Raw genomic sequence first — 57,671 nt, forward strand, 5'->3', positions numbered from 1 at the left:
ATGATGGTTATCTCACCGAAGGAGAAGAAAAATTTCTACCTTGTGAAACTCTCAAAGATATTGAAACCTTGTGGCGCAAATATACAGAAAATCGGTGTAATTGGACAGATAAATCTACTTGTAGAGAATTACAAGGACAAAACCTCACAATTAAGCTATCATTTCCGCCCAGTGCTTATCTTTTAAAACGGCGCTGGGAAGAGTGTCAAGTGATAGCAGAAGGCAGTGGTTCGACTGCGCTCACCAACCAAAGGCAGAGGGCAGGAGGTAAAAGTTTTACTATGCTTGGTATTGGTGTTTTTTAAATATCCTTACCTATGCTTCTCCTTTGCGTCTCTGCGTCTTTGCGTGAGACAAAAAAATATTTATGCAAGAGGTCTACTGAATTAGTATTCTAGTCATTGGAATAAATTTAAAATCTTCAAACTACATCCCTTTGTGAGTGCAGTCAATCTAAAATTGTTTGACTAACGCAACAATTCCTCGACTTGATGCTGACTCCACAAAATTCTATACAAGCCTTCTTGCTGCACTAAGTCTACATGATTGCCGGCTTGGACAATTTTACCTTTATCCATGACTAAAATTCGGTCTGCGGCGGCGGCTGCTGATAGTTGGTGGGTGATAAAAATTACCGTTTTGCGGCTAGTTCCACTAGAAAGATTTTTGAGAATTTTGGCAGCCGTTTGATTATCAACGCTAGATAAAGCATCATCCAAAATTAAAACTGGTGCATCAACTAACATAGCTCTAGCTAAGGCTGTGCGTTGTCTTTGTCCGCCAGATAAGGTAATACCGCGTTCACCAACTAGAGTTTCGTATTGTTGGGGGAAATTCAGAATTTCGGGATGAATCTGAGACATCACCGCCACAGATTCGACATCTTGTTGTTCCCGTCTTGGGTCAGCGTAACGGATATTATTTTTGATGGTGGTGCTGAATAAAAAACTATCTTGGGGAACATAAGCGATCGCACTCCGCAAATCGGATAATGCAATTTTGGTAATATCTACCCCATCTAAAAATAACTGTCCGGGAGCAATGTCTAACAACCGGGGTAAAGCATTGGCTAAAGTTGATTTCCCCGAACCAATTGCGCCAACAATCGCCACAGTTTCTCCAGGCGCAATTGTAAAATTGACCTGATCTAAAGCTGGTGTTGTTGCTTCTGGATAAGTAAAGCTGAAGTTTTTGGCGCTAATTTCTCCCTTGACTTCTGCCACGGTTAAATTTACCACATCAGCCGTGTCTTGAATTTTGGGCGTGACGCTGAGAATCGATTCTAAGCGATCAATACTGACTTCACCGCGTTGATAGGTGGTAATCGTAAAACCTAACAAAGCTGTGGGAAACACCAACCGTTCTACATAAATTAGCAGTGCTAAAAAATCACCAACTGCTAAAGTTCCACCAGAAATTCGAGTTGTTCCTAACCAAATAATAATTAAAGAACTGAGATTAGCTAAACCGCCAATTAAAGGAAACAAGACATTGCGGCTTTTGGCTAATTGTAAGTTAGCTCTTAATAGCTGTTGATTTTTTTTAGCAAAAGCTTGGCGCTCGTTTTCTTCTTGAGCGTAAATTTTAATTAAGGCAATGCCGCTAATGTCTTCTTGAATGAGTTCACTAATATCAGAGAGTTTTTCTTGGACTTCGGCTTGTTGTTTGCGGAGGCGATCGCTAAACAAATGTACCAACACAAACATCATCGGATACACTGCCAAAGAATATAGCGTCATATCGGCACTAATCGCCAACATGACTGGCAGTGTCAAAGCATAAGCAAAAAAAGTATTGGCTAAACTCAGTACGGCAAAACCCAACAAACGCCGAATATTTTCTACATCGCTAGTAGCACGATTAATCAAATCTCCGGCGGTATTGGTAGCAAAATAAGCAGGTTCTAACTTGAGTAAATGTTCAAAAATCCGTTGTTTTAGGTCAAATTCTACCTGTCGTCCTACGCCAAATAGCCAGATTCGAGAAGCCATGCGGATTAACCACATTGCTGAACTCAACAAAACAATGATTACTACATAATGTATGAGTTGGTTCCAACTAAATTGGGTTGACAGTCTATCAACACAACCGCGAATCAACCAAGGAATATAAACGCCCAAGCCATTGACAGACAACAAAGCAAAAATACCTAATGTTGCCTCTACCCAATGAGGACGCAGGTAAGCACCGAGTTTAGCTAGTCGTCGAGATTTTGCCATTACAGCAACTTTGCAACTCCATCATCCTAAAACAAACGGATCGTAGGTTTATATTTTATCTACAAAGAACTCAGGAGTGTGTCATCAGAATTCAGTAGAGAAAATTATCTGCTGAATTCTCATCCTAAATTGCAGTCAAAGATAGTATTAGTTTGGCGTGGGAGTAGCGATACTATTTCTGATTGCCACTTAGGTTCAATGCTGAATTCAGGTTTCTTAAATAAGGCCAGCCACTAGGGGATAGCGTTGCGGCCTTGTTAATTTTACTTTTTTAACCCTAGGACTGGCGACCACGTAAGAAAAAGTAAACTTGGTTAAGGTAACTTTCCCAAACTTGGGTAGTAAGTTGGAGTGTTTCCGCACTGGGGACAAAATCCTCTAGTCGTAAACCCCGTTCTCGGATTTGTTGGGGATTTTGTAACAAGTAAGGCGGAATCTTGATATCCGCAGCGTTTAACGCGATCGCATTTACATCACTAGTTGTTGCACTAGGATTTAATGCGACAAGTACTTCCGAACTAGTCGCCCCAGCTGGCAGATAATTTCTGACTAGTGCTTGATTTGTTAGAGTGGAATTAACAGCTGTTGCCGCAATTGGTGATCTCACCAAAAAATAAGCGATCGCTGGCGTACTGGACAACAGCAAAATAATCAGCGATGCAGCTAGTAATGTTCCCCCTGGTTTTCCTATCCCACCATCCTTAATTTTTTGGGCGGCAAAAATCATCATTAACACTGATGCACCCAAGGGTTTGAGTGGAAATGAGATCACCCTCCACAAAGAAGCCACAGCTGGTTCATTGGGATTAATGAACGACAAAGCTAGGACAACCAAAACAATAACTAAAACCACCCGTCCGGCAAAAGTTCCTTGAGGATAGAACCTCTGGAACAAAGAATATACGATAGTGCCTACAAGCAGCCACAGTAGTACGCGGCTCAACAATATGAACATAGATTAACTCTCAAATTTTCTAGTGCGATCAGCCTAGGTTTGGAGCAAGATTGTGTATTTGACCGTCAAATTGTAATCGCACTTTTACTTGACTGCAAATATTACCAGCCTCACACCTAAAGACTACCGTCGTAGTGATTTTAGAGCAATTTTTTGACACTGCGTCTATTATTTATAATTTTCCAGGTGAGAAAAAATTTTTTCTGTCACCCTTACACCCTTACATCCCTACACCCATAATTAATTGAGGAATTGTCAACTCAGAGGGGAAAAACTATGTCGCCGCAAAAACCCAGTATTTTAGTCACCGGGGGCGCAGGATACATCGGTTCTCATACTGTACTGGCTCTCAAACAAGCAGGTTATGACGTGGTAATACTTGATAACCTTGTGTACGGTCATCGAGAGTTGGTAGAACAAGTTTTACAAGTAGAACTGGTAGTTGGTGATACCAACGATCGCCCTTTATTAGATGAATTATTTAAAACCCGTAATTTTGCGGCTGTGATGCACTTTTCTGCTTATGCTTACGTAGGCGAGTCCGTGACTGACCCCGCAAAATATTACCGTAACAATGTGGTCGGTACGCTGACTTTATTAGAAGCGATGCTGGCTGCATCCATTCACAAGTTCGTATTTTCTTCTACCTGCGCCACCTACGGAGTCCCAGAAGTCGTCCCAATTCCCGAAGACCATCCCCAAGACCCAATCAATCCTTATGGGGCTACTAAGCTGATGGTAGAGCGGATTCTTGCTGATTTTGATGTTGCTTATAATTTAAAATCAGTCCGGTTCCGCTACTTTAATGCGGCTGGTGCAAACCCTGATGGTTTACTAGGTGAAGACCACAATCCAGAAACTCATTTAATTCCTTTGATATTATTGACAGCTTTGGGTAAGCGGGAATCTATCTCAATTTTCGGCACAGATTACCCCACACCTGATGGTACTTGTATTCGTGATTATATTCATGTGAACGATTTAGCCGATGCCCATGTTTTAGGGCTGGAATATTTATTAGAGGGTGGCGATAGCGAAGTATTTAACTTGGGGAATGGTAATGGTTTTTCGGTGCGGGAAGTGATTGCGGCGGCTGAGTCGGTGACTGGCTTATCAATTCCCGTCCAAGAATGCGATCGCCGTCCCGGTGATCCACCTGTTTTAATTGGTAGTAGTGAAAAAGCTAGAAAAATCCTTGGCTGGCGATCGCAATATCCAGCTATCCAAGATATTGTCACTCATGCTTGGCAGTGGCATCAAAAGCGACACAAATAGAAGTGTGAAGTATGAAGTGTGAAGTAGGAAATTTTTCTGTTCACTCTTCATACTTAGGACTTACGCAAAAACCCTCTCGAACCCTCTTATCTTCGTGTCCTTTGCGCCTTTGCGGTTCGTTTTTTCATGATTCTGCGTAAGTCCTGATACTTTATCGTTTACTTCTGAGAAAAATGAAATTTCAGTCAAAAGATTTAGCCTTGATTCTGTCGTTTTTCTAATTGCTGTTGATGTAATTGGGGAAAGTTGTCTAAGTCTTCTATTGTTTGCGGAGCGGGAAAAATTTCACTGCTATTAGAGCTAAATCTGTCTAAATAAATCTGAAAAGCTGCTTCATCTTCTCGATGTTCCAGGATATACCGACGGAGTTCACTACGAGTCATTGACATAAAATCGTATTTACTCATAAATATCTCCATTTTCCATTGGGATAAATGATGATTTCTGTTTCTTCACCAGCTAGAAAGACAACATTTTTTGTTCATTCATCTATACGTATCATGTGTATTGGTAAATACATTTTAGTTATCCAATAGCTCAGAATGAAGCAAGTTTTTAACTGCTCAGAGGAAGGCATACTTAAACTATTTTAGTAATTAACTTCTTCTTGTCTGTTGCCAGAAAACTAGGAAAATCCCGACTAGTACAAAACCGGGAATTGCGATCGCCCAAGGTGGTAAAGTTTTTGTAGTTTCCTGAGCTACAGCATCGCTGTTGGCATTATTAATATTGACTTTTTGAGAATCTTGTGTATTACTTTGAGTACCAGCCGCGACGGTAACTTCAAACTTGAGGGTAAAGGGTTTGAAGTTAGCACCTTTTGCGGGTTTACCATTTAGCTGTAATTGATAAAGTCCGGGTTTGGGGAAGGTGATTTCCGCTCCGGGAATACCTTGGAAGCGTTCGGCGGATACAGGTTTGAGGGATGGTTCGAGTAATGCTGGTTCGCTGGGGGTGTGGGGTTCGGCGTAGACTGCCAACTGACAATTACACTGAGCGAGGGGAATGGTTTGTCCACCTTTACGCGCCAGAGCAAACCAAGCTTGGGTAGGTTCGCCAGCGCGGGGGTTATCATTAGGTTCGAGATGGAGAGTCGCGCCGACATCTGCGGCTACTTGAACTTTATGGGCAAAGACGGGGTGAATATTAGTAATTGCGATCGCTACACAGAACAGCAATAATGCGGATTTTAATTTTTTCATACTTGGAAAATAATTTATGCTCACCAAATAAGGCAAAAGTTAAAAGGCAAAATAAAGAAAAATAAAAATGCTCGTAAGCCTCTAAATTTATGGAGATTATCTTTTTACTTTTTACTTTTTACTTCTTACGTCTTAACCTGCTCACCTGCTTTTAACCAACGCAACAGCAATACCCCAAGAGTAGCTATAACTAGTAACATTGTTGCCAACTTATTACCCCCATTTGATTCTAGAGAACCTAGGTAATGGGAACCTATCACCACTGCATGAAAGGTACTCAAGATTAAAGCCGGCACAGTTAAGAGATGAATCTGTCGCCAAAGTTTACCCCAAGATTTTTGCAACGATTCCCAACTAGTTAAAGCAGCAGGAGTCATTAAGATCAATGCTACAGCACCCGCAGCCATCCCCCAGCGAAATTCTCTAGGAAAAAACCAAAAAGCGGCAAAATTCCATTGCAGAGAATGTTCAATGTTATGGGTGGTGTGGACTAAAGACAGCACAAAAGCACCCACACCCAAAGCCCGCCGATAACGCATAGGTGCAGCCCAGAAATTACTAATTGGGCGAGCAATTAAAGCCAACATCAAACAAAATAAGGCGGCGTGTCCGGTGTAGTCTACCATTGTGTCGCCAGTCCGCAATAAAGTAATTGCGCCAATAATTAGTGTTACCCAACCGCCTAAGCGAAATAATTGACTGCGCCGATCTTTACTAATTAACGAAGTAGAAACACCAACCCCCAGCATCGTGGGTAAAGTTCCTAAACCAAAAGCTAACATTGTGGCTGCACCCTTCCAGAGGTTGCTGGTTTCTGCGGCTTTAATTTGAGCCGCATACAAGAAACCACAAGGCATTAAACCCCAAGTCATTCCCAAAAATATGGGTGTCCACCATTTGGTTTGGTAGGAAAGTTTGACCATGCCTGCACTCAGGCGATCGTGTAAATTATTTTTTAATAAAGGGTGTAATACCGGAATATGGGGCAACCAATTTGGTTTAATTTGTCCTAAGCCAAACCAAATCAGCATAATTCCCGTAATCATCGCCATCCAACGGCGAAATTCACTACCAATTCCTGCGAGTTGTCCACCTTCAAACAATACCGAACCGACAGCCCCAATTCCTGCACCCACCAGGGCATAGCTGAACATTCTGCCGAGGTTTAGTAAAAAGTGAAATATTAATTGCTGTTGCCAAGTAGATGAACGTTCTGAGGTCGATTTCTGCCCATTTTGCTTACTTGACAGCGAAAACGCCACTGTTAAAGGGCCACACATCCCGAAGCAATGCCCAAAACTGCCGAGAAATCCCAGGATGGCGATGAGCGATAAATCTAACATATCCAGCCTTCAGCACTGCCCAAACAAGGAACAATAGGTTAAATTTTTGCCTCTGTCAACAGACAAGTCGTCAAACTTGAGTTTGCGCTACTCTAGGTCTGGAAAGCAAGGTTCAATGTATGCAAAAACGGATTTGGCTGGTGCTGTTGGCGCTGGTGGTAGTTGTGATTGTTGGTAGTAGAAGTATTGCATTCAATAGTTTTTTCCCCCAGGTTGCTGCACCAGAAATTGTTGAGCAAGTACCAGCCAAACAAGCTCAAACCAAGCCACCAATACAAGACAATACACCACAAGTTTCGCTTGAGAATTTGCTTGCCCACATTGAAAAGTTAAATTTTCAACGCTATACAACAGCAGAGCGATCGCGTACTCGTACATATATCACAAGTGAATTAAAAAAATCCGGCTGGAAACCACAGCTAGAAAAATTTACTGAGGGTGTGAATATCTTTGCAGAACGTTTAGGGACTGAGAAAACAGCAGGTACAATTCTCGTCGGCGCACATTATGATACAGTCGCCGCTTCTCCGGGTGCTGATGATAATGGTACTGGGGTGGCGGTAGTTTTAGAAATTGCTAGATTACTTGGTTCCCAGCCGACACCACGCACTTTACAGTTAATTTTTTTTGATAAGGAAGAAGCTGGACTGTTGGGTAGTAAAGCTTTTGCAGCTCAAGCCAAACGGTTAAAAAATCTCAGTGGTGTCATTGTTATGGATATGGTTGGTTATGCTTGCTACACTCCTGGCTGTCAACAATATCCACCGGGTTTACCTGTAACGCCACCCAGCGATAAAGGAGACTTTTTAGCAGTGGTAGGTGATACTGAACATTTACCTTTGCTGAGTGCTTTTCAAAACCCACAACCAGCTAATTTTCCAGCCGTTCTCACAGTACCTATTCCATTGAAAGGATTACTCACACCTGATACTCTGCGGAGTGACCATGCACCGTTTTGGTATCAAGGAGTAGGTGCAGTTTTAGTAACTGATACGGCTAACCTGCGTAGTCCTCATTATCATCAACCTAGTGACCAGCCTAGTACAATCGAGCGATCGTTTTTTGTCGGTGCGGCGCAAATTGTTGTGAATACTACCTCTGCTTTGTTAGCCAAACATGGAAGTTTAGCCACTCCAATTGCTCCTTAAGGCTAATATCCTGCCTCCTGCTTCCGGTTGGTGAGCGCAGCCGAACCATTGCCTCCTAACTTTCTACTTAACTTGTGGGTAAATTAACACCCAGTTTTGTTTATTATTAAGTTGCCAATATGAACCTTGAACAATCAGCCGCAAAGCAATGCGAGTCCTGAGATAATACCTAATTAAATGAGTTCCAGGTTGAGCGAAGACATCATCATAGTTTTGGTTGTAACCAAACGGTTTAGAACAATAGTTATTAGCACCCAGAACTGATAACACAAAAAATTGTGTTTCCTTGTATTCATCGGGAACCATAAAAATTCCATATACATGATGTTCGCCACGCCAGGGTTGCACAACGACTTGAGAGGCTGTTATCTGAAGTTTTTGTTTGTTTGATTTTAAAAAAGCTTCTGAATTACATTGGGAGTCATGTACAGGCCACCACAAAGTCACAATCAAGATTGAAAGTAACAAAATCAAAATATAGATTATTGGGCGACGCATACAGGATGAAATCTAAAGGTTTTAGCTGTCATTCGGGTTGCTGACTCAAGGCTCAAGTAAAGTATGTTTGTGGGATAAATTCTGCTCTCTATTAACATCCGCAACAAAAAGAGATGAACCTTTTCCGTAGATACTTGGCATATTCATGAAGTATCCACATATCTTGTATTACATGATGTCTATGTGCCTCCGTATTTTCTTGACTGCATCTTAAGAGTCGTCAAATGCCAAAATATCCGTTATATTCCCGTCAGGATTCATTGACGAATATTTTTATGGGAATAAGTAGGAAAGCTTTCAATTTATTGCTAGGTTGCTTTTGTGCCTTAAACTACACAATTTTTATAAGCATAAATACTGCGGCAAAAGCGGCTGATAAAGTTGTGTTGCGTTATGGTTTGTTGGCGGAGTCTGTTTCTTTAGCTGAGTTGCAAACAGCAGCAGCAATGGGAGATTTCCCGAATGGTTTTGAATTGTATGGTCGTAAATTATCTTCCCAAGAGCGGCGCTTTTTGTTAGAGACGCTGAAAATGCCGCTACCGTTGAATGTTGTGACTGTTAATCGGTTACTCAATACTCAGATTGGGGCAACAATTCTTAATGATTTCTCGACTGCGGTTGTACGTAAAGATAAAGCTGGTGTGCAAGCTCTGAGAGCGGGAGCAGTTATCGGTGCAACTGCGCCTCAAGGTTTGTCATTACTGAGTTTTATTGCGGCTTATCCGAGTCAAAGTTTGGAGATTAATTTACCTGCAATTTTCAAGTTATCTGGGAATTTTAATACCGCATTTTGGCGGACTCAACAATTTATGTTAGCGATCGCACCCCAACTTAATCAAAAATCGCTACAAGTTTCTTTACCATTTGACCCCAGTCAACCTGGAACGGCGGAAGTCCGAGTCTTAAAATTCAATTGGCTTGACAAACAACGTAACCGCAATATTCCTGTAGATATTTATTGGTCAAATGCTGCAACTGCAAATAAACCAGTAATTATTTATTCTCACGGTTTGGGTTCTGTGCGGACTGATTTACGCTATCTTGCAGAACATTTAGCATCTCACGGTTATGTATTTGTGGCTGTAGAACATCCTGGTAGTAATCAGACGAATGTTGATGCTGGTTTACAAGGTAAAAGTAAACTCCTTAAACCACAAGAATTTTTAGAACGTCCCAAAGATATTAGTTTTGTTTTGGATGAACTCGCCAAAATTAACCAAACTCCTAATGACCCGTTAGCAGGTAAACTTGCAACTGATAATGTGATGGTTATTGGTTATTCTTTTGGTGGTGGTACAGCTTTGGCTTTGGCGGGTGGTGAATTACAACTAGATCAGCTCAAACAACGTTGTAAACAAAATTTGGCTGTGTTGAGTTTGGGTGAAACTGCACAGTGCGTTGCTCAAGAACTACCAAACAACAGCTATCAACTGCGGGATACTCGAATTAAACAAGCGATCGCTCTCAATCCTACCAGTTCTTTAATGTTTGGCGACTCTGGTTTAACTAAGGTGCAAATCCCGACTCTCATCTTGGCTAGTTCCGCCGACAAAACAACACCAGCGTTGACAGAACAAATTGTCGGGTTTCACAAAATTCCTGCACCGAAATGGCTGGTTGGCATTTTGGGCGGTACACACCTGAGCGTTAAAGACCCCAGCACTACTTTAGACCAAGCCGGTCAACCCAACACACCTTTTACTGGCGGCGAAGTTGTCGGAGAACAAGCAGCCGATGTTCGTAAATTTGTGAAGGTGATAGTCCTGGCTATGGCTGCACAACTCACCCCAGAAGCTCAACAATATAGTGTGTTTTTGACACCGAATTATGCGATTTCAGCTTCTACACCAGCCTTTCCCTTTCTCTTGGTCACAGAAATTCCTCCTGATGCGCTCAAAGTAGTGGAGGAATATATAGATAAATAATTTTTACTTTTGCCTTTTGCCTTTTTACTTTTGCCTTGTTGTACTAGCGATCGCTTCTTTTTATTAAACACATAAGTTTTTCTAATTACTGGTATTTGCTGTTATTTGTCAATTTCTGTTGACTTATCGTAACAATATAGTTACACTTATTAATATAAGTTTATAAATCAGTAATAAACTACAACCAAATCCGCTAACAAATAAAGATATTGTCAGAATTTGATGTCTTTTGCAGTTAGCTATGAACAACGGACTTCGGTATCGGTATCTCCCATCGACATTTGGACTTCTCCTAATCACCTCGGTTTGAACAACGCCGAGGTTTTTTCTTTCCATTAACTTTCAGACTTCACACTTCAACTGACTTTCCAGACGGCGAAATAAAAATAACCAAAGTGGTAAGGAACTGTTAATGGCGATGAGTCGGACTAAATGGCCTGTGGTGACAATTTCCACATTATGATCTAATGCTAGGGAAACTAAGATCATTTCGGCAGCACCACCGGGGGCTGTAACCAAAAGACAAGTTAACCAATCCCAAGAAGTGAAGTGCATAGCCAGCATAGCAGCGATCGCACCTGCAATCAGCGTCAACGCTACAGAAATCAACGCATAACCGATGGTTCGTTTACCAAAGGTGGGTTTTTCTCCCCAATATTCCCCGATGGTAATTCCCAATAACATTTGACCAACTATATTCACCAAAGGCTGTGGACTCAAGTTAGCTCCACTCACAAAAGGTAAGCAATTCAAGAAATAATTAAAAAATATACCCAGTAGTAACGCCCCAAAAAAATCTCCAGCCGGAATTTTCCAAGCAATAGCGCCGTAAACTATCACTCCAGTCATCAGCAATGCTACCAGCAACAGTCCGATTTGTGAGGGTTCCAAACTAAGTAAAGCTTGTTTGACAGGAAGTGTTGCAGAATTCCAATAACTACCAACTGTGGTTCTCGCAATAAAAGGAATTACCAACACTACACAAGTAACTCGAATTGCTTGCACTAAAGCAACCAAAGTCACGTTTTTATTGTAATCAGCCGCAATTGATGACATCACACCCACACCACCGGGAACTGTCGCCAACATTGCTGTTAATAAATTAGTTTTGCTGAGTCGGGAATAAATATAGCCAATACAGCTACCACATACCAATAAAAAAAAGGTCAGAGCAACAAATATCGGAATCCCAGCAGCTAAATTGATCAGGTCACTATTACCATTAGATAAACCAACCGTCAGTCCTACAAGTCCCATCCCGACTTTTCTCGCAGTTCTGTTAGGTTTGGGTGTGTATTGGTAGAAAATTCGACATCCTTGGAGGATGATTGTACCAGCAGCGATACCACCAAATATCCAAGCAATACCGCCAACATGCAACTTTACCAAGCCGATACTCAGTGGTAATGCTAGTAGTATTTCTAAAGCCAGAACCATGATTTGAGGCACAATTAGCTGTGGTTGAGTACCAGAGACATTTTGATGAAAAATTTCCTCCTGAGTGGGAGTAACACTAAGGCTTTGATTCATTGATACAAGTTTTTTAAAATTAAATTTGTCGAGGTTCTGGAATTAATGCGATCGCCAATTACTGACTGTTTTTAAGTTCTATGTATAAAGGCAACAGTATCACAACAATCTTAATAAAATTTAAACATAGCTTTCAGCCTCATCACCACAGCAATGTTTGGTATTTAGGACAATAAATGGTAGGAAACATCTGTTTCCTACCATTTATTGTCGTTTTGAGTAATTGTCTTTCTGTACTAGTCTTCATCCAATGGTGGAAAAGCTTCTTCAAATTTCCACAATTCATCTTTATTTTCCAGAAACCAATTACGTGTAGCAGGCGTTAATTGACTCCAAATAATTGCACTAGGAATATTAGGACAATCATATTGATATTGCTGACCAAGTAATTTGAGATTTAACTCAACCTCATCAGGAATACCAAATTCTTGCCAGTCTACTACCACATGACTTCCGACAATTCCCGCAGTCGGATCAAAAATTAACTGTGCAGCCCTGACTAAATCAGCAAAGTGTCGTGGTTTAAGGTTAGATATCTGCTGAATATGTAGTAACTCTTCATCTTCTTGAGACATTTTCCCTAGAGTGATCAAAATTGACTACTTGTAGAACTTACTGCCAGAGATTTTGATTCCAATAGTTCTAGTTTAACGCTTACAGCACAATTCAGGCGTTTAGAGCAACTTGACGATATCTGTGGGGATAAGATGGGAAGCGCGATCGCTTCTGCTTGTAGTAATTTATATCAGAACTTAAATCAGAAAATGTATGGAAAAAATTCATATTGATGTCCAGCAGGGTAATATTGCGGGAGTCGCACATGAAATAGCCAATGGTGTTGATATTGAATACCTAGACGAGTATTCTCAGCAAACACCATTAATGTGTGCAGTTAGTAGCCCCAATGCAGGCGTTGAGATGATTCGCTTTCTCTTAGAACATGGTGCGAATGTTAATGCTATTGAACCAGAATCTCAAAATACCGTACTTGGGTTGGCTGTGCAGTCAGGAAATATCGATAAAATCCAATTTATTCTCGATGCTGGAGCAGATATTAACTATCAAACTCCAGATGGATATGATGTCTTAATTCATGCTATGTATGGTCGAGATATTTTACAAGACGAAAACTTAATATCAACTTTGAATTTACTTATCTCTCAAGGTGCTGCTGTCAATGGAATGAGTAGCTATGATGAATCTGCAATTAAAGTAGCTGCTCAGGTTGGGAGATTTGATGCTGTCCAATTATTATTGAACGCAGGTGCTAACCCAGAGCAACTGGAATGGACAGAATTAATGCACGCTATAGTTTTTGGCAGCTTAGAGCAAGTAAAGTTATTGCTAGAACAAGGCGCAGATCAAAATGTGCGTGATTGTTGGGATAGAACTCCTTGGTTATTGAGTATTCAGGTGGGTGAATTACCTAAAGCCAAATTACTTCTAGCGGCGGGAGCCAATCACAACGATGTGGGAAACTGCGGAAAAACGCCGTTAATGTATGCAATAGAAAACAATAGGGTTGAAGTCTTAGAGTGGCTAATTGCAGAGGGATTTGATATTGAAGCCACTGATGAATTTAGTAACACTGCGTTAATCATCGCAGCAGAGTATGGTGCTACTGATTGCGTCAAAATTTTACTAGAAGCTGGTGCAAACCCCAGCAGCAAGAATGATTGTGATGACAAAGCCATTAAGGTAGCGAAAAATCAAGAAATTGTCAGAATGTTAATTGCATCTGGTGAAGATATCAGCGATATTAACGATGATATGCGGCGATCGCTCACCGGAATTGACAACAACAAATTTGCATTATCACAAATAACTCCAGAGCAGTATTTTGCTGGCAAACATCCGCGCTTTGGCAAAACGAATCCAGAGTTGATGATAATTCCCTTTTGGGAAGCGATGATTTGTGAAGGTTGTTCTGCTTATACAGCTAAAAACTTTTTTGATGATACAGAAAATTGGCAAGATAAAGCATGGTGCTATGACCGATTTGGCAGAACCATTACACAATTACCAGATGGCAGAATTATAGAAATTGCTGGTGAACATGAAGACTCCTATGACCCTGATTTTTGTATATATAACGATGTGGTAGTTTATCAAGGTGATGGTAATTTTCAGATTTTTGGCTATCCCCAAGATGTGTTTCCGCCAACCGATTTTCATTCTGCCACATTAGTTGGAGAATACATCTATATCATTGGCAATTTAGGATATCTCGGTACAAGAGTTTATCATGAAACTCCAGTTTATAGATTACATATCCACACATTTATCATAGATAAATTAGCAACAACTGGAGAAAAACCAGGATGTATCAGTAGACACAAATCTCTCTACCAAGAACCAGATAAAATACAAATTACTGGTGGTAAATTGTGTGTGATTAATAATGAAAATATAGAAGATTATATAGATAACTCTGTTGATTACTTCCTAGATTTAATTAATTTCACTTGGAGCCGCGCTACTGTTTAAGTATTAAATTTCTAGAAATCCGATTTGATTTCTGAAAAAATTTTAGTATGTGTAGGGAAGCCACTACGTTGGGCGGCTCTGTCGACTTGTAGCATGTGGCGTTGTGTTGGGCGTAAGCCGTAACACACTGATAGCCTTGTATGAAATGCGTTACGCTGTCGCTAACACATCCCACTTACTACTAGCAATCTCTTGTAATACTTTAGTTAATAAAATTTAGTTTTATAAAAAACCCAACTCAAGATATAAATTTCCAGTAATAATTTACTCAGGTTTGATAAGCGCAACATACTTACCTAAGAACACAGTCTTGAATCAAGAAGCTTTGTGGAGGTAGTCACTATGATGGGAGCTGTGTGGTTCTTCGTTTTCTGCTTCATTTGGCTGATGGGCTTTTCTTTGTTGGCAGAAATCTGGTTTTATGAAGAAGAGCAGGAGTTTTAGTTGTCTACTAAATATAAAAAAACGAGATACCCGGCTTCTTTTAGGAGTCGGGTATTTCAACTTTGTAATTTAGACAGCCTGCGTTTAGCTAAATCTAACAACAGATGATTTATAATCAATCAGAGTTTGATTTGCGTTGTGAGTGGGGCGCACAAGGAATTGCTCAACTCGCTCCCATTAGTGATGTAGTTGTTATAGTTGATGTGCTTTCTTTTTCTACTTGTGTAGAGATTGCGACTAACAACGGAGCGATAATTTTTCCATATATATTTGGTGATGAATCAGTTAAAGATTATGCAAATTCGCTACAAGCTGAATTAGCAAGTCATCGTCAAAGTTTTTCTAGAAGTAAATATTCTCTCTCGCCAGTATCACTGATGAATATCCCATCTGAGACTCGGCTAGTTTTACCTTCACTGAATGGTTCGACTTTGACTTTGCTAACTGGAAGTACACCTACTTTGGCGGGTTGCTTACGAAATTGCGAAGCTGTAGCGCGGTTTACTCAAAAGTATGGGAGTAAAATTGCGGTGATTCCTGCGGGTGAGCGATGGAAGGAAGATGGTAGCCTCAGACCTGCATTTGAGGATTTGATTGGTGCTGGGGCTATTTTGAGCTATTTAGATGGTAGTTTATCACCAGAAGCGGCGATCGCTCTCCAATCATTTCAAGCTGTTCGCCAAGATTTACTGAGTTACTTACAACAATGTAGTTCGGGAAAAGAGTTGATTGCTAAAAATTTCGCTGCTGACGTTGAATTAGCCGCAGCTTTTAACATCAGCAGTTGCGTACCCTTATTTACTGATAACGCCTATAGGAAACAGTTAATTTAGGCAATTAATCTCAAGTTGCCGTCAAAGATAGTAACCCTCCTATCTCCGGTTGGTGAGCGAAGCCGAACCACTGCCTTCTATTTACAAGTCACACTGATGAGTTTGGCAATATTTTGCACTATCAATCTCGGCTTGCAATTGATTTAATTTAATAATTTGAAAAGCTGAACCACCTTGCACTTCCGCCAGAATATAAGCATATTTTTGACCTCTATAATAATGGTCTCGACCAACTTTATTAACTCGGCGAGACTGGCTGAAGTCATTAGCAATATTCGCGTTATAAATGCTTTGAATTAATCTCACAGCCTTGGCATTTTTGCTGGTGAATTTGATACTGGAGTCGCCACTGATAGTAATTCCTTCTTTGGTAACTATGCCATTCTCCGCCGGAACATCAACATAGAAATATAAATTACCTTTGTTGCCAGAATACCCATGTGCCTCGCTGCTATAGGTCAGTCTTGGTAATTGAGTTTTAGTTTTTGCCCATTTAATCACGGTATTAATGTTTTGTCCTGGCAGTGCATTAGCAGGTGCCATTGCAACCATAAACGCTAAAGACGACACAACTGCCAATGTACTGAAGTTAAATTTATTACTATTTTCCATATTTTTTCCCTGTAGTAATGCTGGTTGATACAGCATAGCCGATGATCATTTCGGGTTCATCTTTGAGGAAGAAACTGAGAGAGTATTAATTTTTGTAGACAAAAGCCAAAATGAAGCGATCGCTGCTCTCAAATCAAAAACTAGCGGTACTCAGAATTTTGGACTAGCAACCGAAACGCAAACATTTGTGTATTTTTGCTGTAGCTAGATAAAATTTGGCTTGCGCCTCAAGTAAAATATTTTTGTAAAGTTTTTAACTTTCAGATACAAAACTTAGATTTTGTCTAATGTCAAAAGAAGTATTTATTCTTAGGTTTGCTTAAACAAGACTACAGAATCTACATACTTCTTAATAAATTACCAGGAAAAACGCAAAACGTTCTAATCTAAAAGCTGACTGGGTTAATTTTACTGGCAGTTTTGAAGGCGGTACTCTGAAGGCATAAACACATCAATGTGTCAAGCCTCAAAGCGACCCAGACTTAACACATAAACGATTATGATGGGAGTTTTACAAATCCGATGAGTGTTAAGGCGAGTGGTGGAAGCTCAGTTGCGCGTCCGCAACTATATCAAACCCTAGCTGTAGCAACCATTTCTCAAGCGGAACAGCAAGACCGCTTTTTAGGAACTGGTGAATTAAATGAACTGGCAAGCTATTTTGCATCTGGTGCAAAACGTTTAGAGATTGCTCAGATTCTCACAGAAAATTCCGAGATTATCGTATCTCGTGCAGCTAACCGGATATTTGTCGGTGGTTCACCAATGGCTTTCTTAGAAAAGCCCCAAGAACCAGAATTAGCAATGGCTGGCGCTACTGTTGGCGCTGGTGGTGATGTCAGAGAAAGCATGAAACTAGGAACAGTCACCTACGTTGAAAGTCGTGGTGGCTTCTTAGAAAACTTGCGTTCTATCTTCAATACTTCTCCTGGCGGGCCAACACCTCCAGGGTTCAGACCAATTAACGTTTCCCGTTACGGCCCAAGCAACATGGCCAAGAGCTTGCGGGACTTGTCCTGGTTCTTGCGCTATGCTACTTATGCGATCGTAGCTGGCGACCCCAACATCATTGCTGTGAACACTAGGGGTCTGCGGGAAATCATTGAAAATGCTTGTTCTGGTGAAGCAACTATTGTGGCTTTGCAGGAAATTAAGTCAGCGTCCCTGTCTTACTTCCGCAAAGATGCTGAGGCTACAGAAATTGTGGCTCAGTACATGGATGTGTTGCTGACAGAATTCAAAGCACCCACACCTTCGACCAAATTACGCCAGCGTCCTTCTGGCGACCAACAAGGTTTACAACTGCCGCAAATTTATTTTAATGCCGCAGAACGCCGTCCCAAGTTTGTGATGAAACCTGGGTTGTCAGCTACCGAAAAAAATGAGGTCGTCAAAGCAGCATATCGGCAAATCTTTGAGCGCGATATTACCCGTGCTTACAGCTTGTCAATTTCTGATTTGGAATCCAAAGTGAAAAATGGCGACATCTCTATGAAAGAGTTTGTCCGCCGTTTGGCAAAATCTCCGCTTTACCAAAAACAGTTTTATCAGCCTTTTATTAACAGTCGCGTCATTGAACTTGCTTTCCGTCACATTTTGGGACGGGGGCCAAGTAGCCGGGAAGAAGTGCAGAAATACTTCTCCATCATTTCTAATGGTGGTCTAGCGAAATTAGTGGATGCGCTGGTAGATTCTGACGAATACGCTGATTACTTTGGTGAAGAAACGGTACCCTACATTCGTGGTTTGGGTCAAGAAGCCCAAGAATGTCGTAACTGGGGGCCACAACAAGACCTGTTTAACTACAGTGCGCCTTTCCGCAAAGTACCGCAGTTCATTACTACATTCGCAGCTTACGAACAACCATTACCAGATCAACACCCTTATGGTTCTGGTAACGACCCATTAGAAATTCAGTTTGGCGCGATTTTCCCGAAAGAAACTCGTAACCCCAGCACCCGTCCAGCGCCATTTGGTAAAGATACAAGACGGATCTTGATTCACCAAGGGCCTGGAATTAATAACCAACTGAGCAACCCCAGAGCGCGAGGTGTAGCACCTGGTAGCCTAGGGCCAAAAGTATTCAAGTTGGATCAACTTCCTGGCACTATCGGTAAGAAAGCCGCCAAGGGTGCAAGTGTTAAGTTCTCTGAAAGCTCCACACAAGCAGTAATTAGAGCAATTTACTTGCAAGTTATCGGTCGTGATGTTTATGAAGGTCAACGGCTGAAAGTCCAAGAAATTAAGCTGGAAAACGGCGATATTTCTGTACGGGAATTTGTCAGAGCTTTGGCTAAATCTGACTTATTCCGCAGTTTGTACTGGACACCGTTGTATGTTTGTAAAGCGATCGAATACATCCACCGTCGCTTGTTGGGTCGTCCAACCTATGGTCGCCAAGAAAATAACAAATACTTTGACATTGCTTCTAAGAAAGGTTTTTACGCTGTTGTTGATGCCATCTTAGATAGCGTTGAGTACAGCGAAGCCTTTGGTGAAGATACAGTTCCTTACGAACGCTATCTGACTCCTGCTGGTGTGTCTTTGCGACAACTGCGTGTTGGTACTATCCGCGAAGATGTGGTTGCTACCAAAGTTGACAAGCAAGAAACACCCCGCTTTGTGGAATTGGGTGCTGTGAGCCAAAATCGCACAGAACCAGATATTCAATTCCGCATTAATCAAGGTGTTAGCAAGCAACGCGAACAAACAAAAGTCTTCAAGCTGGTAGCAAATACAGTTGATAAAGTTGCAGTGAAAACTGTAATTAGTGCTGCTTACCGCCAGATTTTTGAGCGTGATATTGCACCTTACATTGCTCAAAACGAATTCACTAGCCTAGAAAGTAAGCTGGGTAATGGTGAAATCACTGTCAAAGAATTTATTGAAGGTTTGGGTTACTCTAACCTGTACTTGAAGGAATTCTACACACCTTATCCCAACACCAAAGTGATTGAGTTGGGAACCAAGCACTTCTTGGGACGTGCGCCTGTAGACCAAGCAGAAATCCGCAAGTATAACCAGATTTTGGCTACCCAAGGTCTGAAGGCGTTTATTGCTGCCTTGTTAAATAGTGCAGAGTATCGCCAAGTATTTGGTGAAGATACAGTTCCTTATCGTCGCTTCCCAACTTTACCTGCGGCTAACTTCCCCAACACTGAAAAGCTGTACAACCAACTCACCAAGCAAAATGATGATCTAGTTGTACCTAGCTTTAAGCCAGTTAAAGCGCGGATGGAGTCTGCCAATACACCAATTTTGGCAAAAGCGATCGCAGATTTGGCAGCCCAAGCACGGCAAATCGACAAGACCAAGCCGTTGTTTATCGAGTTGGGTCGTTCTTACAACGATGGTCGCGGCCAATCTGTCGAAGTTGGTGTTGGTACTAGCCGTCGTAAGCCTGCACGGATTTTCCGTTTAACAGATGGTAGTAGCCAAGCAGAAAGACAGCTAATTATCAACGCTGCTTACCGTCAGGTATTGGATGTATTTAGCGGTCAAGTTCCTGACTACTATCGTCGTAGCGAACTCGACAGCAGACTGCGGAATGGTGAAATCTCAGTGCGTGAGTTTGTCCGCGAACTCGCAAGCTCGGAAATCTATCGCAAACGCTTCTATGCGCCTTATCCTAACACCAAGGTGATTGAATACTTATTCCGTCACTTGTTGGGTCGCGCACCAGCTACTCAAGGCGAGATTCGTCAATATAACAAACTATTGGCTGATAGTGGTTTGAGAGCGGCTGTAGAAGCCATTGTAGATAGCCCAGAATACGCTCGCTACTTCGGTGAAGATGTGGTTCCATACCCACGCTTCCCATCCCTACCTGCTGGTAACTACCTCGGTAGTGTTCAGGCGGCGGCTGATCTAGTAAAACAATCTTGGTCTAGTCTGTCTCCTGCTTTGTTAACTGGTCGTCCTGGCGATCGCTAATACTTAGTTAATAGTCCAAGTTCAATAGTCAAGAGTGTTAACTTCTTGACTATTGAATCATGGCTATTGACTATTGACACTTTACCTTTAGTAACACTCCTCTCAGATTGTGTGTTCAGGTGTAAATCTGAAAAGGAATATTACAAAGTATTAAGAGCAGTCATAAATGCTCAACAGAATGCCGGAGAATATTTTGCGGAAGGTAGCTGAGTTTTACAGCTCATGTAGTTGAAATTTACACTACTGAACTTGTAAAGTACTAGCTACAGCAGCTACTCAACTGTTGTATCTAAAAAACAACGAGAGAACGTAGCTACATTCGACCGAAATTAAAATCGCACCAGTTTCATATCCTGGTTTCATTAGTACTGGAGGAATCCATTAATGAGTATCGTCACGAAGTCCATCGTGAATGCTGATGCAGAAGCTCGCTACCTCAGCCCTGGCGAATTGGATCGCATTAAAGCTTTTGTTTCTGGTGGCGCACAACGCCTCCGGATCGCTCAAGTTTTGACCGACAACCGTGAGCGTCTAGTTAAGCAAGCTGGCGACCAATTGTTCCAAAAGCGTCCTGATGTTGTATCTCCTGGTGGTAACGCTTACGGTCAAGAATTGACAGCTACCTGCTTACGCGACCTAGACTACTACCTGCGTCTCATCACCTACGGAATCGTTGCTGGTGACGTTACACCCATCGAAGAAATCGGTATCATCGGCGTTCGTGAAATGTACAAGTCTTTAGGTACTCCTATTGATGCTGTTTCCGCAGGTGTTGCTGCACTGAAAAATGCTGCTTCTACCCTGTTGTCTGCTGAAGACGCTGCTGAAGCTGGCTCTTACTTTGACTACGTAGTAGGTTCATTGGCGTAGGGTAAAGCTTTTTCCCTGCTGATACAAACTGTTGCAATACGGTTGAAAATAAGGAATTAACAAAATGGCTCAAGACGCAATTACCGCTGTCATTAACTCTGCGGACGTTCAAGGTAAATACCTCGATACAGGTGCTTTAGAAAAGTTAAAAGCCTACTTCGCAACTGGTGAACTGCGCGTTCGTGCAGCTACCACCATCAGCGCAAACGCAGCTGCGATCGTTAAAGAAGCTGTTGCTAAATCTCTGTTGTACTCTGATATCACCCGTCCCGGTGGTAACATGTACACCACCCGTCGTTACGCTGCTTGTATCCGTGACTTGGATTACTACCTCCGCTACGCTACCTACGCTATGTTAGCTGGCGATCCTTCCATCCTGGATGAGCGCGTATTAAACGGCTTGAAAGAAACCTACAACTCCTTGGGTGTACCCGTAGGCGCTACTGTACAAGCTATCCAAGCAATCAAAGAAGTAACCGCTAGCTTAGTCGGCCCCGACGCTGGTAAAGAAATGGGCGTTTACTTAGACTATATCTCCTCTGGCTTGAGCTAAGAGCTAGTTGGCATCTAAGTCATTAGGTGCGGCTTTATTAAGGTCTGGAAATCAACTGTGAGTGCTAGAACGTCTTGTCGCTTATTGCAATTGCATAGATTATGATGAGTGTTAGTGGTCTAGTATTTATGTTTGATTTCCAGCCTTGGAGAGATTAATTAAAGATTTGTCTAATAAAATATACTCCCGCTTCATTTTGAGATAAAAAAAGTTTTCACACTCACCACAGGAGATTGATCACATGGCGCGGTTGTTTAAAATTACTGCTTGCGTTCCCAGCCAAACCCGGATTCGTACTCAACGCGAACTACAAAATACCTATTTCACCAAATTGGTTCCCTACGAAAACTGGTTCCGTGAACAGCAACGGATTCAAAAAATGGGTGGCAAAATCGTTAAAGTGGAACTGGCAACTGGCAAGCAAGGCACCAACACTGGCCTGTCCTAATTCATCTATACAAATAGAACTTTATTGTAGGGAGTTCCCAGGAGGTCAAGAAAGACCTCTTTTTTTATAGCAGTCTTTGTGTTGATATGTGAGGAGCAAAGGCAAGGGAGAGAGGTGTTTATAAATCAATACGGTTCAGTTAAAGTGATGAGAGTTGATTTCTCAATTTTCTGCTCTACCTATCAGACAATGAGCAAGATTTGGGGGATTCTCCCCCAAGCCCCCGATTGGGTGACGGTTGCGTCCCCCAAACCCCCTCCAAAATTATTTGTTCGTTTTTTGTTGAGTTATCTTTTGCTAATCCCTAATAGGGATTAGTTTGAATTGCAATCTGGGTCATCTGGCTCAACACTGTACACCAGTCCGTTTCAATCCCTAATAGGGATTAGTGTGAATTGCAATGATCAAGCCATACTTTATTCAGCCTGTACAAAAATGTTGGCTGTTTCAATCCCTAATAGGGATTAGTGTGAATTGCAATGTGAATACTCATCATCTAGTTCATACTTTGGGAATAGTTTCAATCCCTAATAGGGATTAGTGTGAATTGCAATTCAATGGCGTGTGCGTGTTCTTCTCTAACTTTTCGCTCGTTTCAATCCCTAATAGGGATTAGTTTGAATTGCAATGCTTCGAGCCGGGCGAACTACCATATACATGCGTGTTTCAATCCCTAATAGGGATTAGTTTGAATTGCAATTCCTTGCAAGAGGTCGTTGCAACCGAAGCAGGGCAAGTGTTTCAATCCCTAATAGGGATTAGTTTGAATTGCAATATTTCAAAGCGTAAGAAATTCCAAAAGGTACTAGGTTTCAATCCCTAATAGGGATTAGTTTGAATTGCAATTTCTCCCTGACCAGTGCTTCTATGACTTCCGATTTGCTCGTATTTTGGTTTCAATCCCTAATAGGGATTAGTTTGAATTGCAATACTGCCTATCGCTCAACTGCTGCCGTCCCCGTGCATTAAATGTTTCAATCCCTAATAGGGATTAGTTTGAATTGCAATTTTTCCCTTGCCCAGTTGCGGGGCGACCCACTTTTTGTTTCAATCCCTAATAGGGATTAGTTTGAATTGCAATTTTTGCTTATAGATAAAGTATCTCTACCACGCTACCAAGTTACTCGTTTCAATCCCTAATAGGGATTAGTTTGAATTGCAATTCTTCATCGCTCATTCTGCTCACGCCTCCACTTGAGAGGTGGGTTTCAATCCCTAATAGGGATTAGTTTGAATTGCAATTAAACTCAGGTATCCAGTCTTTACAAGCCTCAATCGTTTCAATCCCTAATAGGGATTAGTTTGAATTGCAATTGATTTGTTTTTGGCGAATATCGACCGTAGCGCACGTTTCAATCCCTAATAGGGATTAGTTTGAATTGCAATCCCCCCACTACTCACCGCCACATCTTCATTACTAGTTTCAATCCCTAATAGGGATTAGTTTGAATTGCAATATGTACTTGTAAATCATTTACCGATTGGCATTGCTGTTTCAATCCCTAATAGGGATTAGTTTGAATTGCAATGAATATCGCACCTTGCATGGCTATTGGTGGCGCGTTTCAATCCCTAATAGGGATTAGTTTGAATTGCAATGCTACATTATCGCCACTCTCGCAATAATTAACAGGAATACCGGTTTCAATCCCTAATAGGGATTAGTTTGAATTGCAATATAATGTGGGCGATGGGTTTCTCAGTAAAGACTTGGTTTCAATCCCTAATAGGGATTAGTTTGAATTGCAATATTCAAATACTAAAAGGTGGATGCTAGTTAAAAGTGTTTCAATCCCTAATAGGGATTAGTTTGAATTGCAATCTATCAACCCATCGATAATCTCTGGAGACCCTCCGTTTCAATCCCTAATAGGGATTAGTTTGAATTGCAATTAGAGCAGGTATTCTACTTTCCCCCTATTGGCACAAGTTTCAATCCCTAATAGGGATTAGTTTGAATTGCAATTTTGTGTCTAAAAACTTGATTCTGCCTGTCCAAAGTTTCAATCCCTAATAGGGATTAGTTTGAATTGCAATCAATTGCTGCCACGCGCACATAGTACGTTCCAGTACTCGTTTCAATCCCTAATAGGGATTAGTTTGAATTGCAATGTTTGTCCCGTGCCGGGAAGCTGGGGGATTGTCGAGTTTCAATCCCTAATAGGGATTAGTTTGAATTGCAATACACTTGCTGATTAAAGGGCATCTTGTCCCCCTTGGGTTTCAATCCCTAATAGGGATTAGTTTGAATTGCAATCTTCTTCTTGTTCGTTAAAACTGATTGCATAGGGTTCAAAGTTTCAATCCCTAATAGGGATTAGTTTGAATTGCAATCCATTACTGAAATTTGTTAGTTCATAATCACATCTGTTTCAATCCCTAATAGGGATTAGTTTGAATTGCAATACTAAGGGAATCTCAACTCACACTACCCGCCGGAGTCTGGTAGTTTCAATCCCTAATAGGGATTAGTTTGAATTGCAATTTGATTTAAATATGGCTGATGTAACCTACGCCGAACCGTTTCAATCCCTAATAGGGATTAGTTTGAATTGCAATTATACAAAGTTCGGTTTTTATATGCCCAAGGTTGTTTCAATCCCTAATAGGGATTAGTTTGAATTGCAATTTTCTTTGATTAATTCTGCCAACTCCTCAATTCCGACTAGTTTCAATCCCTAATAGGGATTAGTTTGAATTGCAATCTGCACGGCATAATTCGCCATCTCTCCCGCGCCAGTGTTTCAATCCCTAATAGGGATTAGTTTGAATTGCAATTTAGGAAAAATCCTTCCTGATGGGTTTGTGTACCCACAGGTTTCAATCCCTAATAGGGATTAGTTTGAATTGCAATTGCGGGAGCTGGAAAAGCTTACTGTATTTAGTTTTCAAGGTGCAGTTTCGCGGATGGGATAATTTTAACATGGTGGAATGTCAATTGATTTACACTAAATCGCTGAAACCCAGACTGTGTAAGCTGCGCGGATAATTTTAATTAATTTTATCTGCAAAACCTTACCCTCTAAGCCATCCAGCCATTCTTACTCAAGGGCGATTTTGCACACCTACCCATCCGCGCATTTTGACTAAATTTTTGCTGTTAATATCTTTTGTGTGCCTTCTGCGCTACTTGCTACAATGCGGGAAATCTCCGCAACGCAGTGGCTCCCTAACCTAAGCAAGACTAGATAGCCTATAGTTCCTAGACCCTAGCTTACAACCAATTACCAATCAACACATAAGCAGACCAAAAACTAGGCGCTTTGTAATTAGGATGTTGCAAGATTTTGAGTTGAGCATGACGGAGAGCTTTAGCTTTGCTGATGTTTCCTTTTTTCAGTTCTTGATAAAATTCACTGACAAACAAGGCTGTTGATTCATCATCAATTTGCCACAGAGAAGCTAGGGTGCTACGCGCACCGGCTCTGATGGCTGTACCTGCAAGTCCTAAAGCGGCGCGGTTGTCTCCGGTTGCGGTTTGACAGGCGCTTAATACTAATAGTTCTACTGCTTGTGTTTGAGTTTCATCTCGATTGCGGAGTAAGCTGTCAAATTGTTTGACATTAATCGGCCCATCGGCAGCTAAGATAAAGGTTTTGTCAGCACTAGAACTAAACTGGCCGTGGGTGGCTAAGTGTACGATATTGAAAGGAACTGAGTTGACTGCTTTTTCGAGAGCTTTGCTGGTAAATTCCTGATCTATCAGATCAGTTGTGGCAATTCCCGCACTGGTAATCGAATTAACTTCTGATTTAATTGCTGGTAGTGGCGCAAAGTTGGGAAAGTCTGCTGGAGGTTGAGTTAACCCAGCTGCTAAAGCTTTTAGTTGTTGTTGTACTATGGGCTGAGGATTTTGCAGTTGTAAACCAACACTTAACGCGATCGCATATTTTTCAATTAAGAATTTTTCCCCATCGTAAAGTGATGCCATTGGTATGTTGCGTAAGACACCATCCAGTACAAATACGAGAGTGTCAACTTTCCTGGCTGATAATTCCGACTCGACTGGTTTAATCAGCCAGTTATAAATAATCTGCGATTGGTTTTTAACAGCATTAGTCGCTGTGGGATTCACTAATAGTTTTCGCAGATTAGTAACAATTGTTTCTACTTCTGCTTGAGTAATATTAATGCTCTCAAGTTTTAGGGTTTGGTTGGGTAGTTTGACAATTACCTGGAGTTGTTGCGGGAGAATAATCGGATAAAAAATCGCAGTGGTGGGATTTTCGATATCTACAACTTGATCGAGAACAATATTTTTCCCTTCTAAACAAGCTTCTTGGAAGAAGTTATCTATTTCTGCCAATTGCAAAGCTTCTATACGCTGACGTGCCTGATCTAAGATTTTCCCATTTTGTTGCCCTGCTTGAGATTGCAAGAGTAACTCTACTGATTGGCGATACAGTGGTTCAACGCTATCTCGAAAATTAAATTGTATGTCTTGATTGATGGTTGCTAAATCACTTCGTATAGATTTGATAGTGTCCACTGCGGCATCATAAGCCGCGATCGCACCTGTAAAATCTTTCTGTTGCCAAAGTAATCTGCCTAACTGCCACTGCAAGCGATAGGCAATATCTGGAATAATACTGCCTTGGGCTAAAATTAATCCTTGCTGAGTTAGACTTTTTGCTGCTGACCATTGTTGAGTTTGTTCGTACAAATTACCTAAATTCAAAAGTGCATTGGCTTCGGCGCGGCGATCGCCTAAACTCTGAGATTGTTTGACAGCATTAGCTAAAATTTGAGCAATTTTTGGCATATCTGGCAGTTGAGATTCCAGATGAGATTGTTTTTGGCGATTCGCAGTTCCTAGTTTAATTAAGCTTTGGGCGTAATTAATCTGGGAGTAAATAGCTTTGCGACTAGGAGGGAGTTGATTCAGTTGAGATTGAATCTCAGGTAATATTGATACCGCCGCTGTTAATTGTTGCTCTTCAATTAACAAACTCAGGTAATTCAGTTGTGCTGAAATTTTGCTTAAAGGTGAAGTAGATAGTTTGATAGCTTGTTGATAGTGGGCGATCGCATCTTGGTTTTTTTCTTGCTTGCGTGCATTGTTGCCCAAACTCAATACACTGGCTGCTGTATCATAATCAGATTTTAAGCGTTGAGCGATCGCTAAACTTTGTGCTAAAACTTCCTGGGATTTTGTGAGACTTCCCGATATTAACAAGGCGTTACCGAGCGATCGCAATCCCACAGCTTTTTCGAGGGAATCTGGCTGTGATTGCAACTGTTGATTAACTACCTCTAGCATTTTAATGGCACGACGGTAAAAGCCTTGTGTGCGCCAAGCTTGTGCTTGATTGATTTGCGATCGCACCACTCCACTATAATTATTGGTTTGCTGATAAATTTGCTCAGTTTTTTGCCAACTAATTAAAGCTGCTTCTGGCTTTCCCTTCAACAGTTGTAGACGAGCTTGAATTTCTAGGGATTGGGCGAATATTAGCGAATTTTGAGTATCTGTTAGCAGTTGCAAACTCTCATCAATTGCTTGCTGTGCCTTTGTCAGTTCACCCAATTGTTGGTAAGCCAGAGATAAATTACTGAGGGTAGTAGCTAGTTTAAGTTTATCTTGTGTCTGTTTATATGCTTGTGCTGCTTGTGTTAAGACTTCTACTGCTTCCGCAAAGCGTCCAGCATCATAGAGAGTTTTACCTTGTTCTAAAGCAGTAATGGTTGCATTCGTCAATGAAGATGCTGTGTAAATATGAGCAGGTAAAGTTGCCAGCACAGGCGAACTCAGCACCAACAGTAGACTGACGACAAAATACAACAATAAGCTTAAAAGCTTACTGATTGTGCGGATATTGAGCCAAAAATCCCTAATTTTGGTTTTGATGGGCATGGCAACAAGGAGATGATTAAATAAAAAAGTATAGAGGATGGGGGTTGAAAGTTAAAGACTAAAAACAATTTATTTCATACTTCATACTTCATACTTCAGCTTTCAAAGATGATTACACCAATGCGTATATTTGTTTTAATTTTTAATGCTCACACAGACAACGAAGGGATTCACACAGTGCGAGTTGGCGATCGCAATAAAATTCTCATGTTTGAGTCAGAAGACGATGCTCTGCGCTTCGCCCTGATGTTAGAAGCTCAGGATTTTCCAACACCAACAGTCGAAGCGATCGATTCAGAAGAAATCAAGGAATTTTGCGAAAGTGCTGGTTACGACTGGGAAATCGTTCCCGAAAATAGTGATTTAATCATACCCCCAGAACTCAACGTCGAGGAAACCGACTGGGAAGCAGAAGCCGCCAACAATGATAGTGATTATCCAGAACAAGTTCCACCCGCCGCAGAAACAGAATTTTCTGAGTCGGAACTCGACAGTATTCGCCGCAAACTAGAAGGATTATTGTAGTTAGTTATTGCTGATGAGTCATTGGTCATTGTTTACTGACAAATGACTAATGACAAATAACAAATAACGCAGGAAACAAAAAAATGGCAGATTTGCAGGAACGCGGGCATCTTCTTACAGAACAAATCAATCCTCTCAGTCAAAATTTAGATCAACTGAGTTCTTTAGAATTAGTAGAACTGTTTAATATAGAAGACCAAAAAGCAGTAGCCGCAGTAGCCGCAGCTAAAGTTGAATTAGCTCAAGCCATTGAAAAGACAGCAGAGCGACTACAGCAAGGCGGGCGCTTATTTTATATCGGTGCTGGCACCAGTGGTAGATTAGGCGTATTAGATGCAGCTGAATGTCCTCCTACTTTTTGTACACCTCCAGAATTAGTCCAGGGAATCATTGCTGGTGGTGCTGGCGCATTAGTCCGCAGTTCTGAGGATTTAGAAGACCGAGCCCAAGATGGCGAAGCTGCGATCGCTCAACGACATATCACCCAATTAGATGTAGTGGTGGGGATTACGGCTGGCGGAACAACCCCCTTTGTACATGGGGCGCTGAATGCGGCTCGTCAAAGAGGAGCCGTCACCATATTTATTGCCTGTGTGCCGCAAGAACAAGTTAGTATCGACGTTGATATTGATATTCGGTTGTTAACAGGGCCAGAAGTATTAGCCGGTTCAACTCGCTTAAAAGCTGGTACAGCCACCAAGCTGACTTTAAACATCTTGTCTACTGGGGTAATGGTGAAGCTGGGTAAGGTTTATGGTAATCGGATGGTGGATGTTGCTGTCACAAATCAAAAACTCCGCGATCGGGCTTTGCGAATTCTCCAAGACCTCACAGGCCTAAGTCGGGAAACTGCCGGTCTACTGCTAGAACGTAGTGGTAAATGGGTGAAACTCGCTTTGTTAATGCACTGGACTGGTTTAGAAAAACAAGCAGGCGATCAACTTTTATCAGAACACCAAGGTAATCTGCGAGCCGCAGTAGCCAGCTACAACAACACTAAAGCCTGAGTATCGCAAAATTGCAAACTCAATTTTTCTGCAAAATATCTGGCTGCTACTAGTTTTTGGTGGCAGTCAGATGTTTGGCGATACGGACATTGCAATAGTCAGGCGATCGCTTAATAGCAGTAAAGCCAACTTCAAAGGTAAAACATCAAGAAACTACTATTCGCAAATCTTAGTTAAAAATCAAAAATTTGATTATAAGTTGATCAATCTTTAGTTGAATTGTCAACAAATTTGATACTATGTTCCGCCAATCTTATTATTCAATTTATTTTCTACCAATAAATAAAATTAGCTATTAGCTCAACCACATCTAGTTTGCCAATAAAAAATATTAAAAAATCTTGCGTATTGGGCATTTTACTTGTTCTGTTTATGCAATTCTAATGTCTAACAGCTTACGAAATCATCCGATTTAGTTTTTCTAAAAAAATACCAAAAAAATAATCACATTCATGATTGGTGCTACAGGTTACATTTAACATAAAAAATACACATAAGATACGCAAAGCCTTATATCAAAAGCTTTAGAAATTTATGAATATTAAGGATTGTATTATAAAATTTAGTATTTACGTAGAATTACGAGTTTTTTATGATACTCAATAATTTATATTTCTTCTATTAGTTACGAGTTTTTTCTAGTACCAATTACGCAAATATTAAGTTAACCTGAATCACATTGTGGTTCCTGCCTTATTTACGCAATTTCTCGGATATCGAGAAACCGAGCGAGTTTAGTGTTCCCTATTGAGTTCAGGATTTTTTCATGACTAAAGTTAGTTCTTTGTTGTGTTCCTTAGTAGCGTCTGCTGCACTTTTGGGACAAACATTTTCTAGTGCATTAGCAATTACTCCCATTAACATCACAGTTAAATCAGGAGCAAGACAAACATTTCAGGGGTTAGGATTTAGCTCAACAGTTAATGGCAGCAATAGATATGCAAAGCTCACACAATCACAAAAAAATACACTACAGAAATTAGTGTGTAATGATGCCAAATTCAAGATTGTCAGACTATGGTTTGAAGTGAATAAATACTCACCTCAACCTGGCATTGAGAACATGGCTGTATTTGTAAATCCTCATGTAAAGTCAGGATTTATTGCTGATGCCTTAGCAAATGGATGTACTACGTTGCTATTGGCACCTAATTCTGTACCACCATATATGAAGTCTGAAGATAGTGTCTACATTAAAGATACAGAAATATTCAATTACGCTACTCTTCTAGCCAACTTCATATATCGTCTGAAACAAGAGTATGGAGTCAAAATTAACGCGACAGGCATATTAAACGAACCTAATGATACTCCCATCAAATTCAAAGATTCTCAATGGCCTGTGATGATTACAGCACTGCGCCAAGAGTTGGATAACCGTAATTTAAAAGATGTCAAAATAGTTACACCAGAGTTAGCAAATGCCGATAGCATAGCTGTTCGCATCATTAAAGCTATCAAAAATAACCCCGAAGCTTGGCAAGCATTAGCCGCTATTTCCACCCATTCCTATAACATGGCCGCCGCACCCTGGATCAGCTCGCTAATTGAAGGAACAGATAAAGAATATTGGATTACAGAAGTTGGTACTAATGGCCCAGAAGAACCCGGAGATGCCCTGAAAGCTGCTTCTGCCGCTTCTCGGTTCCTCAATGATATGAACAATCGGGTAACTCACTGGATTTGGTTTATTGGACATGCACAATCACATACAGAAGATAACTCTACAAGGTTAATTCCTTACACTATTAGTCCGTTTCAATATCAACTGTTCCAGAAATATCATTACTTAAAACAACTAACCCGCACCTTTGATACAGGAGCGGTATTCCGAAAAAGCTATAGCTCTCTAGAAAAAGACATGACCTGGAGTTCTGGCAAAAAGCCTCGTATTACCGTAGCTAGTGCCAAAAATCCCGATGGTTCTTGGGGAATTGGAATCAGTAATTACACTTCTGATAAATTTTTCTATGCTCTTCCGGCTGGCTTGGGTTATCCCGAAGGTACATTAGTGAGCGATGCCCAATCAGGCCGTGCAGCAGAAACGTTTGCTGTTACAGTCTTTATTGAAGAACTGGCCCAAGCTGGTGACATCAAGATGAAGATATATCGTTCCAACAGCAATGTTAATAATGTCTATATAGGCTCTGCTGTGATGCGGAAAGGAACAGTGACTATTCCCAAAGTAGACAGTTTGGATCTTATCACTCTCCGCAGTCAGTGATTGACAAAATAGCATTTGTTATCCTCAACAACTAAGTTAGCCAATCATTCACTTAATTGCCAGTTGTAAAATACCATTTCAATTATCAACACTTTAGCTAGAGTAAATTCTAGCTATTTTTTTCTCTATCAATCCTAAATAAAATATAATTAATATACATATTCACATTCATCATAACATATTAATCCTGAGACTGTATGAACACGACTTTATTAGAAAATCATCTGACTCATGAACTAGAACTATTAATTTGTTGTTCTCGTACTTGTATAAACGAAAAAAACTTAATTAGAATCCAAAACTTATTACAAAAGCCAATCAATTGGGACTATCTACTAGAACTTGCTGCTTACCACAAAGTTTTACCACTATTATTTATTAACCTGAGTAAAATTGAGTCTCAAGCTATTCCTCATAATATCTTCAGTACACTACAAAAATATTATTACCTTAATACACAACATAGCCTGTTAATGGCTAGTAAACTGGTCAATATATTAAATATTTTCACTGAAAATAACATTCCTGTTGTTCCCTTTAAAGGGCCAATTTTAGCTACCGTAGCTTACGGCGATATATCGCGCCGAACTTTTGGAGATTTGGATCTGCTTGTGCATCAAGAGGACTTTCTCAAAACTAAACAAGTTTTAATCAATCAAGGATTTGAGCCATACGCAGATAGCAATGAACAAGAAGCCGCTTATCTTAAATCTCTCAATAGTCAAGATGAAGAAGCGTATTTGCGTTCTCATTGGGAACTACATCTAATTAATCGAAAAGAGCAAGTTACCTTAGATGTCCATCAAGGAGTTTTATCTAAAAAATTCTCTCTACCCTATAGTTCAGAATGGATATGGAATGACACAATAAAAATAAATTTTGCTGGTAAACAAATACTCAGCTTTTCTGCGGAAAATCTCATCATTATTCTCTGTTCACAAGGAAGTAAAGACTGTTGGTTATATTTAAATAGAGTTTGCGACTTAGCTGAAGTAATTCATACTTATACTGATGTGAACTGGGAAAAAGTTTGGCAGTTAGCTATTGAACTAAAAATGACAATAATGCTACTTTTAGGACTTTCACTTGCTCATCATATCTTAGATGCTTCACTTCCAGAATTTATTCTACAAGAGATAGAAATTAACTCATTAGTAAAGAATTTAACTTCTGAATTTATTCTCCAACTAACTCGTCCTGTCGCCGATGTGACCACACAGAGCCAATTAAAATCTGCGCTTTTTCATCTAAAATTGATAGAACAACCTTGGGATAAAATCACATATTGTTTTGAAAATCTAATTGTGCCAACGATCGCAGATAAAAGTTGGATACGTCTACCAAAATTTTTATCATTTTTATACTATTTTTTAAGACCGGTACGCTTGATAACTAATGCTTCAATAAAATCTCAAAACAATAGACATCTTGCATAAATCAGATTATGACTACTAAACAAGCGAATTTTCTGTTACTCTTTGCGTCTTTGCGCGAGACTTAAAATTCGTGTTTTATAACATTCGTGTAAGAGGTCTAATACACGTCAATAAAGATTGACACAACTATTAAAAATTTACTATTCAAGCAAGTTCCTATTTACTTATTGCCATTGCTTGGATAAACGATTTTTTAGTTTATAAATTAAATGCTTAGGTTTTCGTAGAAAAGCAGGAGTTTTTAATAAATTAATAAAAATATTAATATCTTTATCACCAAATTCAAAAGTTTTTATACCGTATTTTATCACTAAGTTAGTTATGATAGATTGATCATTTCTATGTTTTTTAAATCCAGGTAAATTTGGCAAACCACAAGTATTTGGTAAACTTTGAGAGGCAATTCTCTCGTCTAAATTATATTGCAGCCACTCATTAACAAAATTTATGACAAAATCATTTTTTTGCAATAGCATCCATGTTGCTTGTATTTGTCGGGCTTCATGATATTTAACTTCCTCACAATTCATATAAACAAAAGTATCTCTTTTAGTCCAATGAGAATTTTTAAATCTCACTTGATGGAACACAGTACCATTGTTACTAATACATAAGTCTATCAAGGGTTGCACAGATTGTCTAATACCCCAAGTTCCACAATCATAGTAAAATAGAATATCTCCATATTCTATTTTTTTAAGTAATTCAGCAATAATATATGATTTAAAAACATAACCATTTTCACTAGATGGTTTATCTAAATATTCTTTATGTTTAGCATAAAAGTCTGTTTTGATAAGGTCTTTAGCTTCCCAAGAAACAATATTGTTAATACCCTGTTCTCTAGCAGTTTTGTTCAGGTTTAGCTGATTTTGTCGATAAACTCCACCTTTTCTGTTGAATCTATCATCTGAATAGTTTAGAAGATAAAATTTCATAATTTCCTACGTACTGATTTTCAATAATCAATTTTATACAAATATTTATGAGCATTTGAATCAAAAATCTTGCGTAAAATTTTTGTAAATTGACATTAATTGTTGATAATTTACTTCTGAAGTATATTTAGATTCATATATAGAATAAGCAGTTTCTCCAAAAATATTCATACTTTCAGGATGGGTTATTGCCCAATTTATTTTATCAGCTAAATCCTGTAAATTTCCTGCTTCAAAATGTAATCCAGTGAGGTGATCTTCTACTATTTCTGCAAGACTACCTAACTTAGAAGCTAGTACAGGTAAACTAGATGCGAATGCTTCAATTATTGTTAATGGAAAACCTTCATACCAAATTGAAGGAAAAACTAAAAATTTAGCTCTCTGCATTAATTTCATCACTACTAATTTATCTTGATATCCCAAAAATTCGACTAGATTTGCATAGCCTGCTGTTTGAACTTTTTTCTGCAAAACTTGACGCAGTGGCCCATCACCGACAATTTTTAATGGTGTAGATATATGATTTTTGATATAAGCATCAATTAGAACAGAAACTCCTTTTTCTTCTGATAGTCTGCCAACAAATAGTAAGTAATTATCACGTTGAATATGTGAATCTAACTTATTTGGCTGAAAAACAAAATTTGGTTTAATATAAATTTTATCTGCTGGGAGTCCAGCTTGAATCATTTTTTCTTTTTGAAATTGAGTCAAAACAATATAAGCATTTACTTTCTTATGCCAAGTACCTGTTAATTTATGCCATGTAGTCATTGCTGCAACCACAGAACTTTGAAGATGAGAGTTACGATAACAGCTATGTACAACGCTAGACCAAGGTATTAATCTACCAATACAATCTTCACAGATTTTGCCATCTCGAAATGGCATTGCTTTAGGACAAGCTAGGCGATAATTGTGCAGTGTTTGGATGACAGGTACTCCAGCAGCATAACAAGCGTCATATACAGCAGGTGATAGTAACGGAAAAAAATTATGTACATGAACTATATCAGGAGAAAAACGTATTATCTCTGCTTGAACTAATTGTTTAGATGGAAGTGAATATATTGCTCCTCCTGCTGCTGCTAGTGTATCCCACACATTTACTATATTCAGGTTGTTTTCTTCCAGTAAAATCACATCATGCCCATTAGCCTCTAACAGATTTTTTTCAATCTGAACTACTTTATCTTCACCACCGGTTAATCGATAGCGATTGTGTAAGATTAACAGCTTCATGCTTTTTTCTGAACTGGTGGATATGAACTCATACTATTAAGTTAAAGAGTCAGATTTTGGGGATGAGGGATACACTGATAAATATTTATTTGAACTTTATTTATATATGAATATTCTATAAAACAAACAGCAGTTAGGGAAAATTTGCTAGTTTTTCCTGTACACAAATTTGTTTATAAGATTGAGCAAAAAATAATGCTTTAAATTCCCAACTAAACACCTCTCTAACTCTCTTTTGTCCAGCCTCGCCCATGTTTGATCTTAATTTTGCATCTGCAACCAAACGCATCATTGCTTGAGCAATGTCTTTGACAGCTTGTTCTGGTGTATTTGCTAGGATTTTAAAACCAGTTGCTTCAGTAATTTGAAGTGCTGGCCCTCCTAGATTTAAGCAAATGACTGGTAAACCTAGTGACATCGCTTCTAAACAGACTAATCCCCCAGAATCATGCAAACTTGGGTGAACTAATACATGAGAGTCTTTTATTTTACTTAAGGTTTGCTCACGAGACAAACTACCCCAAAATTTGACTTGTTTTTCAATACCTAGTTCTTGGGTGAGCTTTTCCAAGTTTTTTCGCTCAGATCCTTCTCCTACAACCCAATACTCAGAATTAGATATATTTGCTTTGGCAAATGCTAATAATCCTAAATGAAATCCTTTCCAATGCAATAATCTACCTACGCTGATAAACCTGAAAATAATAGATTGATGGGATGGAGATGTTTTTGCATAATTCACTAATTCTTCTTGAGATATACCAAGCTGAGAATATACTTGAACATTTTTTGCCCCTAAACATCGTAACTTTTTAGCTGTATCCTCAGTTGTAGCCCAAGCGGCAACACTGCGTCGTGCTGTTAAGCGGACAAAAGGATCACAATCTCCAATTAAGCAAGCTATATTTCTCAGTAACTCATATATTTTGCTTTGAAAGTTTAAACCTGACAAAAAATTTTTGGGAGTTAATTCTCCTCCACCCACAGGCCCCCAGATAAAAGGAATGGGTAAAAAACAAAGAAAAGACGGACTATTATATTTGACGTAAGTGATATGATGCACAATGTCAAAGCAAATTTGCTGATGAAGCGTTCTGCTAACAAAGTAAGCCGTAATTTGCCATAAATAGTAGTGAAGATAAACCCACTTTTGAGTGGATTTTCCTTTCTGGTTCCAATCTATCATTAAACCAAAAGGATCTAAATAAATAAAGTTGAGATTAGATAGTGGCTTGCGTGCTAATTCTGCTTCAATGGCGAGGCGGTGACAGTGAGAAGTTAAAACCCAAATCTGATGATATTTGCTCACTTGTTGAGCAAAATTCCAACCTACACCTGGTTCAGAACCTTGGCCTGGTTCACAGGCGTATGCAGAAATCAGAATTTTCATAATTATTAATTTGTATAGAATATTTATTCAGCTTCTGCATCAAAAAGCTGTGGATAACGTTTGTATATTTGTATTGCAGCTAAACCAATACCATACATTGTCCATAACCAAATGCCCCCTGTTGGGCCTTCAATAATTACTTCAAATGATGTAACAGTCATACTTGCTACCCAATAAGTAAGTAAAGTTAAAAATATACCAGACCATTTTGTCTGTCCCTTTTTCCTGCACTGTAAATATTTCGATAGTATGCTTCCAGCCCAACCTAATTGAATTATTAGCCAAAGAACAAAACCAGGAACACCAGTACGAGAAAGCACTGTAATATGACCATTGTGTGGACTACGCACAACACCACCACCTACTGGGTCAAAACCGGTACCAGCTCCCAAGTTAAAACCAAATCCTCGACCAGTCCAAAAATAATCGGAAAAAGTACTTTTAACAAGATAAGTCCACCATTCTAAGCGATATTCTTTTGAACCTTGTCTTTCATTATTGTCAACGAAAATACTTAATACTTTCTTAAGTAATGGTTCAAAAATCTCTGGATTTACAATTAAAGCTAATAGAATAATCAAAATGGTGATAGTTAAGATGCGCCAAATTTTACTACTTTTATACTTGGCAAGTCCAACTACAAAAAAAGCATTGAGAAAGGCAAGTGTTCCTGAACGGTTTGAATTTATAACTACTATACCCAAGTTGACAAAAAACATGAAGGTGAATAACAATGCGTGGAAATCTAGTAAGTTAGACCCAATAAAAAAAGCAATAATACCAGACAAATGAGTCATTGTATCTGCTGTTTTAGGAGAAATAATTCTAGCTCCTGCACCCGGTAAACTAGGTAATGGTATTGTTCTAGCAATCAACCATAAAAATGGAATTAGAAGAATAAAAATCCTACAAAATCGCTCATACTGAGCAACCATAAATAAAAATCGCTGTGGCTTACTAATTAGTAAGGTGGCAACGATTAGGGCAAAAAATATGTAGTACCATAAGGCTGCATCCCTTATGGCATCTAAGCCATATATGGGAAAGTACGGAATGGTATTGAGACAACACCACACCATAAATATAATTAAAAACCAAGCTTGGGGAAGTTTGAGCAGTTTTGGAATTGACTTGTTGATGCTTAAAGCAAACAATCCAAAAATAAGAGTAATTTCCCCGATATAAGCAGGCGCAACTCCAAAGTACGAAAATCCTCGCCCACACAAGGCATATCCCAATAGCACCCAACTATACCAGTTGAGAAACTTATCAGCTATGGAGGATTTTTCTGTATCATTTTTAAGATAAATACTTGTTTCATCGAGCATAAGCTAATTGAGATATTATTGGTTGGTTTTAGAAAATTAAAAGGATTCAAATATACGTTTTAGGGCAAATATATTGTTCAAGGCAATGCAAATACTTTTATGTCGTATGAAAATAATGGTGATTTTTTTATAATTTAAATTAATTAAAGTTTTAACAATCGGTGATGAGTAGCTAATTCATAAATTTCCATCATTCGGTTATAGTTCTGTTGCGCTGTGTACTTAGATTCAAATTCCTGCCTAGCCTCTTGACGCATTTGAGCTAGTTTTTCTTGATTTGCAACCGCCCACTGCACTTTCGTTGCTAAATCTTCGGGGTTTCCTGGTGAGAACAGCAATCCAGTACGGCCAGAGTCTACTAATTCTGCGATCGCTCCAATATTAGCAGCAATTACGGGCGTACCTTTTGCAAACGCCTCAACTGCGACTCGACCAAAAGTTTCATACCACTTGGAAGGAAACACTAAAAACATGGCTTCTCCCATCAATTTATGCACTTCAGATATTGGTCTACGTCCTAGCCATTCTACCTTGGGTAATCGTTTGACTAATTCCACCACTTTCGCTGCTAAAGGCCCTTCCCCGATAATCTTCAAAGGAACTTTCCCTTCCAAATAGTTCCAAGCTGCTAGTAAAGTATCTAACCCTTTCTCGGAAGATAATCTACCCACAAAAAGAGCATAACCACCAGAACCATCTCCCACACCAGGATCAGGATGTACAAAGTTAGGCTTGACGACAATTTTTTCGGCTGGGAAACCTCCGCTAATAAATTTTTGTCGGGCAAACTCAGTTAAAGCAATATAAACATCTACCATTTCCAGCCAAGTATTCATAGCGCGATGAGCTGTTAACATAGTTGCTACTGCGATCGTTGCTGGACGGTTGTCCCGATAGCAACCATGCCAAACACCAGGATAGGGAATAAACTTCCCCATACAATCTTCGCAGACTAAACCATCCCGAAAAAATAAGCCATTGGGACACAACAGGCGATAATTACGCAAAGTTTGCACAACAGCTACTCCTTCTGATTTAGCCGCATAGTGAACAGAAGGAGAAATTAAGGGGAAAAAATTCTGAATATGAACAATGTCACATTTTGAATGCTGAAGTTTTTGTTTGACTATGTTGTAAGATTCTTGAGACCAAATAGAGCGCAACGCCATCGGTACCGCACCAATAGATCCCACTCGGTCATTATGTTCTTGATAAACATCAACTTCATGACCCATTTCCCGTAAGAGTTTTTCTTCAGCCTCACGAGATTCATCTTCGCCACCACGAATTTGATAATTGTTATGAATGCTTAGAATGTGCATTGAGGAAATTTTGAATGGGATAATGATTAATTAAATAACCTGAGCGTTATTTTCTTTGGTCTGAATTACACTTTGTGATAATAGAGACTGTTGGCAATTCAAAATATCTTCATAAAGTGCCACTAAAGAATTTGCTTTAATTTCCCAGTTGTATAACTCACTCACCCGCTTTTGACCTGCTTGTCCCATCTTGGCTCTGAGTTCTGGATCTTTAGCCAGACGAACTATTGCCTCTGCCATACCGTTAACCGCATCTTCAGGGTTATTACCAATAATTTTAAAACCAGTTTGCTCCGTAATCTGAAAAGCTGGGCCTCCTAAATTCAAACAGATTACAGGTCTACTGGCTGCCATTGCTTCGATGCAAACCGTAGGCGAAAAATCATGCAAACTAGGATGAATTAAAGCACAAGATTCTCCCAATATCCTTAGTGCTTCTTCACGAGGCCGACTTCCTAAAAATTTGACCTTTTCAGCAATTCCTAGTTTATTAGCCAAAGCTTCTAATCTTTGACGTTCCGGGCCTTCGCCAATAATCCAGTATTCCCCGTTTTCTAAGTTAGCTGCTGCAAAGGCACGTAACCCAAGATGAAATCCTTTCCAATGCAGTAAACGCCCCATACTGATAAATCTTATAGGAGCTTGGAATTGCGAAACATTATATTGCTCGAATTGAGCTATATCTTGCTGATTAACACCTGTTTGTCCCAATATCTTCTCAATACGTTTTGTACCTAATGCACTTACACAATCGGCTGTTTCTGATGTGCAAACTATTGCTACAGCACTTCTTTTAGCAGTCATTTTCACAAAAGGGTCGCGTTCACCTATCCAACGGCTGACTTCTCGCAAACTTTCATAAACTTTGCCACTCCAATGAAAATCACGCCAAAATGACTTCGGTGCTACTTCACCTCCTCCCAATGGCCCCCAAACAAACGGTATAGGAAGTAATGATAAAAAGCTAGGAAAACAATATCGACCGTAGGTAACATGATGTACCAAATTAAAATTAATTTGCTGATGTAGTTTCCTGGCTTGAAAATATGCACCTATTTGCCAAAAATAGTAATGAAAATACAAGGCTGTTTGTCCTCGGTTCCACCATCTAGCCCAAGCAGGTAAGTCATGATACACAAACTTTAACCCTGGAACTGGTATTCTTGATAGTTCAGCTTCAATGCTGGGTTGATTATCTTGACGTGTAATTACCCATACAGCCTCACATTTGTGAGCTAGTTCTTGAACCATATTCCAACCAACTCCAGGTTCAGACCCCATCTTTGGTCTACAGGCATAGGCAGAAACTAAAATTTTCATATTTTTCATTTCTTAAAATACTTATGCAGGCTTATGGTATGTATCGCATTAATAATTTTCGTGACTGGTTTTTCAATAGCTGTATCAGCTTTTGTTTTTGATTTAATTGATAAAACCCTCGAATAGAATAATCTACTTCTATATGATTTTGTTTGAACAAATCAACCACAGCCGCCTCTAACCATTTACCTTGAACAATTCCAGTAGGATAATAAGGAAAAATATATTTTTCTTGCCCATTAAAATAGTCAAGATTTTGACAGAAAAATGAATCTTTAATTTTCCTGGCTCTGATGCTACCCCAGCGTTCAAACTCCCATCCTGTTTCATTCGGCTCAAGATAAAATTTGAGTCTATCCTTGACCCACAACCCGGCTTGTAAACCAATCCGATAGTTAGCTCTTTGCGGAATTTCCCATAATAACGGATATTTGGATGATGGTTTGTATGGGCCAATTCCCAGAGTTTCTCTTAACCGAATGTGGGAATATCCTTCACATTCCATAATTTCGAGAAAATCATAGAGAATAGTTGTATTGACATAATCGTTCAAGAAATAATCATCTTGTACATAAAGAATGTACTGAGAATTAATCTTATCAAGACAACGAATTAAGCAATCGCTCCAACTCGGTCTTGTGCCACTATCATCATTTACACCAACTTGAGAACATTGTATATTTAACCCAGGATAGCTAAATACTTTAGTTTCAGTATTCAGTATTATAGGGTGAGGACAATTAGACCAATACTTTGCAAAAAGAGTAAAGAATGGTTGCCAGCAATCTTCAAAACTGTCGGTACTATTTACGAGAATTGCTAATTGTGAAGTATCATCCATAAATAATTTTACTTTTTCTATGTTTGTTGAATACTTTAAATAAAAATTTAGCTAGTCTAAAAGACTTACATCATTATCATTTTGCTCAAAATCTAAGTTATTTACATCTGATTATTGAGGAGCATTTGGTATTTTTCTTCTAAAATCTGCGTTTGCTTATGAAGATTAAACATATTTTCTACTCGTTGTCGGCCATTTTGACTAAAGCTTTGCCAGAGAACACTATCATTAAATAGCTGTAAAACATACTCAGCAAGAGTTTGAACATCTCGTTCAGGTGCTAAAAAACCAGTCTCTTGATGTGCTACTACTTCAGGAATTCCACCACTAGCAAAGCTAACTACTGGTAAACCCATTGCTTGAGCCTCAGCAAACACTATACCAAAACTTTCGCAATCACCAGACTCTGCTCTAATACTAGGAACACAAAATATTTTGGCTATTTGCATCCAATGTTTTACAACCTCTGGTGGTTGGGAGCCTAGAAAACGATAGTTTTTGAGTAAGGACTTAGCTAAATTTTCTAAAGAATTGCGGAGAGGTCCATCACCAATCACTACCAAAGCTATTTCAGGATTTTCTGCTTGTACTCTCTCCATCGCTTTTATTAAATACTCACAGCCTTTCTTCTCAACTAGCCGTCCAACAAAAAGAACTATTGGCTCTCGATTAGTTATTGGCTGAGGTTGAAAAATTTCTGTATCTACACCTATATAATGCACTAATATTTTTTCTGAAGGAAAACCTTGCTGAACAAGTTCCGCTTTCAAAAATTTCGATACCGTAATAAATAAATTAGCCTGTTGTTTAAGTAATTCTCGCCGTTTGAGATAAACACGAGTACTGATAGAATTTTTTCTAGCATATTCATCCTTCATGGTAGCATCAAGTCCATGAAAGGTAACAATCATAGGTAGATTTAAAGACTGTACTAAAGGAAGAGCTAAAGCTCCACAAACGCCAAAATGAGCATGAAGTAAAACAGGATTTAGCTGTTTTACTTTTTTCCTGACTTTTGGTGCTATTCCTGTGACTTTAAACAATACCTCTTGGAAAGCTCCAAAACTTCCACCTTCATTAACTACTAACGTGCGTTCTGAAGGTAGAGATAATCCTTTGACAAAACGAGAACCCACATAATAAGGTTCAAAATTTTTTAGTCCTTCTCCTTGAGCGCGGATAAATGTTTCGGAAAGAGGGAGAATACGTCCACAGAAAATAACTACATTTGGCTTAGACATACTGTTTTTGTGCTGGCTCTAGAACTATATCGCTGTAGAACTTTTATTTTGATTCCTGTAAAATAAAGCATATTTCAACTCAAATAATAATTTGTAAACTTTAGCTCCAAAAATTACTCTTATAATTCCCTTAGCGAAAAGTTCTCCAGACCAGGGAAGGAATTTTAGTAAGGCAAGAATATAGAAAAGGGCAGTAATTTTATTTCCTTTATCAAGTTCTTTATTTACTCGAAGTAATTGGACTATGGATGTTCTTACTCCTATAACACGATGATAATTAATCGCTCCCGTCCGTTGTTTTATAACTTTCCCCCACTTATTTTTGAAAATTCTTAATCCCTCCAATTTAGCTTGCAAATTACCTCCAATCTGCTGTGGATGAAAATATCTAATAATTAGTGGTTTATCGACCACTAAAAAATGGTTATTGGCAGCTGCTAGACTCAACCATAAATCATAGTCTTGAAAACTCGGTAAACTTTCATCAAAGCCATTAACTTCTAGTAAGGCAGAACGTTTCACCATAAATAGTGAAGTGGTAGGAGGTAGCCAACCTCTCAATAAATCATCAAAAACATCTCCTTCATAAAGATGTAAACTGGGTATTTTCTTTTGTCCCTCTACACATTCATAACCTAGGCAATAAACAACAGTTGCCAGAGGATCATCACTTTCTTTTACCCGTTTTACCTGTAACTCTAACTTCTCAGGTAACCATTCATCATCACTGTCTAAAAATGCGATGAATTCTGTGTCAGCTGCTTTAATGCCTTGATTACGTGCATAGCTACCTCCATAATTCTTACCTAAAGGTAAATATTTAATTCGTGGGTCTGTAAATTCTTTAACTACTTCAGCAGTATTATCTGTAGAGCCATCATCAACAATAATCAGTTCAAAATTAGTAAAAGTCTGTTGGAGAATACTGGAAATTGCTCTTGGTAAAAAATTAGCTCTATTAAATGTTGGAACTATTACACTAACAGTTGGTTGTTCTTGAATAGATGGATTCATGATTTTTAGATTCTAGTATAATTAGCTCTGGATTTTAATGAGATTTTTACATACAAGATTGATATACATTGCTCGTTATTTTGGCAATGTTTAGCCAATCATATTTTTCTGCTAGTTGGCGATTATATTGACCCATAGTTGATAGTTGAGTGTGTTGTTCTAATGCTGATTTCATAGCTTGAATTAAACCATACTCATCATCAATGTCATATAAAAATGCTCCAGAATTATCTAACACTTCTGCAATACACCCTTTGCGGGGTGCAATACAGGCTCGACCAAAAGACATTGCTAACATTACAGCACCTGAAGTGAGAATATCTCGATAGGGAAACACAACTACATCAGAAGCATTCAGATAGATTTGAAGTTTCTCAGAAGGGATGAATCCTGGTATAAATTTGATTTTTGGATCGTTATCAATCCTCTGTAAAAGCAGATCTGTCATTTCTGGACTATTTTGATATACTTTACCTGCAATCACTAGTTGACTTGCATCATGATGCAGTTGTTTAAATGTATCTATTAGTTCCAAGACTCCTTTGTAGGGTCTAATCATCCCTAGGAATAGGAAAACCACAGCAGAATCATCTATATTTAAGCTTTTGCGGGCTAGAGTTTTTTGGATATTGTTATCGTAACAGTTGATATAGTTACCATGCGGGACTACAAATACTTTATCTTGATTATCTTTCAGGGAAAAACTTTTGATAACTTCTTCTTTTGCTGAGTCACAATGAGCAATAATCGCATCAGTCAATTTAGCCACTAAATAACTACATAAAGTATCTAAAGCTAAGTTTTTATTTTCATGGTTTTTGAGATTATGTACAGTCCAAATAATTTTTATTCTTAGCAGTTTTAAGATAATTAATTCTAAAATAAAAAATGATAATTTTATAGATTTTTCTAAAAAATTGGAGCCTGCGAAAAATGGATGAAGCCAATGTAAGTGTAATATATTTGCTTTTTGAGGAAACAATACTGCTGGTAAAAAGAAAGTTGTTGAAGATGAAGGATGAGGAAAATCTGCTTGAATATCTAATGTATTGAGGTGATTAATTAGCTCTTTTTGGTAGGGATTATCATCATTTGTTCGTGGTAAAAATATAGATTTCATGTTTAATTAATATTTTTGTAAATAATTGTTTTAAATTTTGCACTTGTTGGCAATTTTTAAGATGCTATTTTTGTCTGATTTAACCAAGTCCTGAGTTTCCAAAATTTGTTGAATAGTTCTATGAAGGTTAAACGAATTTTTAATTTAATATAATTTGGATAGAAAGTTTTGCTCATAGGAAAACTCTCTAATAGAGCTTTGACAGTTTGAGTATCACCGACATAAACATGACGATAAGCTGCTAGTAATGCGTAATATGCTAAACAATGCTCCAGAAGAGAACGATATTCTGGGGGACAGTTATTTCTGATAGGTTCTGGGTCTGTAAGCTTGGGCCAAGGTGGTCTTACTCCCTTACGCCCTTGCCCAAGTTCAGATGCTTCTGTGTGATGCCACATAAGTGGGGTGGGGTCTAAATAAATTTGGTAATTTAATGCTGCTTGTATCCATAAATAAGAGTCTTCACCATAAGTGCAGCGATCTTTACTATAAAAACCACCAAATTGTTCGACGATCTGTCGTGAACATAAGACTGCTCCAGAGTGGAAGAAGTCGATCGCGGATTTCACTAATTGCGGTTTCATATCAGTTGGTAGTCGCCATACACCTTCTGTTGTCAGAAAATGGGGAAGATGTTCTTGCCAACTTGTACGTTCTTCACCCCGAAAATGTCCACTCACACTCAGCAAACACTCAGGGTGTTTTTGAAGATGTTCTATGGACTTCTCCAAGAATTCTGGTAGCCACTCATCATCAGCATCAAGAAATGAGAGAAAGGGAGCCTTGCTTTCTGTGATACCTCTGTTACGTGCTGCACCAGGGCCGCTATTCATTTGGTGAATGATGTGGATGCGGGAATCAGGATAATTGCTGACAATATCTGGGCTATTATCTGTAGAGCCATCATTCACAACGATAATTTCAAAGTTTTGATATGTTTGCCCTAGTACGGAGTCGATCGCTCTAGCGATATACTTACCTTTGTTGTACAAGGGTATGATCACACCCACAAGCGGAACTTGTTTTGGCTCCAATTCTTTCATCTTGATGTGCCTGCAATGATGAAGGTTTACTGCATAATTAAGCTAATATCTGTGCGATTAAGTCAAAATTAGTTGCTGTTCTTTGTTTGATTTCGGGTAAAACTGAGTTTAAATGAGCAGATACTTGCTGGCGTTGCTGCCAAGCACTACGAATTGTGTTGCAAGCTGTATCAATATCGAGAAACTGTTGAGCAGATATCAGTAATCCTTGGTGAACCATTTCTGCACCTAGTAAATCGGTCATAATACCTTCGGCTTTGACAGAGTAACCTATGGGTAAGGTACAAACACCACTTGATAAGCCGGCGATCGCAGCGTGCATTCTCTCAGACACAACTAAATCGCAAGTACTGATCAAACCTTTAAATTCTGAGGCTGTATGTTCAGCACCAGCTAACTGGACACGAGGATCGAAGTTTAATAATCTCTGCAATTGTCCGGCGAGGATGCGATCGTCATTGTGAGGACGGTAATCATGTACATGGGGAATCAGTATTACCTGCGCTCCAAATTCATCAAGAATCATCTTGATTACTTGACACCAAACTTTGATGTGTTGCTCGTAGTCAGTGCGAGTATAGCGACAAATACCTTGACTAATTCCGAGTGCAACTAAGGGACGGTCTGGATTGATGTTGTACAATTTCCGCAAGTTAGCAACAATTTCTGGCGGTGCTGGCGGGAGCAAAAATGCTGGATCAGCTGTGTGTTTAACTATATCTGAAGACAGACCTAAGTCTTTGGTTACATATTTATAAGAGAATCCTTCTCTGACAGTCACTAACTTGGAGCGACGAGCAACATTCAGCCAAATTTCTGCTTCTGCTTGAGTTTTAAAAGGCCCAATAGATTGAGCCAGGAATACTACAGGCACACCAGCATCTAAAGCATATTCTAGGGGTTGGAGCTGCCTTTTGAGAAAGTTGACACCATAATCAGAACTAAATATATCGCCACCAGATGCGATCGCCACGGATGCACCATCCAGCAATCGCAACATATCTTTGTAGGCAGGTGCTATGGGCTTATAAAACTGAGATAAATTGTTCCGCCAGCGTTGAAGTTTATGAAGTGGTCTTAAGGAACCATCGCTGATCAAATCTATGTTGTACTGTTGCAACCTAACTTCATCATAATCAAGCGTTTCTGTGAGAATACTCATAGCCAGCTTTGGCTGAAGTTGGCGTAGCTGCTCAATGGTAGTAACAACCATTGCTTCCACACCCCGGTTCCGTAATCCAGTAATTCCTGTAATAACTGCTTTCACTTGATGTATCACTCCATCTTTAGTAGTATTTTTTACTTAACTAATAGGCTTTTGATAAATTTTTTACACTTTTGAATAAATTGCTTCCATAAAACAGTAGATGGGTAAGTCAATTGATATTGCAGCACCAAAAAATTCATATTTTTTGGAAAAACAGAAAACTGTCCAGATTTTATAGCTTTTTGAAAAGCAATGTGACTCTCTTCGCCTAATTTCATCCTCAGTTCTTGTCGTTTTTGCAGTTGTCTACTTAAATGGCTGATTTGCGATTTAACCCGCTTATTCGGCCGCCATTCACCACGTTTGTCCGCCAAATATAAACGATAGGCTAAACCTTCCCTGCGATGGTTTAATCCCGAAGCTTGCGATTTTGCGACTTCATCGGCTGTGATGGTATTAAGATGTAGATTACCTGTATTTATTCCTTGTTCAATTAATTTTTGAATTAATACATTACGAACAACAACTACATTTGTACCTTTACTATCATTCACATATTCAGGTAGCCAAGCATCACCAACAACTATATCTGCGGCTTCCGCAATTACATCATCACAATATTCACAAGCTTTATATTTAAAAAAACCATGTCCCCAGTCCCAACCATATAAATCACGCACCGGACTAACATATTCAATCACTTCACCATCTTTTAAACCAACAGCTTTCATCCCATATTGATTAGCACCTCTATCAGCCAATTTATAGCGGAAATCAAACTCTAAAAGATTACCTGGTTTGATTCCACCTTGCCAAGCAAACATTTGTGCAAAATGAATACTTTTTAAATGCCCGCAAATTAAACCCACACAAAATTTTATCCGTTCAGCAATTATGGGATCTTGCTTCATCAGCAGCCGAATAGCTTTAATAAAACATGGAATACCAACTATTACATAACGCCCAGGCTGCTCTCGTAGCATTTGTATAACTTCCGAGATTTCAATTGGGTAATATCGTGATTTTGCTCCGTTACGCACCTCTTCTATAGTTTTAGATATTTGGTACTTAAATAATCTGGGATCTGTTGGCGAAGGAGTACAAGGCTTAACATGAATAACTCCATCAACTAATCCCTCACTCAGAAGTTGAGTAACAATCCAATTACCCATACCACCTGAACTACCACGTTTACGGAAATCGCTTTCGCTGACAAAACCTGCATAGGTTGTCAGATAGTAGCCAATTTGTTTGTGATATTGACAATCTTTACCGAATATTTCCTCCGCAAGCTGATCTTCATTTAATCCTTCATTTGAAAAGGGACAAACTTTTCCCAATGAACCCTGATTCGATGTTTGAACTACTGGCTCATTCAGCGTGGCACAAAGCTTGCCATACTCATCTAGTTTCATCTTAATTGGAGAATCAACTACAGCAGCACAAGCACCACAACCTATACAGTAACCACCATCTACTACAGTTTCAAATAGTTTGGATATATCTTGATTTTTTGATGTACTGCTTAACATTAATTAACTACTCCTCTCGGCTGATTAACCAACATTTATTTTTTAAAACTCATTTTAGGAAATAATGAACTAAGGATATTTCTTATCTGTTGTAGATGTTGTGGTGCGATTAGTGTAATAGTTCCTGTATATATCAAAAAACCACCTACTATACAAAGGAAAAGTAAAGCGTAAGAATTAACTATAGCTGGAAAACTGAATAAATTTTTGATACTGAAATTAAACAAACTTTTAATCCCTAAAATGCCAGCAACCATTGCTAGAGTTGCCACTAACGGAGTGAAATATTGCTGCAAGTAAGTTGTTAATTTAATGTTAATTAATTTTTTCAATACAAATATAGGTATAGGAGACATAATATAAGCACGAAAAACATAAGATGCTGCGACTGCTACTATTCCCCAACGAACTGCTATCCAAAAGCAAGTAAAGTTTCCAATTGCCTGAATACAATACAGTGCTAAATTCCAACTAGGTTTGCCCATAGCCATAATGACTGTACCATTGTAATAAAAACCCGCATATAATGGCCCAACTAGAGTTAGTATCTGCAAGACTGGTACACTCGTCTTCCACTTTTCTCCAAAAACAGTCAATATTAAATCAGGCGATAAAATCGAAATACCTATAAATACTGGAAAAGCCACAAGACTAGTAAAACTAATTGCGTTATAAAATGCTTTTCGCATCTTTTCCGGTTCTTGTTGCAAGCGTGAAAAGACAGGCATTGCTATTTTCTGAATCACGGAAACCATTAACTGAGTGACTATCATAAAAATTCGATAAGCCACTGAGTAATAACCAAGGGCGACAGAATCAAGAAAATAGCCAATTAACAAGTTATCAGAGTTTTGGTTAACAAAGTTCAGGATACTAATGCCTGTTACATTAATTCCAAACGCAAATAATTCTTTGAAGTGCTTTTGGGAAAATCTAAATTTAGGCCGCCAATCGCTAACCCACCATAAAGCGATGACTTGAGTCACACTATTCGCTAAATATTGACCAACTAAACTCCAAACACCAAAACCTAAAAAGGCTAAAATTATGCCGACAATGCCACCAACTACCACAGCTATCAAAGAACGTATAGCTAAACTTTTGAAAGCTAGTGAACGTTGTAGAATGGCTTGTTGTACACTACTAAGACCATTAAATACAAAGTTTAAAGATAGCCAGCAAATAATCGGTACAATTTTAGGTTCCTTAAAGAATATGGCAACTAAACCAGAACAAGCAATACTCAAGGTTGCAAGTAATATACTCACTCCTAAATTAGTCCAAAAAGCAGTATCTAAATGCTCTGGTTCTAAGTCTTGACGCTGAACAATTGCTGTGGAAAATCCTTGATCTACAAAAATTTGCAGAAAGCTTAAAAATATCCCCGATAAAGCCACTAATCCGAATGCTTCTGGCCCTAATAATCGGGCTAGTAAGAAGAACACCCCAAAGGAAACAGCCTGTTTTCCCCAACTTTCAATTGCAGACCAAAGTACGCCTTTAACTGCTTTTTGTCGTAAATTTGATGTTTGTTTTGGTGGTTCCATTACAGGCTTTACCTATGCAAAGGATTGAAAATACCTATTATATTTTACTGCTACTGTCTCTTTGAGCAGACAAGCATCTCATCTTGATTGATAATTAATAAATACTTGATTTAGAACTGTGAAAACTTACTGCCAACTTTATATTAATACTTACACTGAAAACAAGCAGTCTTTCAAGATGAGAAATCAACTATGAATCAAGATAAGTATGCAGTGATATTCAAAATGTGATCGGCGTAATTCAACGATGTTTTAAGTTTTTTATGAGTTTTGAATAATCATGAAAACTCAACTTGACTCAATATATGGTTATTCCACTGTAGTTTTTAGGAAAACCCCAGCAATACGACTCGATGACAATAGCTGTTTAGCCGCCAGCCAGATGAATACGGGTATTGTTGTTGTGTAGCGCCGCCATAGTCGTCGCGGTTCTTGAAGCCAACGATATAGCCATTCTAAGCCTAAGTCTCTCATGATACGTGGCGCACGCTTGTGAATCCCGGCATATACAGGGAAAACGCCACCTACTCCGATCATAACTGCGCGAATTTTACCTTTATGTTGCGCTATCCATTTTTCTTGTTTTGGACATCCCAAAGATACCCAAACTACACCAGCCCCACTGGAGTTAATTTTATTGATTAAAAGTTCATCTTCAGTTTCTGTTAGTGGGCGGAAGGGTAAGGGTTCCATTCCAGCTATTTTTAGTTGGGGAAATTCTTGTTCTAATCTGGCTTGCATTCTCACCAGAATTTCAGTTTGTGAACCTACAAAGAAAACACTTAGATTATGTTTTTGGGCGTATTGACATGTTTCCACAAAAATATCCATACCTGCTACACGATCTTGGTAAGGAGATCCCATTCGGCGCATCATCCACACTAAAGGCATACCATCAGGTGTCACCATATCTGAATTTTTCAGTATTTTGGCAAACTCAGGATTCCAGTGCGCTTCTATGAGCATGTGTACATTCGCTACATATACAGTTCTACTTTGGTGAGCGATCGCCCATTCTATAATTGTTTGTATCTGATCCTCAAAGCGTAAGGCAGTAATAGGGAAATCAAGCACTTTTTGAGTAGGTAGTAACACTTCTGCTACCATAGCTCACTCCTTATGTCAAAGATAAATAACAACAGATTACCTAGAGCAACCTTTATGTCTAAATAAGCCAATTAGATGAATCTTGACTTTTTCTGAGCTTGTAGCATTCTTTCAAGAACACACATTGATTTTTCAAGGTTTTTCAGCAATTTTACTGTTTGCTGAATCTTATTCAAAACAATCATAACCGTAAATTAGCTTACTTGTTTAACGAAAGTTTATTACAGTAAGATTGCAAACTTTATATTTACTTTATGTTTTTATAGGGATTAGTTCATCCAAACATTACATTACTACTTAATTCCTCTTAGGTAAGTGTATCTATTTTCGGAAAAATTTTTACTTGTCATCTCTCTAAAAGAGTAGTTAATCAAAGCATATATATTTGAATTAATAGACGTATCTGGATAAAATCATAATTTTTTTTAATCAAGGATTATTTTTACAAGGTATAGTGGTAATTAGGTATGCTAAGACAATTTGAAACCTTGAACGCCAGGAATAGTAAGACTTTTCCTCTGCCCTCTGCTATATAACTTGACCTAAATTCTCAAAGGTCAAGCCAATACTAAGTTAGTATATTAATCGGTAAAAATATTAAATTAGTGTGGGCAAATTTCCCTGACTTATCGCCCTAATCAATTTAAGTGTAACAAGTATTCAATTAAGAACCACATATATTGTTATTGATTTGTGCAGGGTTCATAATATCTCATTATCTCCAATTAAAAGAATTCGCCAAAAAAAGAGGGGAGATTTTTTCTCCCCTCTTTTTTGTTGTTATCTTTGTTGTCTGATTGGTTATTTTCCTTTAAGCGTTGTCTCAGCATTTGCCTTTGTTTTTTAAGTTGTCGCTTTCTTGCTGAACCACCTTTACCTTTATCGTTTCTCCCTTCTCGGCGGGGAGATTCCCATCTTTTTAAGCGCATAAAAGATTTGCTAGATATTTATTGTGGATTGTAGTCTTATTGTAATACATATATTTATCAATTGTCTATCTCAATCGAACAGATCATTGAAAGCCTTTCTCCATAAGACTTGTGTAGAGGCTAAGGCAAATTAAACCAGAAGTCAATAAGGCTGATGCTGTCATTTGTCCTCTTTAAATCAATCACTTAGGGGATAATCTTTAATTTTATACAGCGGCTTTCATCCTAGTGAGGTACAAATTATAGCGTTTATTTCTTTATTTCTGATCTGCTTTTACTGCAAAACGCTGTAACGAAGCAAAGAGAAGCCTGTACGTTGGGCGGGTTAGCAAAATCTCTCACTGGCGAAATGCAGTGGGAAGATAGAAATGCTTAACTGAACCGTATTGCTCTTTGGAATACAAATGACAAATGACAATAAAATACATTTGCTTAGGGCTGATTTTGGATTTTAGATGTTTCTCAGCTTAAATAGGCTGTGTTTAGCATACCTAAGTTTATTAGTCGACTATATTATTCTACAGTCGTAGCATAACACACTAAAACCAAGAGAAATAGTGGGTTAGTCTTGCCTTATTACACTTCAACAAACCTGAAATTTATAAGGTAAACTTGTGTCTGATTTAGAACTACACAAATATCTTCCCAAACTTCCCGAAGCAGCACTGCAAGAATTTACAGAATGGTGTGTTTTAGAGCAGTCGAAAGCCGCAGGTATAGAATTTACTCCTAACAAAACCAAGTTAGAAAATCTCATACCAAACGAGTATATTTGGCAACTAATTGATCAGTTCATGAAAGAGAAACCAGACCCAATTAAAACGGGTTTAGTAGCAACAATGGCTGGTCAAGAAGCTGATAGTCATGGTTTGATAGGTTCAGCAATTATGGCTGATTTTATCGCCCTTTATGTGAAATATTTGATTCCTGCAAATGGCACAACGCCAGAAGAAGCGAAACAGTTAATAACGGAAGCCGCAATTCAGCAGTATGAAAAGCTATCTGAACTGGCTGATAAATATAATGTAACGTTCTAAATTGTGGTTATTTGTGAATTATTCTAAGGCTTTGTCTGTATTATGAGGCAAAGCCCTTAAGTTGTAACATAAGAATACAACAAAACAGTGTATCGCTGAAATGGTTGCCGCCCAGAAGTTTAACGAAATGAATAATGGTTCGATACGTATAATTTACGGTGCAATTACGTCAGGCGATCGCTGGAAGTTTCTCAAACTAGAATCACAAACCGTCACAATTGGTCTAACAGAGTATAACATTCCTCCAGTCGATAAGGTTTTGGGGATATTGTTAAGCTTTGTTTCGAGTGGTAGTTGAGCAGTTTTTATTCAATTTGGACAGGTAAATAAATGTTCTTGTGACATAAACTGCTTTTTTATGAAAGCTACACCATTAAAAATTAAGTATAGTGTCACCATTAGTAATTTATGCTAACTATTATTGGTTGCGGAAATCTCAATCGCAGTGATGATGCTGTAGGTGTACTTATCGCCCAACGCTTACAACAATATCTAGCCGAAAACCCTCACCCTTATGTGCGCGTGTATGACTGTGGAACCGCAGGGATGGAGGTAATGTTTCAAGCTAGAGGTAGTAAAAAATTAGTAATTATTGATGCTAGTTCAACCCATTCTGAAGCGGGTGCAATATTTAAGGTTCCAGGTAAAGAATTAGAAGCTTTACCGGAACCTAGTTATAACTTGCATGATTTTCGTTGGGATAATGCACTAGCCGCCGGAAGGAAAATATTTCAGGATGAATTTCCTGAAGATGTGACAGTTTATTTAATTGAGGCGGCAAATCTTAGCCTTGGACTAGAGTTAAGTCCTGTGGTGAAAAGTTCGGCTAACTTAGTTTTTGAAGAGGTAGTTACAATTATTTGTAATTGGTCAATGATAAATAATCAATAGTCTTTCCTACTCTCTTCATACACGCTTTTTCTAGCCAGCCATATCACGGTAAACAGCAATTTCATCTACCCGCATTTCAAAGGGGATACCTTGGCTTTCGGGAGGACAAACGCGGATTTTAGCACTGGTGACAATTGACTGGAGTAATGACCCCATTGCGACGATTTGTTGTAGAACTCGCCAGTTGGTAACAGGGTCGGGACATTCAATTACTAAGGTCATCGCACTAGCGTCACTGGTGACATACCAGCGACAATGAGAAAGAAGATTTTGAATTGTGCGATCGCACGCTTCATAAAAGTATTTACTAATAGAATGCTCTAGTTGTTGTCGTAAAATAATATCTGCCGATGACGGTTGCATTGGACGGTAATCGTAATCATCGTTGTAACAGAACATATACCTAGCCATCTCTACTTACAAAACTACTTAATTGCCAATAGCCATTGCGTAGAGAATATCCATTTTTGTTTCTAAGAAACTCTGGGTTTCATCGTCATAAAACGCGCCAATTCCGCTACATTGTATCCCCAAGTAATTACTACTCAGGTACACTCTGTGTCCTAAAAAACCTGCTAACTGCATAGCGGTTTGATAACTTGTATAGTCAGACACAAAAAACAAAGTTACTGCACAATCACGCGCAATAGCCTGATTAATGCACAAATAACCAGTATGTTCGCTAAAATCGCCACTTTTAATCAGATGATTGTTTTGATATAACCCAGGGGATATCCCCTCTACTCGATGCACGACTGAATAAACTTTGATTGCCTCACAACTTTCTGTCGGAATTGGTTGCTTTAGTTGTTGCAATATCCTGAAATAATCTTCTTGAGAAATCAACTGTTTCCGGAAACGTCTATTTGAACGTCTATGCCAAACAGTTTGATAAAATTTGTCCTTGTCAAACTTAAATTTGGGATGCTCTAGCTGTTGTTTTGGACTCTTTTGTAAAGCTGTTACCTGATAGCCATCTTCAATAAATTGATGCGCTTCAAAATAATCTGTACCACTCACAAAAGGAATTTTCAGCCTTAAGCGTCTCACATGCTTTTCTTCTACTTCCCCACATAGAACACTAGCAGTCACAAACTCTTTATTCTCAAAACCTAAGTCAGAATTAAGAGCTAACTTATCAAAGTCAAACATTAGCTGGATATTTTTGTCATAGAGATCCGCCGATGCGGCAATTGTACCTAAATGGTGTCCGCTATCTAAAAAGCAATATCTCAGACTTCTGTTTTTATATTTCCAACTAGACCTATAATAAACGCAACTAATTAAAAAAATGACTCCCTTGATACATTTGTCCGGTATAATATAACTTTCCAAGCCATCATCTATTAATTCATAGATGAGTGTTAGACAATTATTCTCAACTTCTAGATGGTAGATGCCATCAACTATTTCCGGGATGCCACGAATTTGTACATAAATCTCGGTAGGATATAACCCACCCGCAGAAGGATTAACACGTAGTTGATAAGCTACATCCTTATAAGTCTTTTCTAAGGTGATTGCACTTGTTAAGTAAATGAAAGAATGAATAGGATGATTGAGATTTAATTGCAGCCTGCGATAAAATTTTGGATATTGCTTGAAAGCGGATGGTTGCGTTGTTGGGTCTACATAATTAGGGTCAAGCTGCACTGATAGGTAAGAATGTTTAGTCCTTTGATGAAAATTTTTGCTAGATAATTCATTTTGTAGCATCTTTCAGCATCCTTAAAACTTCGATAGTGCTGGCAAAATCTATAGCTTTGTAATCGTCTAAGTTTTTTAAATTTAAATTAGGATGATGTTGTAAAAGTAACTTCACTACTTCTGTTTTACCTGCTGAAGCTGCATACATTAACACTGTTGCACCGTTATCGTTTTGGTTATCGATATTAATTTTCATTTCTAGCAGCAAATGAATTAATTCATAATAATTGCCAAAGCAAGCAAACCATAAGGCATTATTACTATCGTTATTTCTGGCATTAATATCCGCACCTGCATTAATCAATTCTTGAACTACTGAATAAATACCTTGTCTAGTAGCTTTCATTAAAGCTGTATCACCATTTTCACCACGCTGATTTAAATCTTCAGGATTGTAATTATTACCTATCAACCATTCACAAGTTGTTTTACTCAAACTTTGCTGGTTTTGTTGTTTCATAAACTGCTTTAATTCACTAATAAAAGGGAATGGTGGACAATGCCCACCATTCACAAAAACTTTTGGAAAATACTGTCAATTTATACTTAGAGTTGTCTGAGAATTAGTTTTGTATCCAAGATTTGTAGATCCCCCTAAATCCCCCTTAAAAAGGGGGACTTTAATTCCGGTTCCCCCCCTTTTTAAGGGGGGCTAGGGGGGATCAACAGAACTTCTCAGACATCTTCATTAGACAGCATTCATTGTTTGGTTAGGTTGTTCACCTGCGACCATTGGTTTGGGTTCTTCAGAGAATAGTTCTCTAGAAGATTTATCTTGCTTGGTTGCACCATAAAAACCAGCTTCAGCTTCGAGTTCATCTACGAAATCCCAAGCTTCAATTGTGCGTTTAGAGTCTGGGCCGTAATTCGCAGAAATTGCCCGTGCGTTGGAGACAGCTTTATATATCTCTTTTTGCAAGAATAGGAGTTTTGGTTTATCAACAAAGTCGCCTTTGTGGATAATATCGCTGATAGTAATCATCCCAAGTAATTCACCACGGATGACAGGCGCACTCCGCATCCCTGTATTAATCAATAACCTTGCAACATATTCTAAATCAAGGTCAGGATCTACAGTGACACAGGGTTTGCTCATTATTTCGTAAACATAAGTTCTTTGAGGATCTTTTCCATAAGCAACCACTTTGCCTGCAATATCACTCTCAGTCACAATGCCGTAAGCATCACCACTATGACGAGGTTCAACAATCAATTCTTGCAGTTGTTTGAGCCTTAATAATTTCACTGCTGCTGCTACTGTAGCGGAGCCGCGAATGGTAGCTACATCTTGAGTCATAATATGTTTGGCTCGCATAATTCCTGCTCCTTATTTATTGCAAGTAAGGGAATTGTTTCTAAACTGCTGCACTTATTCCCAAACTGTGTTTGCTTCGTCTAAGCATGATGAAAATTAGACACAGGTTTTACGCAGTATTAGCCCTAAATTCTACTTAGTAGAATCATCGATTATCAGTATAAGATTTACACATTTTCCCTACTCTATTGCTGAAGCGATCGCATCGGCTGTCTAACTTTCAGATGTACCAGGATTTCGGTAGAAATGTCTTTGATAACCCTGTAATCATTTGCT

The 57,671-nt window shown here is 38.9% G+C and carries 47 protein-coding genes, 1 pseudogene and 1 CRISPR repeat array (1 of these 49 only partly in view); of the genes and pseudogenes, 17 read left to right on the plus strand and 31 right to left on the minus strand.

Translation table 11 applies throughout. The features are described 5' to 3' along the window. Positions 1–305: the final stretch of a caspase family protein gene (locus H6G75_RS06640; RefSeq protein ID WP_190979160.1), read on the plus strand. It extends 3,463 nt beyond the left edge of the window; 305 of the gene's 3,768 nt are visible here — the last part of the coding sequence; the start codon falls outside the window, past its left edge; it ends in the stop codon at positions 303–305. A 162-nt stretch (positions 306–467) separates the two neighbouring features. On the opposite strand, the gene H6G75_RS06645 is transcribed toward H6G75_RS06640, so the two are convergent. Further along, a complete protein-coding gene (locus H6G75_RS06645) occupies positions 468–2,219 on the minus strand; it encodes an ABC transporter ATP-binding protein (protein ID WP_190979161.1) in 1,752 nt (583 codons plus the stop codon). A gap of 277 nt (positions 2,220–2,496) precedes the next feature. Then, the gene (locus H6G75_RS06650; protein ID WP_190979162.1) at positions 2,497–3,174 is read right to left on the minus strand and encodes a hypothetical protein; all 678 of its coding nucleotides are present in this window, start codon (positions 3,172–3,174) and stop codon (positions 2,497–2,499) included. Between the two features lie 276 nt (positions 3,175–3,450). On the opposite strand from H6G75_RS06650, the gene galE reads away from it, so the two are divergent. After that, positions 3,451–4,449 (plus strand): UDP-glucose 4-epimerase GalE, encoded by a 999-nt coding sequence (gene galE, locus H6G75_RS06655; protein ID WP_190979163.1) that lies wholly within the window; start codon positions 3,451–3,453, stop codon positions 4,447–4,449. A 194-nt stretch (positions 4,450–4,643) separates the two neighbouring features. Here galE and H6G75_RS06660 read toward each other — a convergent pair whose 3' ends face one another. The 4 genes and pseudogenes from H6G75_RS06660 to H6G75_RS06670 form a co-directional block, all read right to left on the minus strand. Next, positions 4,644–4,856, minus strand: coding sequence for a DUF6887 family protein (locus H6G75_RS06660; protein WP_190979164.1), 213 nt, complete (start codon positions 4,854–4,856; stop codon positions 4,644–4,646). Further along, a pseudogene (locus H6G75_RS33925) lies at positions 4,853–5,026 on the minus strand (DUF6888 family protein). Before H6G75_RS33925 ends, H6G75_RS06660 begins: the two are co-directional and overlap by 4 nt. Before the next feature lie 19 nt (positions 5,027–5,045). Beyond that, the gene (locus H6G75_RS06665) at positions 5,046–5,651 is read right to left on the minus strand and encodes a hypothetical protein (RefSeq protein WP_190979165.1); all 606 of its coding nucleotides are present in this window, start codon (positions 5,649–5,651) and stop codon (positions 5,046–5,048) included. Between the two features lie 125 nt (positions 5,652–5,776). Continuing rightward, positions 5,777–6,994, minus strand: a complete 1,218-nt coding sequence (locus H6G75_RS06670) for a sulfite exporter TauE/SafE family protein (RefSeq protein WP_190979166.1) — start codon at positions 6,992–6,994, stop codon at positions 5,777–5,779. A gap of 119 nt (positions 6,995–7,113) precedes the next feature. Here H6G75_RS06670 and H6G75_RS06675 point away from each other — a divergent pair, with 119 nt between their 5' ends. Beyond that, entirely contained in the window at positions 7,114–8,142 is a 1,029-nt protein-coding gene (locus H6G75_RS06675; RefSeq protein WP_190979167.1) for a M20/M25/M40 family metallo-hydrolase, read from the plus strand. A gap of 63 nt (positions 8,143–8,205) precedes the next feature. Here H6G75_RS06675 and H6G75_RS06680 read toward each other — a convergent pair whose 3' ends face one another. Further along, positions 8,206–8,640, minus strand: a complete 435-nt coding sequence (locus H6G75_RS06680; protein ID WP_190979168.1) for a hypothetical protein — start codon at positions 8,638–8,640, stop codon at positions 8,206–8,208. Positions 8,641–8,915: 275 nt separating this feature from the next. Between H6G75_RS06680 and H6G75_RS06685 the strand changes: the two genes are divergently transcribed. After that, a complete protein-coding gene (locus H6G75_RS06685; protein WP_190979169.1) occupies positions 8,916–10,565 on the plus strand; it encodes an alpha/beta hydrolase in 1,650 nt (549 codons plus the stop codon). Positions 10,566–10,907: 342 nt separating this feature from the next. On the opposite strand, the gene H6G75_RS06690 is transcribed toward H6G75_RS06685, so the two are convergent. Together H6G75_RS06690 and H6G75_RS06695 are read right to left on the minus strand one after the other, a co-directional pair. After that, the gene (locus H6G75_RS06690) at positions 10,908–12,095 is read right to left on the minus strand and encodes an AbrB family transcriptional regulator (RefSeq protein WP_190979170.1); all 1,188 of its coding nucleotides are present in this window, start codon (positions 12,093–12,095) and stop codon (positions 10,908–10,910) included. Positions 12,096–12,331: 236 nt separating this feature from the next. Further along, on the minus strand, positions 12,332–12,670 hold the full coding sequence (locus H6G75_RS06695; protein WP_190967762.1) for a hypothetical protein: 339 nt from the start codon (positions 12,668–12,670) through the stop codon (positions 12,332–12,334). 193 nt (positions 12,671–12,863) lie between these two features. On the opposite strand from H6G75_RS06695, the gene H6G75_RS06700 reads away from it, so the two are divergent. Continuing rightward, positions 12,864–14,582: an ankyrin repeat domain-containing protein gene (locus tag H6G75_RS06700; RefSeq protein ID WP_190979171.1), complete on the plus strand. Its 1,719-nt coding sequence runs from the start codon at positions 12,864–12,866 to the stop codon at positions 14,580–14,582. Between the two features lie 548 nt (positions 14,583–15,130). Beyond that, positions 15,131–15,859 carry a 2-phosphosulfolactate phosphatase gene (locus H6G75_RS06705; RefSeq protein ID WP_190979172.1) on the plus strand — a complete coding sequence of 243 codons (729 nt, stop codon included), beginning with the start codon at positions 15,131–15,133 and terminating at the stop codon, positions 15,857–15,859. Between the two features lie 81 nt (positions 15,860–15,940). Here the strand turns inward: H6G75_RS06705 and H6G75_RS06710 are convergent, their stop codons facing one another. Further along, positions 15,941–16,471 (minus strand): hypothetical protein, encoded by a 531-nt coding sequence (locus H6G75_RS06710; RefSeq protein ID WP_190979217.1) that lies wholly within the window; start codon positions 16,469–16,471, stop codon positions 15,941–15,943. A 522-nt stretch (positions 16,472–16,993) separates the two neighbouring features. Between H6G75_RS06710 and H6G75_RS06715 the strand changes: the two genes are divergently transcribed. The 4 genes from H6G75_RS06715 to H6G75_RS06730 all read left to right on the plus strand — a co-directional run bounded on the left by H6G75_RS06715 (position 16,994) and on the right by H6G75_RS06730 (position 22,275). Next, entirely contained in the window at positions 16,994–20,404 is a 3,411-nt protein-coding gene (locus H6G75_RS06715) for a phycobilisome rod-core linker polypeptide (RefSeq protein ID WP_190979173.1), read from the plus strand. 384 nt (positions 20,405–20,788) lie between these two features. Beyond that, a complete protein-coding gene (gene apcA, locus H6G75_RS06720; protein WP_190979174.1) occupies positions 20,789–21,274 on the plus strand; it encodes an allophycocyanin subunit alpha in 486 nt (161 codons plus the stop codon). A 64-nt stretch (positions 21,275–21,338) separates the two neighbouring features. Then, positions 21,339–21,827: an allophycocyanin subunit beta gene (gene apcB, locus H6G75_RS06725; RefSeq protein WP_190593212.1), complete on the plus strand. Its 489-nt coding sequence runs from the start codon at positions 21,339–21,341 to the stop codon at positions 21,825–21,827. Positions 21,828–22,068: 241 nt separating this feature from the next. Beyond that, the gene (locus tag H6G75_RS06730; RefSeq protein ID WP_190979175.1) at positions 22,069–22,275 is read left to right on the plus strand and encodes a phycobilisome linker polypeptide; all 207 of its coding nucleotides are present in this window, start codon (positions 22,069–22,071) and stop codon (positions 22,273–22,275) included. A 294-nt stretch (positions 22,276–22,569) separates the two neighbouring features. Continuing rightward, a CRISPR array of direct repeats spans positions 22,570–25,129; the repeat unit is 37 nt; unit sequence GTTTCAATCCCTAATAGGGATTAGTTTGAATTGCAAT. Positions 25,130–25,489: 360 nt separating this feature from the next. On the opposite strand, the gene H6G75_RS06735 is transcribed toward H6G75_RS06730, so the two are convergent. Further along, positions 25,490–28,129: a CHAT domain-containing protein gene (locus H6G75_RS06735; protein ID WP_190979176.1), complete on the minus strand. Its 2,640-nt coding sequence runs from the start codon at positions 28,127–28,129 to the stop codon at positions 25,490–25,492. 108 nt (positions 28,130–28,237) lie between these two features. Between H6G75_RS06735 and H6G75_RS06740 the strand changes: the two genes are divergently transcribed. From H6G75_RS06740 to H6G75_RS06755, 4 genes are all read left to right on the plus strand, one after another. Continuing rightward, positions 28,238–28,654 (plus strand): DUF3110 domain-containing protein, encoded by a 417-nt coding sequence (locus H6G75_RS06740; protein ID WP_190979177.1) that lies wholly within the window; start codon positions 28,238–28,240, stop codon positions 28,652–28,654. Between the two features lie 83 nt (positions 28,655–28,737). Next, entirely contained in the window at positions 28,738–29,661 is a 924-nt protein-coding gene (gene murQ / locus H6G75_RS06745; RefSeq protein ID WP_190979178.1) for an N-acetylmuramic acid 6-phosphate etherase, read from the plus strand. Positions 29,662–30,427: 766 nt separating this feature from the next. Continuing rightward, on the plus strand, positions 30,428–31,885 hold the full coding sequence (locus H6G75_RS06750) for a hypothetical protein (RefSeq protein WP_190979179.1): 1,458 nt from the start codon (positions 30,428–30,430) through the stop codon (positions 31,883–31,885). Positions 31,886–32,082: 197 nt separating this feature from the next. Next, positions 32,083–33,321, plus strand: a complete 1,239-nt coding sequence (locus H6G75_RS06755; RefSeq protein ID WP_190979180.1) for a nucleotidyltransferase family protein — start codon at positions 32,083–32,085, stop codon at positions 33,319–33,321. A gap of 164 nt (positions 33,322–33,485) precedes the next feature. On the opposite strand, the gene H6G75_RS06760 is transcribed toward H6G75_RS06755, so the two are convergent. The 16 genes from H6G75_RS06760 to H6G75_RS06835 form a co-directional block, all read right to left on the minus strand. Beyond that, on the minus strand, positions 33,486–34,259 hold the full coding sequence (locus tag H6G75_RS06760; RefSeq protein WP_190979181.1) for a hypothetical protein: 774 nt from the start codon (positions 34,257–34,259) through the stop codon (positions 33,486–33,488). Between the two features lie 60 nt (positions 34,260–34,319). Beyond that, positions 34,320–35,504 (minus strand): glycosyltransferase family 4 protein, encoded by a 1,185-nt coding sequence (locus H6G75_RS06765; protein ID WP_190979182.1) that lies wholly within the window; start codon positions 35,502–35,504, stop codon positions 34,320–34,322. Positions 35,505–35,637: 133 nt separating this feature from the next. Continuing rightward, positions 35,638–36,894 carry a glycosyltransferase gene (locus H6G75_RS06770; RefSeq protein ID WP_190979183.1) on the minus strand — a complete coding sequence of 419 codons (1,257 nt, stop codon included), beginning with the start codon at positions 36,892–36,894 and terminating at the stop codon, positions 35,638–35,640. A gap of 23 nt (positions 36,895–36,917) precedes the next feature. After that, a complete protein-coding gene (locus H6G75_RS06775; RefSeq protein WP_190979184.1) occupies positions 36,918–38,222 on the minus strand; it encodes an O-antigen ligase in 1,305 nt (434 codons plus the stop codon). A gap of 143 nt (positions 38,223–38,365) precedes the next feature. Continuing rightward, positions 38,366–39,544: a glycosyltransferase family 4 protein gene (locus H6G75_RS06780; protein WP_190979185.1), complete on the minus strand. Its 1,179-nt coding sequence runs from the start codon at positions 39,542–39,544 to the stop codon at positions 38,366–38,368. Positions 39,545–39,574: 30 nt separating this feature from the next. After that, positions 39,575–40,864 (minus strand): glycosyltransferase family 4 protein, encoded by a 1,290-nt coding sequence (locus H6G75_RS06785; protein WP_190979186.1) that lies wholly within the window; start codon positions 40,862–40,864, stop codon positions 39,575–39,577. A gap of 31 nt (positions 40,865–40,895) precedes the next feature. Continuing rightward, positions 40,896–41,705, minus strand: coding sequence for a hypothetical protein (locus H6G75_RS06790; protein WP_190979187.1), 810 nt, complete (start codon positions 41,703–41,705; stop codon positions 40,896–40,898). A 101-nt stretch (positions 41,706–41,806) separates the two neighbouring features. Continuing rightward, a complete protein-coding gene (locus tag H6G75_RS06795) occupies positions 41,807–42,946 on the minus strand; it encodes a glycosyltransferase (RefSeq protein WP_190979188.1) in 1,140 nt (379 codons plus the stop codon). Between the two features lie 24 nt (positions 42,947–42,970). Next, the gene (locus H6G75_RS06800; protein WP_190979189.1) at positions 42,971–43,960 is read right to left on the minus strand and encodes a glycosyltransferase family A protein; all 990 of its coding nucleotides are present in this window, start codon (positions 43,958–43,960) and stop codon (positions 42,971–42,973) included. Positions 43,961–44,006: 46 nt separating this feature from the next. Further along, the gene (locus H6G75_RS06805; RefSeq protein ID WP_190979190.1) at positions 44,007–45,080 is read right to left on the minus strand and encodes a glycosyltransferase family 4 protein; all 1,074 of its coding nucleotides are present in this window, start codon (positions 45,078–45,080) and stop codon (positions 44,007–44,009) included. Between the two features lie 56 nt (positions 45,081–45,136). Then, complete coding sequence (locus H6G75_RS06810) at positions 45,137–46,123, minus strand: glycosyltransferase family 2 protein (protein WP_190979191.1); 987 nt, start codon at positions 46,121–46,123, stop codon at positions 45,137–45,139. A gap of 37 nt (positions 46,124–46,160) precedes the next feature. After that, positions 46,161–47,390, minus strand: a complete 1,230-nt coding sequence (locus H6G75_RS06815) for a polysaccharide pyruvyl transferase family protein (RefSeq protein WP_190979192.1) — start codon at positions 47,388–47,390, stop codon at positions 46,161–46,163. Between the two features lie 32 nt (positions 47,391–47,422). Beyond that, entirely contained in the window at positions 47,423–48,862 is a 1,440-nt protein-coding gene (locus H6G75_RS06820) for a Coenzyme F420 hydrogenase/dehydrogenase, beta subunit C-terminal domain (RefSeq protein WP_190979193.1), read from the minus strand. 35 nt (positions 48,863–48,897) lie between these two features. Next, complete coding sequence (locus H6G75_RS06825; protein ID WP_190979194.1) at positions 48,898–50,409, minus strand: lipopolysaccharide biosynthesis protein; 1,512 nt, start codon at positions 50,407–50,409, stop codon at positions 48,898–48,900. A 309-nt stretch (positions 50,410–50,718) separates the two neighbouring features. Next, positions 50,719–51,516: a WecB/TagA/CpsF family glycosyltransferase gene (locus H6G75_RS06830; RefSeq protein ID WP_190979195.1), complete on the minus strand. Its 798-nt coding sequence runs from the start codon at positions 51,514–51,516 to the stop codon at positions 50,719–50,721. A gap of 725 nt (positions 51,517–52,241) precedes the next feature. Next, positions 52,242–52,445, minus strand: coding sequence for a hypothetical protein (locus tag H6G75_RS06835; protein ID WP_190979196.1), 204 nt, complete (start codon positions 52,443–52,445; stop codon positions 52,242–52,244). A gap of 614 nt (positions 52,446–53,059) precedes the next feature. Between H6G75_RS06835 and H6G75_RS06840 the strand changes: the two genes are divergently transcribed. From H6G75_RS06840 to H6G75_RS06850, 3 genes are all read left to right on the plus strand, one after another. Then, positions 53,060–53,482 (plus strand): hypothetical protein, encoded by a 423-nt coding sequence (locus tag H6G75_RS06840; protein WP_190967786.1) that lies wholly within the window; start codon positions 53,060–53,062, stop codon positions 53,480–53,482. 100 nt (positions 53,483–53,582) lie between these two features. Next, positions 53,583–53,780, plus strand: coding sequence for a hypothetical protein (locus H6G75_RS06845; protein ID WP_190979197.1), 198 nt, complete (start codon positions 53,583–53,585; stop codon positions 53,778–53,780). Between the two features lie 110 nt (positions 53,781–53,890). Continuing rightward, positions 53,891–54,373, plus strand: a complete 483-nt coding sequence (locus H6G75_RS06850; RefSeq protein WP_190979198.1) for a hydrogenase maturation protease — start codon at positions 53,891–53,893, stop codon at positions 54,371–54,373. A gap of 30 nt (positions 54,374–54,403) precedes the next feature. Here the strand turns inward: H6G75_RS06850 and H6G75_RS06855 are convergent, their stop codons facing one another. The 4 genes from H6G75_RS06855 to H6G75_RS06870 form a co-directional block, all read right to left on the minus strand. Continuing rightward, complete coding sequence (locus tag H6G75_RS06855) at positions 54,404–54,772, minus strand: hypothetical protein (protein WP_396020674.1); 369 nt, start codon at positions 54,770–54,772, stop codon at positions 54,404–54,406. Between the two features lie 30 nt (positions 54,773–54,802). Beyond that, a complete protein-coding gene (locus H6G75_RS06860) occupies positions 54,803–56,089 on the minus strand; it encodes a nitroreductase family protein (RefSeq protein WP_190979199.1) in 1,287 nt (428 codons plus the stop codon). Continuing rightward, complete coding sequence (locus H6G75_RS06865) at positions 56,076–56,540, minus strand: ankyrin repeat domain-containing protein (RefSeq protein ID WP_190979200.1); 465 nt, start codon at positions 56,538–56,540, stop codon at positions 56,076–56,078. The genes H6G75_RS06860 and H6G75_RS06865 overlap by 14 nt, the downstream gene beginning before the upstream one ends. Positions 56,541–56,768: 228 nt before the next feature. After that, positions 56,769–57,395, minus strand: coding sequence for a CBS domain-containing protein (locus tag H6G75_RS06870; RefSeq protein WP_190979201.1), 627 nt, complete (start codon positions 57,393–57,395; stop codon positions 56,769–56,771). Positions 57,396–57,671: the final 276 nt, after the last annotated feature.

Origin of the sequence: Nostoc sp. FACHB-280 (assembly GCF_014697615.1) — a bacterium.
Classification (GTDB): Bacteria; Cyanobacteriota; Cyanobacteriia; order Cyanobacteriales; family Nostocaceae; genus Nostoc_B.

Coding starts and splice junctions, on each gene's coding strand:
- H6G75_RS06645 (WP_190979161.1), bottom strand. CDS start 2,219: ATGGCAAAATCTCGACGACTAGCTAAACTCGGTGCTTACCTGCGTCCT.
- H6G75_RS06650 (WP_190979162.1), bottom strand. CDS start 3,174: ATGTTCATATTGTTGAGCCGCGTACTACTGTGGCTGCTTGTAGGCACT.
- galE (WP_190979163.1), top strand. CDS start 3,451: ATGTCGCCGCAAAAACCCAGTATTTTAGTCACCGGGGGCGCAGGATAC.
- H6G75_RS06660 (WP_190979164.1), bottom strand. CDS start 4,856: ATGAGTAAATACGATTTTATGTCAATGACTCGTAGTGAACTCCGTCGG.
- H6G75_RS06665 (WP_190979165.1), bottom strand. CDS start 5,651: ATGAAAAAATTAAAATCCGCATTATTGCTGTTCTGTGTAGCGATCGCA.
- H6G75_RS06670 (WP_190979166.1), bottom strand. CDS start 6,994: ATGTTAGATTTATCGCTCATCGCCATCCTGGGATTTCTCGGCAGTTTT.
- H6G75_RS06675 (WP_190979167.1), top strand. CDS start 7,114: ATGCAAAAACGGATTTGGCTGGTGCTGTTGGCGCTGGTGGTAGTTGTG.
- H6G75_RS06680 (WP_190979168.1), bottom strand. CDS start 8,640: ATGCGTCGCCCAATAATCTATATTTTGATTTTGTTACTTTCAATCTTG.
- H6G75_RS06685 (WP_190979169.1), top strand. CDS start 8,916: ATGGGAATAAGTAGGAAAGCTTTCAATTTATTGCTAGGTTGCTTTTGT.
- H6G75_RS06690 (WP_190979170.1), bottom strand. CDS start 12,095: ATGAATCAAAGCCTTAGTGTTACTCCCACTCAGGAGGAAATTTTTCAT.
- H6G75_RS06695 (WP_190967762.1), bottom strand. CDS start 12,670: ATGTCTCAAGAAGATGAAGAGTTACTACATATTCAGCAGATATCTAAC.
- H6G75_RS06700 (WP_190979171.1), top strand. CDS start 12,864: ATGGAAAAAATTCATATTGATGTCCAGCAGGGTAATATTGCGGGAGTC.
- H6G75_RS06705 (WP_190979172.1), top strand. CDS start 15,131: ATGATTTATAATCAATCAGAGTTTGATTTGCGTTGTGAGTGGGGCGCA.
- H6G75_RS06710 (WP_190979217.1), bottom strand. CDS start 16,471: ATGGAAAATAGTAATAAATTTAACTTCAGTACATTGGCAGTTGTGTCG.
- H6G75_RS06715 (WP_190979173.1), top strand. CDS start 16,994: ATGAGTGTTAAGGCGAGTGGTGGAAGCTCAGTTGCGCGTCCGCAACTA.
- apcA (WP_190979174.1), top strand. CDS start 20,789: ATGAGTATCGTCACGAAGTCCATCGTGAATGCTGATGCAGAAGCTCGC.
- apcB (WP_190593212.1), top strand. CDS start 21,339: ATGGCTCAAGACGCAATTACCGCTGTCATTAACTCTGCGGACGTTCAA.
- H6G75_RS06730 (WP_190979175.1), top strand. CDS start 22,069: ATGGCGCGGTTGTTTAAAATTACTGCTTGCGTTCCCAGCCAAACCCGG.
- H6G75_RS06735 (WP_190979176.1), bottom strand. CDS start 28,129: ATGCCCATCAAAACCAAAATTAGGGATTTTTGGCTCAATATCCGCACA.
- H6G75_RS06740 (WP_190979177.1), top strand. CDS start 28,238: ATGATTACACCAATGCGTATATTTGTTTTAATTTTTAATGCTCACACA.
- murQ (WP_190979178.1), top strand. CDS start 28,738: ATGGCAGATTTGCAGGAACGCGGGCATCTTCTTACAGAACAAATCAAT.
- H6G75_RS06750 (WP_190979179.1), top strand. CDS start 30,428: ATGACTAAAGTTAGTTCTTTGTTGTGTTCCTTAGTAGCGTCTGCTGCA.
- H6G75_RS06755 (WP_190979180.1), top strand. CDS start 32,083: ATGAACACGACTTTATTAGAAAATCATCTGACTCATGAACTAGAACTA.
- H6G75_RS06760 (WP_190979181.1), bottom strand. CDS start 34,259: ATGAAATTTTATCTTCTAAACTATTCAGATGATAGATTCAACAGAAAA.
- H6G75_RS06765 (WP_190979182.1), bottom strand. CDS start 35,504: ATGAAGCTGTTAATCTTACACAATCGCTATCGATTAACCGGTGGTGAA.
- H6G75_RS06770 (WP_190979183.1), bottom strand. CDS start 36,894: ATGAAAATTCTGATTTCTGCATACGCCTGTGAACCAGGCCAAGGTTCT.
- H6G75_RS06775 (WP_190979184.1), bottom strand. CDS start 38,222: ATGCTCGATGAAACAAGTATTTATCTTAAAAATGATACAGAAAAATCC.
- H6G75_RS06780 (WP_190979185.1), bottom strand. CDS start 39,544: ATGCACATTCTAAGCATTCATAACAATTATCAAATTCGTGGTGGCGAA.
- H6G75_RS06785 (WP_190979186.1), bottom strand. CDS start 40,864: ATGAAAATTTTAGTTTCTGCCTATGCCTGTAGACCAAAGATGGGGTCT.
- H6G75_RS06790 (WP_190979187.1), bottom strand. CDS start 41,705: ATGGATGATACTTCACAATTAGCAATTCTCGTAAATAGTACCGACAGT.
- H6G75_RS06795 (WP_190979188.1), bottom strand. CDS start 42,946: ATGTCTAAGCCAAATGTAGTTATTTTCTGTGGACGTATTCTCCCTCTT.
- H6G75_RS06800 (WP_190979189.1), bottom strand. CDS start 43,960: ATGAATCCATCTATTCAAGAACAACCAACTGTTAGTGTAATAGTTCCA.
- H6G75_RS06805 (WP_190979190.1), bottom strand. CDS start 45,080: ATGAAATCTATATTTTTACCACGAACAAATGATGATAATCCCTACCAA.
- H6G75_RS06810 (WP_190979191.1), bottom strand. CDS start 46,123: ATGAAAGAATTGGAGCCAAAACAAGTTCCGCTTGTGGGTGTGATCATA.
- H6G75_RS06820 (WP_190979193.1), bottom strand. CDS start 48,862: ATGTTAAGCAGTACATCAAAAAATCAAGATATATCCAAACTATTTGAA.
- H6G75_RS06825 (WP_190979194.1), bottom strand. CDS start 50,409: ATGGAACCACCAAAACAAACATCAAATTTACGACAAAAAGCAGTTAAA.
- H6G75_RS06830 (WP_190979195.1), bottom strand. CDS start 51,516: ATGGTAGCAGAAGTGTTACTACCTACTCAAAAAGTGCTTGATTTCCCT.
- H6G75_RS06835 (WP_190979196.1), bottom strand. CDS start 52,445: ATGCGCTTAAAAAGATGGGAATCTCCCCGCCGAGAAGGGAGAAACGAT.
- H6G75_RS06845 (WP_190979197.1), top strand. CDS start 53,583: ATGGTTGCCGCCCAGAAGTTTAACGAAATGAATAATGGTTCGATACGT.
- H6G75_RS06850 (WP_190979198.1), top strand. CDS start 53,891: ATGCTAACTATTATTGGTTGCGGAAATCTCAATCGCAGTGATGATGCT.
- H6G75_RS06855 (WP_396020674.1), bottom strand. CDS start 54,772: ATGTTCTGTTACAACGATGATTACGATTACCGTCCAATGCAACCGTCA.
- H6G75_RS06860 (WP_190979199.1), bottom strand. CDS start 56,089: ATGCTACAAAATGAATTATCTAGCAAAAATTTTCATCAAAGGACTAAA.
- H6G75_RS06865 (WP_190979200.1), bottom strand. CDS start 56,540: ATGAAACAACAAAACCAGCAAAGTTTGAGTAAAACAACTTGTGAATGG.
- H6G75_RS06870 (WP_190979201.1), bottom strand. CDS start 57,395: ATGCGAGCCAAACATATTATGACTCAAGATGTAGCTACCATTCGCGGC.